The sequence below is a fragment of the Thioalkalivibrio sp. genome (assembly GCF_041685615.1).
Taxonomy (GTDB): Bacteria; Pseudomonadota; Gammaproteobacteria; order Ectothiorhodospirales; family Ectothiorhodospiraceae; genus Thioalkalivibrio.
Genome location: NZ_JAWLFK010000002.1, coordinates 14,865 through 72,003, shown reverse-complemented (window position 1 = coordinate 72,003; position 57,139 = coordinate 14,865). Strand labels below are relative to the sequence as shown.

52 protein-coding genes and 1 pseudogene (1 of these 53 running past the window's edge) are annotated in these 57,139 nt (G+C 66.4%); 9 read left to right on the top strand and 44 right to left on the bottom strand.

All coding sequences use genetic code 11. From position 1 onward, the window contains the following. From serC to ACESLR_RS00740, 4 genes are all read right to left on the bottom strand, one after another. A protein-coding gene (gene serC / locus ACESLR_RS00755) for a 3-phosphoserine/phosphohydroxythreonine transaminase (RefSeq protein ID WP_373054322.1) crosses the window boundary here: on the bottom strand, window positions 1-163 show its 5' end (the start). It extends 917 nt beyond the left edge of the window; only the first 163 of its 1,080 coding nucleotides appear in the window; it begins with the start codon at window positions 161-163; its stop codon lies beyond the left edge, outside the window. Beyond that, window positions 160-2,775 (bottom strand): DNA gyrase subunit A, encoded by a 2,616-nt coding sequence (gyrA, locus tag ACESLR_RS00750; RefSeq protein ID WP_373066565.1) that lies wholly within the window; start codon window positions 2,773-2,775, stop codon window positions 160-162. Before gyrA ends, serC begins: the two co-directional genes overlap by 4 nt. A 142-nt stretch (window positions 2,776-2,917) precedes the next feature. Next, window positions 2,918-3,994, bottom strand: a complete 1,077-nt coding sequence (gene mtnA / locus ACESLR_RS00745; RefSeq protein WP_373024935.1) for an S-methyl-5-thioribose-1-phosphate isomerase — start codon at window positions 3,992-3,994, stop codon at window positions 2,918-2,920. A gap of 9 nt (window positions 3,995-4,003) precedes the next feature. Next, window positions 4,004-6,307, bottom strand: a complete 2,304-nt coding sequence (locus ACESLR_RS00740) for a DNA internalization-related competence protein ComEC/Rec2 (RefSeq protein WP_373024955.1) — start codon at window positions 6,305-6,307, stop codon at window positions 4,004-4,006. A gap of 203 nt (window positions 6,308-6,510) precedes the next feature. Between ACESLR_RS00740 and ACESLR_RS00735 the strand changes: the two genes are divergently transcribed. Then, window positions 6,511-7,104, top strand: coding sequence for a DUF2062 domain-containing protein (locus ACESLR_RS00735; protein ID WP_373024934.1), 594 nt, complete (start codon window positions 6,511-6,513; stop codon window positions 7,102-7,104). Between the two features lie 43 nt (window positions 7,105-7,147). Here ACESLR_RS00735 and ACESLR_RS00730 read toward each other — a convergent pair whose 3' ends face one another. Together ACESLR_RS00730 and ACESLR_RS00725 are read right to left on the bottom strand one after the other, a co-directional pair. After that, window positions 7,148-7,867, bottom strand: coding sequence for an ABC transporter ATP-binding protein (locus ACESLR_RS00730; RefSeq protein ID WP_373024933.1), 720 nt, complete (start codon window positions 7,865-7,867; stop codon window positions 7,148-7,150). Beyond that, entirely contained in the window at window positions 7,860-9,110 is a 1,251-nt protein-coding gene (locus ACESLR_RS00725) for a lipoprotein-releasing ABC transporter permease subunit (RefSeq protein WP_373024932.1), read from the bottom strand. Before ACESLR_RS00725 ends, ACESLR_RS00730 begins: the two co-directional genes overlap by 8 nt. 121 nt (window positions 9,111-9,231) lie before the next feature. On the opposite strand from ACESLR_RS00725, the gene ACESLR_RS00720 reads away from it, so the two are divergent. The 5 genes from ACESLR_RS00720 (at window position 9,232) to ACESLR_RS00700 (ending at window position 16,052) form a co-directional block, all read left to right on the top strand. After that, window positions 9,232-9,597: a hypothetical protein gene (locus ACESLR_RS00720; RefSeq protein ID WP_373024931.1), complete on the top strand. Its 366-nt coding sequence runs from the start codon at window positions 9,232-9,234 to the stop codon at window positions 9,595-9,597. Then, a complete protein-coding gene (locus ACESLR_RS00715; protein WP_373024930.1) occupies window positions 9,594-10,667 on the top strand; it encodes an agmatine/peptidylarginine deiminase in 1,074 nt (357 codons plus the stop codon). Before ACESLR_RS00720 ends, ACESLR_RS00715 begins: the two co-directional genes overlap by 4 nt. Before the next feature lie 21 nt (window positions 10,668-10,688). Further along, window positions 10,689-11,585, top strand: coding sequence for a carbon-nitrogen hydrolase (locus tag ACESLR_RS00710; RefSeq protein ID WP_373024929.1), 897 nt, complete (start codon window positions 10,689-10,691; stop codon window positions 11,583-11,585). Window positions 11,586-11,903: 318 nt separating this feature from the next. Further along, entirely contained in the window at window positions 11,904-15,374 is a 3,471-nt protein-coding gene (mfd, locus tag ACESLR_RS00705) for a transcription-repair coupling factor (RefSeq protein ID WP_373024928.1), read from the top strand. After that, entirely contained in the window at window positions 15,375-16,052 is a 678-nt protein-coding gene (locus tag ACESLR_RS00700) for a CsiV family protein (RefSeq protein WP_373024927.1), read from the top strand. Between the two features lie 27 nt (window positions 16,053-16,079). Here ACESLR_RS00700 and ACESLR_RS00695 read toward each other — a convergent pair whose 3' ends face one another. The 3 genes from ACESLR_RS00695 to ACESLR_RS00685 are packed head-to-tail and all read right to left on the bottom strand — an operon-like array spanning window position 16,080 to window position 18,731. Beyond that, window positions 16,080-17,045: a S49 family peptidase gene (locus ACESLR_RS00695; RefSeq protein ID WP_373024926.1), complete on the bottom strand. Its 966-nt coding sequence runs from the start codon at window positions 17,043-17,045 to the stop codon at window positions 16,080-16,082. 13 nt (window positions 17,046-17,058) lie between these two features. Then, window positions 17,059-17,754, bottom strand: a complete 696-nt coding sequence (locus ACESLR_RS00690; protein ID WP_373024925.1) for an HAD family hydrolase — start codon at window positions 17,752-17,754, stop codon at window positions 17,059-17,061. Then, window positions 17,751-18,731, bottom strand: coding sequence for an RluA family pseudouridine synthase (locus ACESLR_RS00685; RefSeq protein WP_373024924.1), 981 nt, complete (start codon window positions 18,729-18,731; stop codon window positions 17,751-17,753). Before ACESLR_RS00685 ends, ACESLR_RS00690 begins: the two co-directional genes overlap by 4 nt. Before the next feature lie 435 nt (window positions 18,732-19,166). Between ACESLR_RS00685 and ACESLR_RS00680 the strand changes: the two genes are divergently transcribed. Beyond that, window positions 19,167-22,178 carry an Rne/Rng family ribonuclease gene (locus ACESLR_RS00680; protein WP_373066562.1) on the top strand — a complete coding sequence of 1,004 codons (3,012 nt, stop codon included), beginning with the start codon at window positions 19,167-19,169 and terminating at the stop codon, window positions 22,176-22,178. A gap of 159 nt (window positions 22,179-22,337) precedes the next feature. Here the strand turns inward: ACESLR_RS00680 and ACESLR_RS00675 are convergent, their stop codons facing one another. Next, window positions 22,338-22,829: a low molecular weight protein-tyrosine-phosphatase gene (locus ACESLR_RS00675; protein ID WP_373025301.1), complete on the bottom strand. Its 492-nt coding sequence runs from the start codon at window positions 22,827-22,829 to the stop codon at window positions 22,338-22,340. Window positions 22,830-22,947: 118 nt separating this feature from the next. On the opposite strand from ACESLR_RS00675, the gene ACESLR_RS00670 reads away from it, so the two are divergent. Beyond that, window positions 22,948-24,222 carry a flagellar hook-length control protein FliK gene (locus ACESLR_RS00670; RefSeq protein ID WP_373025300.1) on the top strand — a complete coding sequence of 425 codons (1,275 nt, stop codon included), beginning with the start codon at window positions 22,948-22,950 and terminating at the stop codon, window positions 24,220-24,222. Between the two features lie 4 nt (window positions 24,223-24,226). Then, window positions 24,227-24,595 carry an EscU/YscU/HrcU family type III secretion system export apparatus switch protein gene (locus ACESLR_RS00665; RefSeq protein ID WP_373025299.1) on the top strand — a complete coding sequence of 123 codons (369 nt, stop codon included), beginning with the start codon at window positions 24,227-24,229 and terminating at the stop codon, window positions 24,593-24,595. Here ACESLR_RS00665 and ACESLR_RS00660 read toward each other — a convergent pair. The 34 genes and pseudogenes from ACESLR_RS00660 to purL form a co-directional block, all read right to left on the bottom strand. Then, window positions 24,590-25,015, bottom strand: coding sequence for a DUF2802 domain-containing protein (locus ACESLR_RS00660; protein ID WP_373025298.1), 426 nt, complete (start codon window positions 25,013-25,015; stop codon window positions 24,590-24,592). The genes ACESLR_RS00665 and ACESLR_RS00660 overlap by 6 nt on opposite strands. A gap of 164 nt (window positions 25,016-25,179) precedes the next feature. Next, on the bottom strand, window positions 25,180-25,365 hold the full coding sequence (locus tag ACESLR_RS00655; RefSeq protein ID WP_373025297.1) for a hypothetical protein: 186 nt from the start codon (window positions 25,363-25,365) through the stop codon (window positions 25,180-25,182). Between the two features lie 65 nt (window positions 25,366-25,430). Further along, window positions 25,431-25,889, bottom strand: a complete 459-nt coding sequence (locus tag ACESLR_RS00650; RefSeq protein ID WP_373025303.1) for a chemotaxis protein CheW — start codon at window positions 25,887-25,889, stop codon at window positions 25,431-25,433. 127 nt (window positions 25,890-26,016) lie between these two features. Then, window positions 26,017-26,715, bottom strand: a complete 699-nt coding sequence (locus ACESLR_RS00645; protein ID WP_373025296.1) for a chemotaxis protein CheW — start codon at window positions 26,713-26,715, stop codon at window positions 26,017-26,019. After that, window positions 26,712-27,512, bottom strand: coding sequence for a ParA family protein (locus tag ACESLR_RS00640; RefSeq protein ID WP_373025295.1), 801 nt, complete (start codon window positions 27,510-27,512; stop codon window positions 26,712-26,714). The genes ACESLR_RS00645 and ACESLR_RS00640 overlap by 4 nt, the downstream gene beginning before the upstream one ends. Further along, the gene (motD, locus tag ACESLR_RS00635) at window positions 27,509-28,411 is read right to left on the bottom strand and encodes a flagellar motor protein MotD (RefSeq protein WP_373025294.1); all 903 of its coding nucleotides are present in this window, start codon (window positions 28,409-28,411) and stop codon (window positions 27,509-27,511) included. Before motD ends, ACESLR_RS00640 begins: the two co-directional genes overlap by 4 nt. 7 nt (window positions 28,412-28,418) lie before the next feature. Beyond that, window positions 28,419-29,162, bottom strand: coding sequence for a flagellar motor protein (locus ACESLR_RS00630; protein WP_373025293.1), 744 nt, complete (start codon window positions 29,160-29,162; stop codon window positions 28,419-28,421). A gap of 1 nt (window position 29,163) precedes the next feature. Further along, window positions 29,164-30,279, bottom strand: a complete 1,116-nt coding sequence (locus ACESLR_RS00625; RefSeq protein WP_373025292.1) for a chemotaxis response regulator protein-glutamate methylesterase — start codon at window positions 30,277-30,279, stop codon at window positions 29,164-29,166. A 2-nt stretch (window positions 30,280-30,281) separates the two neighbouring features. Next, window positions 30,282-32,393 carry a chemotaxis protein CheW gene (locus ACESLR_RS00620; protein WP_373025291.1) on the bottom strand — a complete coding sequence of 704 codons (2,112 nt, stop codon included), beginning with the start codon at window positions 32,391-32,393 and terminating at the stop codon, window positions 30,282-30,284. A gap of 45 nt (window positions 32,394-32,438) precedes the next feature. Beyond that, a complete protein-coding gene (locus tag ACESLR_RS00615) occupies window positions 32,439-33,215 on the bottom strand; it encodes a protein phosphatase CheZ (protein ID WP_373025290.1) in 777 nt (258 codons plus the stop codon). 95 nt (window positions 33,216-33,310) lie between these two features. Beyond that, on the bottom strand, window positions 33,311-33,691 hold the full coding sequence (gene cheY / locus ACESLR_RS00610; RefSeq protein ID WP_017942246.1) for a chemotaxis response regulator CheY: 381 nt from the start codon (window positions 33,689-33,691) through the stop codon (window positions 33,311-33,313). A gap of 41 nt (window positions 33,692-33,732) precedes the next feature. Beyond that, complete coding sequence (locus ACESLR_RS00605; protein ID WP_373025289.1) at window positions 33,733-34,500, bottom strand: RNA polymerase sigma factor FliA; 768 nt, start codon at window positions 34,498-34,500, stop codon at window positions 33,733-33,735. Continuing rightward, window positions 34,497-35,321, bottom strand: coding sequence for a MinD/ParA family protein (locus tag ACESLR_RS00600; RefSeq protein WP_373025288.1), 825 nt, complete (start codon window positions 35,319-35,321; stop codon window positions 34,497-34,499). Before ACESLR_RS00600 ends, ACESLR_RS00605 begins: the two co-directional genes overlap by 4 nt. Window positions 35,322-35,489: 168 nt before the next feature. Continuing rightward, window positions 35,490-36,597: pseudogene (flhF, locus tag ACESLR_RS00595) on the bottom strand (flagellar biosynthesis protein FlhF); the annotation flags it as partial. Window positions 36,598-36,645: 48 nt separating this feature from the next. After that, on the bottom strand, window positions 36,646-38,748 hold the full coding sequence (gene flhA, locus ACESLR_RS00590; RefSeq protein WP_373025287.1) for a flagellar biosynthesis protein FlhA: 2,103 nt from the start codon (window positions 38,746-38,748) through the stop codon (window positions 36,646-36,648). Further along, window positions 38,748-39,899 (bottom strand): flagellar biosynthesis protein FlhB, encoded by a 1,152-nt coding sequence (gene flhB / locus ACESLR_RS00585; protein WP_373025286.1) that lies wholly within the window; start codon window positions 39,897-39,899, stop codon window positions 38,748-38,750. Before flhB ends, flhA begins: the two co-directional genes overlap by 1 nt. 1 nt (window position 39,900) lies before the next feature. Further along, a complete protein-coding gene (gene fliR, locus ACESLR_RS00580) occupies window positions 39,901-40,674 on the bottom strand; it encodes a flagellar biosynthetic protein FliR (RefSeq protein WP_373025285.1) in 774 nt (257 codons plus the stop codon). A gap of 3 nt (window positions 40,675-40,677) precedes the next feature. Beyond that, window positions 40,678-40,947, bottom strand: coding sequence for a flagellar biosynthesis protein FliQ (gene fliQ / locus ACESLR_RS00575; RefSeq protein ID WP_373025284.1), 270 nt, complete (start codon window positions 40,945-40,947; stop codon window positions 40,678-40,680). Window positions 40,948-40,956: 9 nt separating this feature from the next. After that, window positions 40,957-41,709, bottom strand: a complete 753-nt coding sequence (fliP, locus tag ACESLR_RS00570; RefSeq protein ID WP_373025283.1) for a flagellar type III secretion system pore protein FliP — start codon at window positions 41,707-41,709, stop codon at window positions 40,957-40,959. After that, window positions 41,709-42,149, bottom strand: coding sequence for a flagellar biosynthetic protein FliO (fliO, locus tag ACESLR_RS00565; RefSeq protein ID WP_373025282.1), 441 nt, complete (start codon window positions 42,147-42,149; stop codon window positions 41,709-41,711). The genes fliP and fliO overlap by 1 nt, the downstream gene beginning before the upstream one ends. Before the next feature lie 2 nt (window positions 42,150-42,151). Next, a complete protein-coding gene (fliN, locus tag ACESLR_RS00560) occupies window positions 42,152-42,736 on the bottom strand; it encodes a flagellar motor switch protein FliN (RefSeq protein ID WP_373025281.1) in 585 nt (194 codons plus the stop codon). Between the two features lie 11 nt (window positions 42,737-42,747). Further along, entirely contained in the window at window positions 42,748-43,722 is a 975-nt protein-coding gene (fliM, locus tag ACESLR_RS00555; protein WP_373025280.1) for a flagellar motor switch protein FliM, read from the bottom strand. A 10-nt stretch (window positions 43,723-43,732) separates the two neighbouring features. Next, entirely contained in the window at window positions 43,733-44,230 is a 498-nt protein-coding gene (fliL, locus tag ACESLR_RS00550; RefSeq protein ID WP_373025279.1) for a flagellar basal body-associated protein FliL, read from the bottom strand. A gap of 281 nt (window positions 44,231-44,511) precedes the next feature. After that, on the bottom strand, window positions 44,512-45,615 hold the full coding sequence (locus ACESLR_RS00545) for a flagellar hook-length control protein FliK (RefSeq protein WP_373025278.1): 1,104 nt from the start codon (window positions 45,613-45,615) through the stop codon (window positions 44,512-44,514). A gap of 65 nt (window positions 45,616-45,680) precedes the next feature. After that, window positions 45,681-46,127 carry a flagellar export protein FliJ gene (fliJ, locus tag ACESLR_RS00540; RefSeq protein ID WP_373025277.1) on the bottom strand — a complete coding sequence of 149 codons (447 nt, stop codon included), beginning with the start codon at window positions 46,125-46,127 and terminating at the stop codon, window positions 45,681-45,683. Next, window positions 46,124-47,503, bottom strand: a complete 1,380-nt coding sequence (gene fliI, locus ACESLR_RS00535) for a flagellar protein export ATPase FliI (RefSeq protein WP_373025276.1) — start codon at window positions 47,501-47,503, stop codon at window positions 46,124-46,126. Before fliI ends, fliJ begins: the two co-directional genes overlap by 4 nt. After that, on the bottom strand, window positions 47,500-48,222 hold the full coding sequence (locus ACESLR_RS00530; protein ID WP_373025275.1) for a FliH/SctL family protein: 723 nt from the start codon (window positions 48,220-48,222) through the stop codon (window positions 47,500-47,502). Before ACESLR_RS00530 ends, fliI begins: the two co-directional genes overlap by 4 nt. Continuing rightward, window positions 48,219-49,229, bottom strand: coding sequence for a flagellar motor switch protein FliG (gene fliG, locus ACESLR_RS00525; protein WP_373025274.1), 1,011 nt, complete (start codon window positions 49,227-49,229; stop codon window positions 48,219-48,221). The genes ACESLR_RS00530 and fliG overlap by 4 nt, the downstream gene beginning before the upstream one ends. Continuing rightward, window positions 49,219-50,889 (bottom strand): flagellar basal-body MS-ring/collar protein FliF, encoded by a 1,671-nt coding sequence (gene fliF, locus ACESLR_RS00520; protein ID WP_373025273.1) that lies wholly within the window; start codon window positions 50,887-50,889, stop codon window positions 49,219-49,221. The genes fliG and fliF overlap by 11 nt, the downstream gene beginning before the upstream one ends. A gap of 32 nt (window positions 50,890-50,921) precedes the next feature. Beyond that, window positions 50,922-51,260, bottom strand: coding sequence for a flagellar hook-basal body complex protein FliE (gene fliE, locus ACESLR_RS00515; protein WP_373025272.1), 339 nt, complete (start codon window positions 51,258-51,260; stop codon window positions 50,922-50,924). 112 nt (window positions 51,261-51,372) lie between these two features. After that, window positions 51,373-52,743: a sigma-54 interaction domain-containing protein gene (locus ACESLR_RS00510; RefSeq protein ID WP_373054203.1), complete on the bottom strand. Its 1,371-nt coding sequence runs from the start codon at window positions 52,741-52,743 to the stop codon at window positions 51,373-51,375. A gap of 207 nt (window positions 52,744-52,950) precedes the next feature. After that, window positions 52,951-54,327, bottom strand: a complete 1,377-nt coding sequence (locus tag ACESLR_RS00505; protein ID WP_373025270.1) for a sigma-54 interaction domain-containing protein — start codon at window positions 54,325-54,327, stop codon at window positions 52,951-52,953. Between the two features lie 79 nt (window positions 54,328-54,406). After that, window positions 54,407-54,943, bottom strand: a complete 537-nt coding sequence (locus ACESLR_RS00500; RefSeq protein WP_373025269.1) for a PilZ domain-containing protein — start codon at window positions 54,941-54,943, stop codon at window positions 54,407-54,409. A gap of 66 nt (window positions 54,944-55,009) precedes the next feature. Next, window positions 55,010-57,139 (bottom strand): phosphoribosylformylglycinamidine synthase (gene purL / locus ACESLR_RS00495; RefSeq protein WP_373025268.1); only part of this gene is annotated, 2,130 nt, incomplete at its 5' end.

Sequence of the window (57,139 nt, the reverse complement as noted above, 5' to 3'; positions counted from 1 at the left end):
GTTCGGCCTTCTCCGCGACGGCCATGAACGGCTTGCCGCGGTGGCTCATCTCCATCACGGACATCCCGGAACCGCGGAAGTCCAGCAGTTCGTCACGGGCCCGTTCGAGTACGGCCTGGGGCAGGGCCGCCGGCCCCGCGCTGAAGTTCATCACTCGCGTCATGCCTGTTCTCCATCGTCGCTGGATTCGGGACCCGCCTCCGGGTCCGCCCCGGCCTCGGACGGACCGGGATCGTCTTCGTCCTCGCCCTGCAGCTGGGCCACACGGGCCAGCTCCACCAGGTTCTCGCCTTCGTCGAGGCGGATCAGGCGTACCCCCTGGGTGTTGCGGCCGATCAGCGGGATCTGGTCGATCGGTGTACGCACCAGGGTGCCGCCGTTGGTGATCAGCATCACCTCGTCATCGTCCAGCACGCGCGCCGCCCCGACCAGCAGGCCGTTGCGGCCCTCGGTCTGGATCGCGATCACGCCCTGGCCGCCACGGCGGTGCACCGGGAACTCGTCGAAGCGGGTGCGCTTGCCGAAGCCGTTCTCCGTGGCGAGCAACGCCGCGCCCTCGTCGACGTTCAGCAGCGCAATCACCCGCTGGTCGTCCTCCATGCGCACGCCCCGGACGCCACAGGCGGTGCGACCCATGGCCCGCACGTCGCTCTCGTGGAAGCGCACCGCCTTGCCGGCGGTGGTAACCAGCATCACATCCAGGGTGCCATCGGTCAGGGACACATCCACCAGATGGTCGCCGTCGCGCAGATCCACCGCAATAATGCCGGACGCTCGACGCCGCGAGAAATCGGTCAGCGGAGTCTTCTTGACCGTCCCCTGCGCCGTGACCATGAACACGTAGTGGTCCGGGGTGTATTCGCGGACCGGAAGGATCGCGTTAATGCGCTCGTCCGATTCCAGCGGCAGCAGATTGACGATCGGCTTGCCGCGCGAGGCACGCGAGCCCTGCGGCAGTTCGTAGACCTTGAGCCAGTACACCCGTCCACGGCTGGAGAAGCACAGGATGGTGTCGTGGGTGTTGGCGACCACCAGCCGGTCGATGAAGTCCTCTTCCTTGAAGCTGGTCGCGGCCTTGCCGCGCCCGCCCCGGCGCTGGGCACGATAGTCCGCCACCGGCTGGTACTTCACGTAACCGGCGTGCGACAACGTGACCACCACGTCCTCCTCGCCGATCAGGTCTTCCAGGGTCAGGTTCGCCTGGCGCTCGCGGATCTCGCTGCGGCGCTGGTCGCCGAACTGTTCGGCCACCGCCAGCAGTTCGTTGCGGATCTCCAGCTGCAGCCGGTCGCCCGAGCCGAGGATGTCCAGCAGGTCGTCGATCAGCTCCAGCAACTCGCGGTATTCGTCCAGGATCTTGTCTTGCTCGAGCCCCGTCAGGCGGTGCAGACGCAGATCCAGAATGGCCTGGGCCTGCGCTTCGGACAGCCGGTACCCGTCCTCGCCCATGCCGTATTCCGGGGCCAGGTCTTCCGGTCGCGAGGCGCTGGCGCCGGCCCGGTCCAGCATGTCGCTGACCACGCCCAGCGGCCAGGCACGCGCCAGCAGCCCGGCCTTTGCCTCGGCCGGGTTGGGGGCGGCGCGGATCAGTTCGATGACTGGGTCGATGTTGGCCAGTGCAATCGCCAGGCCTTCCAGGATATGGGCCCGCTCGCGGGCCTTGCGCAGATCGTAGATGGTGCGACGGGTCACCACCTCGCGGCGATGACGCAGGAACGCCTGCAGCACCTGGCGCAGGTTCAGCACCTTCGGCTGGCCGTCCACCAGCGCGACGATGTTGATGCCGAAGACATTCTGCATCTGGGTGTGCATGTAGAGGTGGTTCAGGACTACCTCGGCCATCTCGCCCCGCTTGAGCTCGATCACCAGGCGCATGCCGTCCTTGTCCGACTCGTCGCGCAGCTCGGAGATGCCCTCCATGCGCTTTTCCTTGACCAGCTCGGCGATCTTCTCGGTCAGCCGTGCCTTGTTTACCTGGTAGGGCAGCTCGGTGACGACGATCGCCTCGCGCTGGCCGCCTTCCAGCGGCTCCACATGCGATCGCGCGCGGATCAGCACTCGGCCGCGGCCGGTGCGGTAGGCCTCGCGTACGCCATCGATGCCGTTGATGATGCCGGCGGTCGGGAAGTCGGGACCCGGCAGGTGCTCCATCAGTCCGTCGATGGAGATATCGGGCTCGTCGATCAGCGCGACACAGGCGTTGATGACCTCGCGCAGGTTGTGCGGCGGGATGTTGGTCGCCATCCCCACCGCGATGCCGGCGGAGCCGTTGACCAGGAGGTTCGGAAACTTGCTCGGCAGCACCGCCGGCTCGGTCTCGGAGCCGTCGTAGTTGTCGATGAAGTCGACGGTTTCCTTGTCGATGTCGGCCAGGAGCTCGGCCGCGATGCGCGCCATGCGCACCTCGGTGTAGCGCATGGCCGCCGGCGAGTCGCCGTCGATGGAGCCGAAGTTGCCCTGCCCGTCCGCGAGCATGTAACGCATCGAGAACGGCTGCGCCATGCGCACGATGGCGTCGTAGACGGCGGAATCGCCATGCGGGTGATATTTACCGATCACGTCACCGACCACGCGCGCCGACTTCTTGTACGGCTTGTTGTAGTCGTTGCCCAGCTCGCGCATCGCGTAGAGCACGCGGCGATGGACCGGCTTGAGGCCGTCACGGACATCGGGGAGGGCCCGGCCCACGATTACGCTCATCGCGTAATCGAGGTAGGACTGCTGCATCTCGTCTTCGAGATTGACCGGGAAGATTTCCTTGGCAAATTCAGCCATCGAGGGTTACGCCGTCCGTCTGAACAAGCTCGCGATCATACCACAGGGGTAACCACTGGGGCTTGGGTTTTCGCCCCTCAAAACGGTTCTCCGACGCTCTCAGCCCCGAAAGCGAGCGTGCCGGCCCCGATTTGCACGGTCGTCAGCTGCCGGATGCGAGCAGCTCCCCGCCCGCGCCCTCGCGCAGGGCCGCCAGCCGCTCCCGGCTGGGGGCCTGGACCACGCCCCGCTCGGTCACGATGGCATCGATCAGCTTCGCCGGGGTGACGTCGAAGGCCGGGTTATATCCGCGCGCGCCGTCAGCCGCCACCCGCTGGCCGGCCAGCGCGAGCACCTCGTCCTCCCCACGTTGCTCGATCGGTATGCCCGATCCGTCCGCCATCTCGAAATCGATGGTCGCCACCGGCGCCGCCACCATGAACCGAACCCCGTGGGCCCGGGCCAGCAACGCCAGGCCATAGGTGCCGATCTTGTTGGCGGCGTCGCCATTGGCGGCAATCCGGTCCGCCCCGACGATCACCCAACCCACGCGGCCCGAGCGCAGCAGGCTGGCAGCGGCACCCTCACACAGCACCTGCACCGGAATGCCGTCATGAACCAGCTCCCAGGCGGTCAGCCGGCTGCCCTGCAGCCAGGGTCGGGTCTCGTCGGCGAACACCTCCTTGACCCGCCCGGCATCCCAGGCGGCGCGGATCACGCCGAGCGCGGTGCCGTATCCCCCGGTTGCCAGCGAACCGGTATTGCAGTGGGTCAGTACGCCGCGGCCCGGCTCAATTAATTGCGCGCCCAGGGCGCCTAGCTGACGATTGCCGGCGATATCGGTCTCCAGCATCTGCTCGGCCACGGCTAGGGTCTCGGTCACGGCCGCGTCCACCGTCGCACTGGCGGCCACGACCGCTTGCATGCGATCCAGCGCCCAGAACAGATTCACCGCCGTGGGCCGGGAGCCGCGCAGGGTCTCGATATCCGCGGCCACACGGGCACGCCAGTCGCCCTGCCCCATGGCGCACTGGCAGGCCAGCACGACGCCGAAACCCGCGGTAATGCCGATCGCCGGCGCGCCACGCACGACCATGTCACGGATGGCCGCCGCCACGGCCGGGGCGTCCTGATAGGTCTGCCAGACGCTCTCCTGGGGCAGGCGGCGCTGATCCAGCAATTCGAGCGTACCCTCGCGGAAGCGGATGGGTCGGATGGTGTCGGAGTGTTCGGGATTCATGCGGTCATTCTACCAGTGGATCTCGTCCCCTGACGCGGGGTTGCACCCCTCCGGCCCGCGCGACGGCGGGCGCGACGCAGGCTGCCAGAGGTGCCGGTGGCGGGCACGATGCCCGGGCGCCACCTCCAGTTCCGAATTCGCCTCCAGCCGCAATGCGCCGTGCAGCCCGGTCTCCTGCAGGGGTACGCAGGCCGAGTCCAGCCGCTCCCGCACATCGGCCGCCAGACCCCGCCCTCTCGCATCCGTACTCGCCCACGCCAGCCGCGGCCGGGCATCCTCCAGCCACCCGCGGCTCAAGCTGTCGCCACCGGCCCCGCGCGGCAGCACCAGCAGGTCACTGGCACGCCTGTCCGGTAAATCGCGCATCAGCACCGCCTCGCCCAGCCCGCCAAGACCGCCGGTCAGCAACAACCGGACACCGCCGGCCGTCTCCACCTTCAGCACGCAGGAGGCGGAGGCGCTCCCATCCCAGCCTGCCGGTGGGTGCAACACTTCGAATTGCACGCCGTCCCAGTGCCAGTGTTCCCCTGCCTCGCAGGCCCGTTCGTGATTACCACCCGGGATCCGGCGCAAGGTCTCCGCCACCGGCATGGCCGCCCGGACGCCGTCCACACCTCCGGTATGCGCGGCATGCTCGTGACTGAGGATCAGCCGGTCCAGGTGCCGCACCCCCTCGGCCCGGAACGCCGGCGCCACGATCTGTTCCCCCGCGCTGAAGCCCCCTTCACGCCCGGGGCCCGCGTCAAAAAGCAGATTGTGATGCCGTGTCTGCAGCAACATCGCCTGGCCATTTCCGACATCCAGCAACAGGGCCCTTACCGCACCTGCTTCGAGATCGGGGCGCATCGGCAGGATCAGCGCAATGCCCGCGAGCAGGACCCAGACCCCGGCCCGGCGCGACCGGGGCTGCAGGGCTATCACGACGGCAAGCCCCCCCAGCAGACTCGCGGCAAGGGGAACCCGTCGCTCGTCGACCAGCACGGGCAACCCCGACAGTCCGTCCAGCACCACGACGAGCAGCGCCAGCACCGCATCGCCCGCCTGCAGGAACGGCTGTCCCAGCGGTGCCCACAAGGCCGCCAGTTCGGCCCCGACCAGCAATACAGGCAGGACCAGCAGGCTGATCACCGGTACCGCCACCAGGTTGGCAAGTGGCGCCACCCAGGAGCCCAACTGGAACCAGGCCATGCTAAGCGGGAGCATCGCCAGGGCGAGCAAGACCTGGAGGCTCCCGGCCTCGCGCCAGCCGGGGCGGCCGGCACGTCCCTGGAGCCGCACCAGGATCGCCGCGACGGCCCCGAAGGAGAACCAGAACCCCGGGGCCAGTACGCTCGCCGGCTGCCACAGCACGACCGCGATGGCGGCCAGCATCAAGCCTCGCCACGCAAACGCTTCGCGGCGCCACAACAACGCGGCCATGAAGGCGACCAGCATGATCAGCGCCCGCTGCGTCGGGATGCTGAAACCGGCCAGTGCCGCGTAGATCGCAGCGCCTGCCAGACTGGCCAGCGCAATGAAGGCCGCCTTGCGCATTCGCCGTTGCACGGGGCCCAGTCCGCTCCAGGCCCCGGCGGCCAGGAGCCCGACAAACCCGGCGACCAGGCCCACATGCAGACCGGAGATCGCCATCAGGTGGTTGGTTCCAGTGCGCAGGAACGCCTGCCATTCCGGCCGGGTCATCGCCTGGCGATCCCCGATCACCAGGGCCTGTACCAGACCCGGATGGCGCAGCTCCGGAGCGGCAGCTTCCAGGCGATCGCGCAACCACGCCCGCGTCCCATGGAGACGGGCCCGCCAGGGAACGGCCGCTTCCGCCGCCGGCATATCACCCAGGTTCTCAAGATCGAGCAATGTGGCAGAGCCATGCAACCCTTCGCGGTAATACCACCCCGCCCGGTCAAAACCACCCGGGTTCGCAGGCCCCGTCGCGGGGCGCAGGCGCAGGCGCATGACACCCCGGGTGCCCGGCGTTACCGAGGGCCGGGCCGGATACGTGGACACCAGCAACTCCCGCGCACGGAAACCATCAGGTGCCTCCACAGTCGCCTCCACCGCGATCCGGAACCGGCTGCGGTGCCCAGCGTGTTCCGGCAGACTGGTGACGGTGGCCCGCACCGTGACTTCCTCTCCCGCAAGCGAGGGTCCCAGGGAACGGTCGCGCCAGTCGGTCGACGTTGCGAAAACCAGCGCCCACGCGACCAGCATGCCCAGGGACGCGGTCCATGCGCCCGTCGTCCGGACGTCGAGCCGTCGCAGCCCGGCCGCCGCAGTCACGGTGATCACCAACAGGACTACGACGAGACCGGGCGTCAGCGGGAGGGGTTCCGGGAGCCGGTGCAACCCCCAGGTCGTAGCGACCAGCCCGAGCGCGAAGCCCGTCACGGCCGGCCTCCCGGCAACCGCAAGCCGGTACAGGCGGCAGCCGGCACAAGCAGCCGGTGCCCAAAATCGGCGAGAATGAAGGGTCCAGGCGTGGTCACGAACCCGCGCGAGATGCAGCATCGGCAGCCCGGTACATGGCAAGACACATCATCAAGAAGATGTTTCCCGGCATGGAACACATGCGCGGGCACAAGGCGCTCGCCCCGCTGGGGCCGCGTCTGGGGTCGCCGGATCTGTGGCATCTGAACCGCCGCTCCGTGGCTGGTGCGTTTGCCGTCGGGCTCTTCGTGGCCTTCCTGCCACTGCCCATGCAAATGCTGATCGCGGCCGCCGTGGCCCTGGTGGTCCGCGTGAATCTGCCGATCTCGGTGATCCTGGTCTGGATCTCCAACCCGGTCACCATTCCGCCCATGTTGTATCTGGCCTACACGATCGGGCGCAAGCTCCTGGACGAACCCGGCCGCGACATGCACATCGACTGGAGCTGGGAGTGGTTCACCACGGAGTTGCTGCCGGTCTGGCAGCCCTTGCTGCTGGGTAGCGTCCTGCTTGGTGCGGCAGCCAGTCTCGCGGGGTATTTGCTTGTGCGCTTCCTGTGGCGTCTGAACGTGGTCCAGCGCGTGCGCAGCCGCCGCTACCTGCGCCGCCTGCGCAAGGAAATGGCGGAACGCGAAGCAGCGGCACGGCGGGAGACACGCGCCGTCGACGACCGGGACCCGGACCCGTAAGTCTCATCCGGCCAGGCGCTCCAGCCTACGCGCGATGCCGTAACTAGTAGTGGACGGCCAGCTGACCGTCCAAGGGTTCCTGCTCGAGGTGACCCTTGACCAGCTGGACGGATCGGTCCAGCTCGCGTGCAAGGGTGATGTCGTGGGTGACCAGGGCCAGCGCGGTGCCGGTGGATCGGTTCATGGCCCGGAGCAGATCGAACACCTGCGCCGCGCGCTCCTGGTCCAAGTTCCCGGTGGGCTCGTCTGCCAGGATGGCCGAGGGTCGCGTCACCAGCGCCCGGGCGATCGCGACGCGCTGGCGTTCCCCGCCGGAGAGCTCCGCCGGCTTGTGCTCCATGCGGTGTCCCAGATCAACCTGCTCCAGCCAATGGCGCGCCTCTTCCCGCGCCTTGCGGTTGGACTGCCCCCGGATCAGCAGCGGCAGCGCCACGTTCTCGGCGGCCGTCAGCTCGGGCAGCAAGTGATGAAACTGGTAGACAAATCCGAGATGCTGGTTGCGCAGGTGCCCGCGCCTGGCCTCGCTCATGCGCGTCCAGTCCGTGCCGCGCAGCCGGACCTCACCGGACGTCGGGCGATCCAGTCCGCCCAGCAGGTGCAGCAGGGTGCTCTTGCCACTGCCCGAGGCCCCGATGATCGCCGTCTGGTCACCCGGCTGCAGGGCGAAATCGACCCCGCTGAGCACGGCGACATCCAGCTTGCCGTCACGGAAGCGGCGTTCCAGGCCGATCGCCTCGAGAACCGGCGTATCGGAATCAGTCATAACGCAGGGCCTCCGCGGGCTGGGTACGGGCTGCTCGCCAGGCCGGGAACAGCGTGGCCACTACCGTCAGCAGGAAGCCGAGAACGCCGACCCGGAGAACATCCGACACCTTGAGTTCCGACGGCAAGTCACTGATGTAATAAACCTCCGCAGAGAGGAATTCGACTCCGGATACGCGCTCGATGAAGGGCACCACGACGTCGATATTCGTTGCCAGCGAGACCCCGGCGATTGTCCCCAGCAGGATCCCGATCACTCCAATCACCACGCCCTGCACCATGAAGATCACCATGACCCCGGCCGGCGAAAGGCCGAGCGTTCGCAGGATGGCAATATCCCCCTGCTTATCGGTGACCAGCATGATCAGCGTCGAAACGATGTTGAAGGCCGCCACCGCCACGATGAGCGAGAGGATGATGAACATAACCATCTTCTCCATCTGGATCGCGCGAAAGAGGTTCGCGTGCTCACGGGTCCAGTCGGACACCCGGAACAGGCCGTCCAGCTGTGCCGCAACGTCCCGCGCAACCCCGCCCGCCTCCATCATGTCGGTTAGGCGCAACCGCAGCCCGGTGACCTGCTCCCCCATCTGGAACACCGCCTGGGCGTCTTCCAGATGAATAAACGCCGTGCCGCGGTCGTATTCGTACATCCCGACCTCGAACAACCCGGACACCTCGAACCGCCGCATGCGCGGCATCACCCCGGCCGGTGACACCGAGGCCTGCGGGGCCATCAGGATGATCGAGTCTCCTACCCGAACGCGCAGCTCGGCTGCTAGCTCACGGCCGAGCACCACGCGGTAACGCCCCGCCTTCAGGCTTCCCAGTTCACCCTGAAGCATGTGCTCGCCAATGCGCGCGACGCGTTCCTCTGCCCCTGGCTCCACGCCACGGATCAGGGCCCCGGAAATGTTTCCACGTGCACTCAGCATCGCCTCGCCCTGGACATAGGGTGCCGCAGCCACGACGCGCTCATCGGCTTCGGGTGCCTCGCGCTGCAGGCGCTCCCAGTCCCGAAGGCCTCCATTGGCCTCGCGGATCGTCGCGTGTGACGCCATCCCGAGGATGCGCTCGCGCAATTCGCCCTCGAAGCCGTTCATCACGGACAAGACCGTAATCAGCGCCATTACCCCAAGGACCAGCCCGATGATCGACACCACCGAGATGAACGAGATGAAGTGATTGCGCCGTTTGGCGCGCGTGTAGCGCAGGCCGATGGCGAGAGTCAGGGGGCGAAACATCGCGAAATCATGCCAGAGATGTCGGGCTGCGCCTATAGCCCGGATTGTCGCCACTCGACGAGGAGGCATGGCGTCACACTTGACGCTACCATGGGGCCATCCAGCAAACGGAGAGTTGGCCATGCCAGGGAAACGCAACGCCTCGACCCCCACCCAGAACATCAGCACACGGTGCCGAAGCACCGTCCGGAACGCGGCGGGCGCCCTCGCGCTGGCGCTGTTGGGGGCCACCATCGCCACCGCATCGGCCGACATCCTGAACAGTCCCGACGGCGGGTTTACTGTAAAGGAACGTGAAGGCGTCCCGACTCGCGGAGAGAGCCAGTCCGCCGTGATTCGCCAGCACGGCGAGCCCGATAAGCGTCACACAACCGTGGGCGATCCGCCCATCACGCGCTGGGACTACGCCGACTTTTCCGTGATCTTCGAGGGCGAGTACGTCCTTCACAGCGCCGTGCGCAACGGATCCCGCGCCGATCGTCCATGAGCGCGGGGGGAACCGCCCCGGCACCGACGCATCGCCGCCTTCCGGCCGAGTGGGAACCACAAGGCGCGATCCAGCTCACCTGGCCGCATGATGGCACCGACTGGGCCCTGGTCCTGGACCGGGTGCATCCGGTGTTTGCCCGCATCGCGGCCAGTATCAGCCGGTTCGAACCGGTCATCATCGTTGCGCGCGATCCCGAGCACATCGAGGAGATTTCGGGCTTTCTCGCCGAAACCGATATCCGTCCCGATCGGCTCTGGTTCGCCCTCGCTCCCAGCAACGACACCTGGGCCCGCGACCACGGCGCCATCGCCGTGTTCGACGGCGACCAGCCGCGTCTGCTGGACTTCACCTTCAATGGCTGGGGCGGCAAGTACCCGGCCGAACTGGACGACGGGATCACCCGGGCGCTGGCCAGTCAGGGCGTCTTCGGGCTCTGCGTGCCGGAACCGACCGGCCTGGTCCTCGAGGGCGGTTCCATTGAATCCGATGGTGCCGGCACCCTACTGACCACCTCGCGCTGCCTGCTCTCCGGCACGCGCAACCCCGAGCTGGACCGCCCGGGACTCGAACGATCCCTCGGACAATGGCTGGGCGCCCAGCGCATCCTCTGGCTGGACCATGGCCAGCTGGAGGGTGACGACACCGATGCCCATATCGACACGCTGGCGCGCTTCTGCGCCCCCGATACCATCGCCTATGTCCAGTGCGACGATCCGCAGGATCCACATTATCCCGAGCTGCTGGCGATGAAACAGGAGCTTCAGGCCCTGCGCCAAGCCTCCGGCGAGCCCTACGGGCTGATCCCACTGCCCTGGCCCGCCCCGATCGTCGAGGATGGACGCCGCTTGGCCGCCACCTACGCGAACTTCCTGATCCTGAACGGAGCGGTACTCCTCCCGGTCTACGACGATGTCGCCGACGCGGTGGCGCGGGATCGTCTCGCCGAGGCCTTCCCGGGACGCGAGATCGTGGAGATCGACTGCCGGGCGATCATCCGCCAGGGGGGCAGCCTGCATTGTCTGACCATGCAATACCCCGCGGCCGCCCTCGGCATACCGCAGGAATAACCACCCAAGCGAGCCAGCCCCATGTCCAACACGACTCTGTCCGTCGCCCTCGTCCAGCACCGCGATGCCGGGAGTGTCGACGCCAACCTCGATGCCACCGCCACTGCGGTGGCCGAGGCCGCCGCGAAAGGCGCACAACTGGTGGTGCTGGCCGAGCTGCATACCGGCCCCTACTTCTGTCAGACCGAGGATCTCTCCACCTTCGACACCGCGGAGGCAATCCCCGGCCCCAGCTGCGAACGCCTGGCCACCATCGCGCGGGAGAACAGCGTGGTCCTCGTCGGTTCATTGTTCGAGCGGCGCGCCCCGGGGCTTTATCACAACACCGCGGTGGTGTTCGAGCGCGACGGCCGTCTGCTTGGCACCTACCGCAAGATGCACATCCCGGACGACCCGGGGTACTACGAAAAGTATTACTTCACCCCGGGCGATACAGGTTTCGTCCCGATCGACACCTCCGTCGGCCGGCTCGGCGTGCTGGTTTGCTGGGACCAATGGTATCCGGAGGCCGCGCGCATCATGGCCCTGTCTGGCGCCGAGGTCCTGATCTACCCGACGGCCATCGGCTGGGATCCGCAGGACACGCCGCAGGAACAGCAGCGCCAGCAGGAAGCGTGGATCACCGTCCAGCGTGGCCATGCGGTGGCCAACAATCTGCCGGTGATCGCGTGCAACCGCACGGGGCACGAACCCGACCCTTCCGGTCAGTCACCCGGCGCGACCTTCTGGGGCACCAGTTTCGTCGCCGGCCCCCAGGGCGAGATCCTGGCCCGTGCCGGCGAGGCTGCGCCCGAGATCCTCGCGGCCGGTCTGGACCCCGGCCGGACCGAGGCCGTGCGCCGCCAGTGGCCTTTTCTCCGCGACCGCCGCATCGACGCCTACGCCCCCATCCTGAAGCGCTACATCGACCCCGACTGACCCCGGGGCACGGCTATGGAGACCGCTTGGGACTCGGAGGAAAACGATTCACAGGAAGACGCGAAGCTCGGAAGAGGCATAATGATGGGGGCCGCGGCAAGCCCCGCACCCATGGCACGCTTCCCGGTGAGCCAACGGGCCCAGCCCTTCACCCCAACTCCCTTCCCGTCTTCCAAACTTCCTGTAAATCGCCCTTGACCTGGACCTCTCCGTGCCCTCCGTGGTCAAGCCGCCCTTGACCTTCAAGGGACCACGCGCACCCGCACGGAGGAATCCGTATAATCGCGGCCCTTTCCGCAGCCCCGACCGCACAGGCCCATGTCCGAACAACGGCGCAATCCGCTCAAGCCCGGTCGTCTCCCCGGATCCGGTTTCGAGGTCTGGTCGGGGCTTAATGCCTCGGCGGCCACCCTTGCCCTGTCCCGCAACGCCGGCGCATTTACCCGCCCCCTGCTGGTCATCACGGAATCCAACGAGGCCGCCGACCGCTGGCAGGAGGAGTGGGAATTCTTCGCCGGCGACCACGACCTCCCGTTGCTGCGCCTGCCGGACTGGGAAACCCTGCCGTTCGATGTCTTCTCGCCGCACGAGGACATCATCTCCGAGCGCCTGCGCACGCTGTATCACCTGCCGGGGCTGGAGCGGGGCATCGTGCTGATGCCCGTCTCCACCCTGATGCAGCGCCTTCCGCCCCGCGACTGGTTGACCACACAGGGACTCTCGCTACAGACCGCCCAGCGCCTGGATCGCATGACCCTGCGCGAGAACCTGGCCGAGGCCGGCTACAGTGCCGTGCAGCAGGTCATCAGCCATGGCGAGTTCGCGGTGCGCGGCGAGATCCTCGACCTGTTCCCCATGGGGGCCGACGAGCCCGTCCGCATCGAGTTCCTCGACGACGAGATCGACTCCCTGCGCCGCTTTGACCCGGAATCCCAGCGCTCCACCGAAAAGGTGGAACGCCTGGAGATCCTGCCCAGCCACGAATTCCCGCTGAACGAGACCTCCATCAGCGAGTTCCGGACCCGCTACCGGGCGCAGTTTTCCGGTGATCCGTCCAGCCACGCCGTGTACCGCGACATCAGCGAGGGTCTGGTTCCCCCGGGCATCGAGGCCTATCTTCCGCTGTTCTTCGAACACATGGATACCGTATTCGACTACTGCCCCGGCGCTCAGGTCGTGCAGGTCGGCAACATCGCCGGGGCCGCCGAGGAATTCGCGCAGGAGATCCGCGACCGCTTCGAGCAGCTCGGCCATCAGTTTGACCGCCCCCTGCTCCCGCCGGAGCGCCTCTACCTCGACCTTGACGATCTGGCCGGCGCGCTGCGCGAACATGACGGGATCGGCCTGGGCGACCCGACCGCCCCGCTCCCGCAGGATCGCGGCGCGCGGATCCTGTTCGCCTGCGACCCGCTGCCGGAACTGGGCATGCAGCAGGGTCGGGAGGATCCGGCCCAGCGCCTGAAAGGCTTCGTTGCCACACAACAGCGCGTCCTGCTGACGGCGGAATCCGCCGGGCGCCGCGAGGCCCTGCTGACCCTGCTGCGGGAACAGTCCGTGGCCCATCATGCGGTGGACAACTGGGACGCCTTCCTGAACGCCGACCCCGGCCTGCACGTGACCGTCGCGGCCCTCGGCGAGGGCTTCGTCCTGCCCGAGGGCGTCGCGGTCGCACCCGAGTCCGCACTGCTCGGCGAACGCGCGCGCCAGACCCGTGGGCGCAACCGCACCACGCGCGACGCCGATGCGGTGATCCAGAACCTCAGCGACCTCACCATCGGCGCCCCAGTGGTCCACGAGGAACAGGGGGTGGGGCGGTACCTGGGCCTGCAGACCCTCGACTTCAACGGCCAGCCATCCGAGTTCCTCACGCTGGAATATGCCGACGAGGCCAAGCTCTACGTCCCCGTGTCGTCGCTGCATCTGATCAGCCGCTACACCGGCGCGGATGCCGAGCATGCCCCGCTGCATCGCCTGGGCAGCGAGCAATGGACCAAGGCCCGTCGCAAGGCGGCCGAAAAGGCCCGGGACGTGGCCGCCGAGCTGCTCGACATCCATGCGCGCCGCGCGGCGAAGCAGGGCACGGTCTTCGATACCGACACCGCCGAGTATCACGCCTTCGCCGCCGGCTTTCCGTTCGAGGAAACCCTGGACCAGCAGCAGGCCATCGACGCGGTCCTGGCCGACATGGCCGACACCCACCCGATGGATCGCGTGATCTGTGGCGACGTGGGCTTCGGCAAGACCGAGGTCGCGATGCGCGCGGCCTTCGTTGCGGTGCAGAACAACAAGCAGGTGGTGGTGCTGGTCCCCACCACCCTCCTCGCGCAGCAGCATCACCAGAACTTTACCGACCGCTTCGCCGACTGGCCCGTGCGTATCGAATCGCTGTCGCGCTTTCGCAGCGCGAAGCAACAGGCGGGGGTTCTGGATGGGCTCAAGGACGGCAAGGTCGACATCGTGATCGGCACCCACAAGCTGCTGCAGGCGAATCTCGATTTCTCCAACCTCGGTCTGGTGATCGTCGACGAGGAACAGCGTTTCGGCGTGCGCCACAAGGAAGCGCTGAAGAAAATGCGTGCCGAGGTGGACATGCTCACGCTGACCGCGACCCCGATCCCGCGTACCCTCAACATGGCGCTGGCGGGTTTGCGCGACCTGTCGGTGATCACCACGCCGCCGCGCGAGCGGCTGGCGATCAAGACCTTCGTCAACGAGTGGAACGACGCCATCATCCAGGAGGCGTGCCTGCGCGAGATCCGGCGCGGCGGCCAGGTGTACTTCCTCCACAACGAGGTAAACACCATCGAGCGCACCGCCCAGCGCCTGCAGGACCTCTTGCCCGGCGCGCGCGTGGGTATCGCCCACGGGCAGATGCGCGAGCGCGAGCTGGAACAGGTGATGCTCGATTTTTATCACCGGCGCTACAACATCCTGGTGTGCACCACCATCATCGAGACCGGCATCGACATCCCCACCGCCAACACCATCGTGATGAACCGCGCCGACAAGCTGGGCCTGGCGCAGATGCACCAGCTGCGCGGCCGAGTCGGTCGCTCGCACCATCGGGCCTATGCCTACCTGATCACCCCGCCGGAAAAGGCCATGACCGCCGACGCGAAGAAGCGCCTGGAGGCCATCGCCTCGCTGGAAGACCTGGGGGTCGGCTTTACCCTGGCGAGCCACGACCTCGAGATCCGCGGCGCCGGTGAGCTGCTTGGAGACGAGCAGAGCGGGCAAATCCACGAGGTCGGCTTCTCGATGTACAACGACCTGCTCAACCGTGCGGTCAACGCCCTGCGCTCCGGCAAGATGCCGGAACTGGAAGCCCCCGAGGCCACGGGGACCGAGGTGGAACTCGGCCTGCCAGCCCTGCTCCCGGGCGACTATGTACCCGACGTGCATACCCGCCTGATCCTCTACAAGCGCATCAGCAGCGCCGAATCCTCCGACGCCCTGCGCGAGCTGGAGGTCGAGCTGGTTGACCGTTTCGGTTTGCTGCCGGATCCGGCCAGGGCCCTGTTCGAGGCCGCTCGCCTGCGCCTGAAGCTGACCCCGCTGGGTATTCGCAAGCTGGAACTGGGCCCCGCCGGGGGCCGCCTGGTCTTTGGGCCGAGTCCCAATCTGGACATCGCGGCCCTGATCCAGCTGGTGCAATCCGATCCGCAGGCGTACAAACTCGATGGCCAGAAGGCCTTCCGCTTCTTCGCGCCGATGGAGACACTGGAAGCCCGCGCGCAGGCCGTCCTGCGCCTACTGAACACGATCAGCCCCGAACAACAGGCCGCCTGAATGTCCAACATCCCGTCCGAAGTCCCGAATCCTTTCCGCCGTCGCCTGCTGGCCGGCCTCGCCGCCCTGCCCGTGGTCGGAGCCACTGGCCCGGTGCTGGCCCAGGCGGGGCGCGAGTACCGGATTGAACTGGTGATCTTCGAGCACCGTACGGACGAGAGCCGGCGGCTGCAGATGGAGCTCGCGGCACCGCGCGAGGCGGCCTTGGGCGAATCCGAGCTGGGCGGGCGAAACTATCGCAGCTCCCGCCGCGGCTTCGAGCTGCAGCGCGTGGTGCGGCGCGTGGAGGACTCGGGTGCCGGACGCATCATCGCGCGCCTGGCCTGGGACCAGACCGGCCGCGACCATGCCTCGGCCCCGTGGCTGCGGGTCCAGCAGGGCCGGCGCCTGGGGCTGCATGACCCGGTCGGGCCCGAACGCGGCCTGTCGCCCCGTCCGCTGATGGTAGACCGGGAAGAACGCTTCGAACTGGAGGGCCGGCTACGGATCTGGGTGGGGCGGTTCCTCCATCTGGAGACCGACCTGATCTACCACGTCGACGAACCGATGGACGATCAGCCGCCCCGTGCCATCACGGTGCGGGGAAGCCAGCGAATGAACTCGGGCGACGACCTGTTCTACCTGGATCACCCGGTGATCGGCATGATCGCCCGGGTAACGCGTATCGACCGTTCCTGACCCCTTCCCTTGTGGTCCCGGTGCGTCTCAGCGCCACTGGGGCGTGGATTCCCGGGTCATCCACTGCTGGAAGGCCGCCATCCCGAGATCCTCGAACAGCAGTTGCAGCGGGCTCCGGCGCGGTTCGAACACCACCAGCTTTTCTACACCGATCACGTCCCGGGCCACGCTGCGATCGGAACCCAGGCCGTCGATCAGCCCCAGCTCCACCGACCGGTCGCCCGTCCAGATGAGCCCGTTGAACAGGTCATCCCGCTCGACCAGACGATCGCCGCGCCCGGCACGCACCACATCCACGAATTGCTCGTGTACGCCCTGCAAGACGCCGTCGAGGTGGTCCACATGGCCCTCGTCCAGCGGCAGGAACGGGTCCAGGAACCCCTTGTTCTCGCCCGCGGTAAACAGGCGGCGCTCCACGCCGATGTTGTCGATCAGGTCGACCAGCCCGAAGCTGTCCATGCGCACCCCAATCGAGCCCACCATACTGGCCTGGCTGGCATAGATCTCGTCGGCCGCCACGGCGATGTAATAGGCAGCCGAGGCGCCGACGTCCCCGATGACCGCGTAGACCGGGGTATCCGGGTGCTTCTCTTTCAGCCGCAGGATCTCGTCGTGGACATTGGCCGCCTGTACCGGGCTACCCCCGCCGCTGTTGATACGCAGCATGACGGCTCGGGTGCCCTCGGACTCGAAGGCCTCGTTCAGGACCTTGGAGATGTCCTCGGCGTTGGCCGCCGCACTGGAGGCAATCAGGCCCTCGACCTCGACAACCGCCACGTGTTCGCTCGGCTCACGTTCGGTCTCGAACATGCCTGCGAGACCCATATCGCCCCCGCGCACCAGGATCAGGAGCGCGACCAGGTAGAAAAAGAACAGCAGCTTGAAGAAGATGCCCCAGCGCCGGGCCCGGCGCTGCTCGATCACCTGCGCCTGGACCAGCTTCTCCAGGGTCTCGCGTTCCCAGCCCGGCTTGTTGTCGTTTGCCCAGCCCATCGTGGCTCCTTGGTTAATCTTCGCCTTCGGCTTGGCGGAATGCCTCCAGCAGTGCTTCAAGATCGGGGAGCAGTGCCAGCGGCCCGGCACCCTCCAGCCGTTGCGGCGGATGGACACCGTGTGTCACGCCCACCGCCGGCACGCCCGCGTGCCGTGCCATCTCGAGATCATAAACGCTATCACCCACCATGCGCGTACGGACCGGTTCCACCCCTGCCCGTGCCATCACGAATTCAAGCATGGATGGATGCGGCTTCGACGGATGCTCATCCCCGGTGGCTGTCGCAACGAAGTAGCCGCCCAGGCCGGTCGTCTGCAGTGCCTGATCCAGGCCGCGCCGGGACTTGCTGGTCGCCACGGCCAGCAGCACCTCGCGTGCCGCCAGCCAGTCGAGCAGCGCGGCCACACCCGCGAACAGGGGTGTCTCCGGGGCATCATCGGCCTCCAGGTAACACGCCCGATAGGTCGTCGCGAAGCGCCCCACGAAGTGGTCATCGGCATCCGGATAAAGTTCCCGTACGGCGGCCTGAACGCCGAGTCCGATGATGTTGCGCAGGGCCGCCTCGTCACGGACCGGGGCGCCTAGCTCCGCCGCCGCACGCTGCAGGCAGTGGACGATACGGCGTGGCGAGTCCATGAGCGTCCCGTCCCAGTCGAACACCACCAGGCGCAGTTCTCCGTTCACCGGGGGCAACAAGGGGGTTGTCACGTGGCCTCGCCGTCCCCGGCATCCAGGCGGGCCAGCACGTCGCCCAGTTCCCCGGGCATGGGCGCCGAAAAGATATGCCGTTCACCGTCCGCCGACTGGTATGCCAGCGCCTGCGCGTGCAGGAACAGGCGTTTCAGGCCATGCCGACGCAAGGTCCGGTTGGCGTCCGGCAACCCGTAGTCATGGTCGCCCGCTACCGGGTGCCCGATGGCCTGACTGTGGACCCGGATCTGATGGGTGCGCCCGGTCCCGATGCGCACCTCGGCCAACTGGAAGGCCCCGTGTGCCTCCAGCGGCAGGAAGACACTCTGCGCTGTGCGGGCTCGACCATCTCCGGGGGCAGCGTCCCCGGTTTTCATCCGGCGACGACCATCGTCCTGGCGTCCATTGGCGATAGGCGCATCGCACTCGATTGGCTGATCCCCCGGGAAACGTCCCACCAGCAGGGCCAGATAGCGTTTCTCCACCCGGCCTTCGCGCAGGGCCGCATGGAAGTCCTGCAGTGCCGCGCGGCGCTTGGCCAGCACAAGGCACCCACTCGTCTCGCGGTCCAGGCGGTGTCCCAGTTCCAGATCGGTATCCGGCCGCAACTGCCGCATCGCCTCGATGATCCCGAAGGACAGACCACTGCCGCCGTGCACCGCCAGCCCGGAGGGCTTGTCCAGCACCAGCAGGTCGTCGTCCTCGTGAATAATCGCCTGACGCAGGCGCTCGAGCACCCTGGGCGGGATCTCGGTGGTCGCTGCCTCCGGACGGTCCAGGTCGGGTACACGGACCTCGTTGCCCGCGGCCAGACGCTTGTGCGCCTTGGCCCGGCGCCCGTCCACACGTACTGCGCCCTGGCGCACCAGTCGGTATATCAGGCCCTTGGGCACGCCCTTGAGTTCGCGCAGCAGGAAGTTGTCGAGCCGCTGGCCGTCACCCCGCTCGGTGACGTGGAAGCTGCGCGGGCCGGAGGGTTCTTGGCGTCCTTTCATGGCGCGGGATGCTACCCGAGCACCGACCTCCGGGCTACTGGGTCCACCCCTTTTACGGCCGAAAATACTTGCCCAGACGGGGGGTTATGCCCTACATTGGCGCACGGTACGTTCCCGCGATATGCCGGCAACGCGCCTCGAATCACCTGCCACTTCGATCCACCAGCCAACGACGGCTGCCGGTCGAAGGGCCATCGCCCGAAAGCGACACTGTGACGCTATTTCTTCTAACCCAGTCCTGTCTCCCCGGCTCCGCCTCCCGCAGGCGGCTGATCCCGTGGTTGCTGGTGAACACCTGGCTGGCGCGCTGGCTTCCGCTACGCGCCGCCGCGGCGAGCACGCGCGTGCAAGCGTTGCCGTGCCGCCGTTCAATCGCCGCATCCGGGGTGCCGATCATCCCTGCCGGATGCCAGGACGCCCTACCGAGTCCATTGCATGAAACGGATCCTGATCAATGCCACGCAGCCCGAAGAGCTGCGTGTCGCCATGGTCGACGGCCAGCGGCTGTACGACCTCGACATCGAACTGCCCTCGCGCGAGCGCAAGAAAGCAAACATCTACAAGGCCAAGATCACCCGGGTCGAACCGAGCCTCGAGGCTGCGTTCGTCAACTTTGGTGCTGATCGCCACGGCTTCCTCCCGTTCAAGGAGATTGCGCATACCGCCGTTGGCGCGCCGGACGACAGTGACAAGCCGATCCGCGACTTCCTGAAGGAAGGTACGGAACTCCTTGTTCAGGTCGAAAAGGAAGAACGCGGTAACAAGGGGGCCGCGCTGACGACCTACATCAGCCTTGCGGGCCGCTATCTGGTCCTGATGCCCAACAATCCCAAGGCCGGAGGCGTCTCGCGCCGCATCGAGGGCGAGGATCGCGCGTCCCTGCGCGATGCCCTGTCCGGCCTGACCATGCCGGAGGGCATGGGAGTCATCGCCCGCACCGCCGGCGTCGGTCGCAGCACCGAAGAACTGCAGTGGGATCTCGACTACATGACCGCCCTTTGGGCGGCCGTTACCGAGGCCGCGGAAAAGGCCAAGGCCCCGGCGCTGATCCATCAGGAAAGCAACGTCATCATCCGCGCCCTGCGCGATCACATGCGCAATGACGTCGGCGAGGTCATCATCGATGATGGCGATGTCCATCAACAGGCCGAGGACTTCGTCCGCCTGGTGATGCCGAACAGCCTGCGCAAGCTCAAGCGCTACGATGACCCGGTCCCGCTGTTCAACCGCTACCAGATCGAGAGCCAGATCGAGAGCGCGTTCGATCGCGAGGTCACCCTTCCCTCCGGTGGCGCACTGGTCATCGACCATACCGAGGCCCTGATTTCGATCGACGTGAACTCCGCTCGTTCCACCAAGGGCGGTGACATCGAGGAGACTGCCTTCCACACCAATCTGGAGGCGGCCGAGGAAGTTGCACGCCAGTTGCGCATTCGGGATCTGGGCGGCCTGATCGTGATTGATTTCATCGACATGAACGCCAACAAGCACCAGCGCGACGTGGAGAACCGCTTGCGCGAAGCACTGGAGATGGATCGCGCTCGGGTTCAGGTGGGTCGCATCAGCCGCTTCGGCCTGCTGGAAATGTCACGCCAGCGCCTGCGTTCCTCGCTGGGCGAGTCCTCCCAGAACACCTGCCCGCGCTGCCAGGGCCACGGACAGATCCGCAGCGTCGAGTCCCTGGCCCTGTCCATCCTCCGCCTGATCGAGGAAGAGGCCATGAAGGACCGCACCGGCCTGGTCATGGGCCAGGTACCGGTGGACGTCGGCACCTTCCTGCTGAACGAAAAACGCGAATCGATCACCGATATCGAGGACCGCCACAAGGTCGACATCAGTATCATCCCCAACCCGCAATATCTCACGCCCCGCTTCGAGGTGCGCCGCGTTCGCGGTGACGAGCGCGAGGAGACCATCAGCGACCGCGGCTCGCACGAGCTCGTCGAGATCGTCGAGGACGACAGCGATCCGCATCAGGAGCGCCGGAGCAGGGTCGAGAAGCCCCTGGTCCAGGGCGTCAAGATGACGGGACCGGCCCCGGTCAGCGAACGTGGTCCGACGGCCCCCGAGACCGCCGAACCGGTACCCGAGCCGGGTTTCTTTGCCCGCATCTGGTCTTCGCTGTTCCCCAATGCCGCCCCCGCAAACGGGCAGGAAGAAGGACAGGATGACGGACGCAAGGAAGGCGGGCGTGCCCGGCACGGCGAAGACAATCGCGGCGGCAAGGGCAACGGCGCCCGCGGCAGTGGCCGCAAGAAGGCAGACAACGGCGGCCGCAAGGCCGCGGACAAGCGCAACAACGGGGACAAGGGCAAGAAGGCCGGCCCCGACAAGCCCGAAAGTTCCAAGGACGACACCGCCAAGACCGATGGCGCCAAGGGTCGCTCCCGTCGCGGCGGCACGAAGGATGGCGACACCGACAAGGCTGCGGGCCGGGAATCGGCGAAGCCCGTCGCTGCAAGCCGCGGTCCCGAGGCCCGTTCCGAAAACAAGGGCGGCGAAAAGACCGCCGACGCCAAGCCGTCCGAAAAACCGGCACGGGGCAAGGACGACGCCCCGGCTGCGGATGCGAGCGAGGCGTCAGACGGAAAGGGTCCGCAGAAATCCGATGAAGAGGACGGCAGCAAGGGCCGCTCCCGCTCCCGGCGCTCCCGTCGCGGTGGCCGCCGCCGTGGCGGTCGAGCCCGCTCCGGCGACAATACAGGCGACACTGGAAACGAGGGCACGCAGAACCCGGCAAGCGAGGCCTCCGCGCCGGAAGCCGGAAAGGACGACGCCACTCAAGGCACGGATAACTCCCCTGCCCCGGGAAAGAAAGGCGACAAAAAGCCCCGCGCTGAACGCCCCCAGTCCCCGGACAGCGAACAAGCCGCGAGCCCGCAGGATGCTCAGGCGGGTGGCGAACCCGCGAATGCCTCGGCCAAGATCGCTCCCGACGCCGACGCCCCCGCCAGGGGACGCGGTCGCAGTGGCCGCGGGCGCAAGCCGGCCTCGGATTCATCCGCCAGCGAGGTGACCCCGTCGGGGGGCGAGGCGAACGCTACGGCGCAACCCGAAACCGCTACGCCGCCCGCGAAGGGACCCGCACCGACAGCCGACGCAGCAGAAGCCGCCACGACCGAAGGGGAGCGCGAGCCGACCCCCGCAAAGCGCCCGGCCCGTACACGTACCGCGGCCCGTTCGGCCGAGCCGGCAAGCAAGTCCGGGACGCCGTCTGCGGAAACGCCGGAAACGTCGGAGACGCCGGCCAAGCCGAAGGCGAAGCGCACCAGGCCGGCCGGCACGGATGACACGCAGGGTAACGAAGGTAATGAAGGGGCTGCCGCTGCTTCCACGGCCGCGTCAACGCCAGCCGAGACGAAAGAGGAAAAGCCCGCAACACCCAAGCCCACGACGGAATCGACGGAACCGGCAAACCAGGGCCCGAACCGCAAGGGCGACGACTGACTGGAGGTATCAGGTTTCCTCCGGCATTACGGGACAAGGGGCCCGCCATTTGGCGGGCCCCTTGTCGGTGCAAAACCGGGAACGCCGGACCATGCCACGTATGCCGACCGAGGATTCCGGCCCGGCACGGGAACGCCGGCCGGGTGCATGCCGTCGCCGTCAGGATGCCTTGAGGGTGTGACGTTCGCGGATGTGTTCCAGCAGCCCGTCTGCGGCCGCCTCGATCAGGTCCATCACATGCACGAACCCGTCATCTCCACCGTAGTACGGGTCGGGGACCTCGTGATCGTCGAACTGGGGTGCGAAATCCAGGTACCGCAGCAACTCCGCCCGGCTGTCCGCCGGACGGATGCGTTCGGCGTTGCGGTAATTCGCATCATCCATGGTGAGGATGTAGTCAAACTCCCGGAAATCCTCCGGTTCCAGCTGGCGCGCGCGCAGCGGTTCCAGATCGTATCCACGGGAGCGCGCCTCCTGCCGGGCACGGGGATCGGGCTTCGCGCCCACGTGGTACCCGGCCGTCCCCGCCGAATCCACCTCGATAACATCTTCCAGACCCTGCGCGCGGATCCGTGCCTCGAACACGCCGTGAGCCATCGGCGAGCGGCAGATATTGCCCAGGCAAACCATCAATACTCGTATCTCCGACATCGAATCACCGTCCCGATCAACCGGGCCTAAGGATAACAAACACGACCGCGAACCGGCGCCGTTTCGCCCCCTGCCCCGCAGTATGCGATGCTGAGGCTTTGCACCCAGGGACCGATCGATGGTCGACCTAGGCGGACCCCGCATACCCGGCTGGACGCCGCCCGGCAACGTATCCGGCGGCTCGGGGAACGGCGCGCGCACCAGCCTCCAGCCAGGGGTGCGCATCGAGGTGCGTGTCCTGGACGTGTTGCCGGATCGCAGCGTCCGCCTGCGACTCGAACCAGCAGCCGCCAGGGGCCTGGCGCCGGCGGCGCCGCGCGCGGCCCCTCCCGCACCGGTGGTCACCGCGCAACTGGCCGGCGCCCTGCCCGAACCCCTGCTGAACCGCGCGGGCGCCGGGGGCACGGCAATGCTGGCGGAGATCACCCGCACCGAGCCCCGCCTGGAAGTGCGCCTGATGCCGCTTGCGCCGGATCGCGCCGTGCCCCGACCCGCTGGCCCGCCGACCAATCCGGTGCAGCAATGGCTGGGGCAGGAACTGCGCCACCAGCTTCCCGGGGCCCGCCCCCTCGGCCCGACCCTCCAGGGCCTCCTCACGCCACCGGCAGGGGCCCCGCGCGGCGAGGCGACGCCCAACCTGGCTGCGGCAACCCTGGGCGCGCCCGCCTTCCAGCGTCTCGTCGAGATCCTGCCCACCCCCGGACAGCTAACGCAGCCCGACAGCCTGCGCCAGCATGTTCAGAATTCCGGGCTCTGGATGGAGGCGATGCTGGGGCTGGCCGGCCGCGGCCAGCCCCCGACGAATGCGCTCGCGGCGGATCTCAAGGGCCAGCTGTTCCGGGCGGCCGACCAACTTCGCCAGGGCCCCGAACCACGCGCCTTCGTGCAGCCCCCCGCACCCGGCGCCACCGCGTCATCCCCGGCCCTGCCCGCGCTGACCGGCTTGCTGGAAGGCCTGCTCAAGCGGGTCACATCGCTGCAACTGCAGTCACTGCAGTCCTTTGCCAGCGACGAGCCGGGCAATAACCGTTGGTTTTTCGAGCTTCCGCTTCGCAGCGAACAGGGAATCCATAGCATCCATGGAGAGATCCAGCGCGAACCCACAACCGACGAGGCTGGCGACGAGGCGCCATGGTCCATCGTATTGAGGCTGGATCTGGGCGACCTGGGCCCCACCCGGGTTGCGGTTGCGTCACATCATGGCGGGGTCAGCGTGCACTTCACGGCAAGCGAGCCGGATACCGTTACGCGGCTGCGCAGCGAGATGGCGTATCTCCGTGACCGGTTCGCCGAACGCGAACTGACGGTCACGGGTCTGTCGGTCCGTCAGGGCACCGTCGACACCGACCCGCGGCCGGCGAATGCACACCGCATGGTCGACGAACAGGCCTGAACGGATGAAATCCAAGGATACCGGGACGCGCCCCCCGCACCGGGACTCGCCGCCCTCCAGGGCTGTTGCACTGGAGTGGGACCGGCGCCGCGCGCCGAAGATTACTGCCAGCGGTTCGGGCCTGACGGCGGAGGCGATCCTGAAAATCGCCGAGGAACACGGCATTCCGCTCCACCAGGACCCGGCTCTCAGTGAAGCCCTGGCCCAGATCCCCGTCGGGAGCGAGATTCCGGAGGAACTCTACGTCGCGGTAGCCGAGATCCTCGCCTTCGTCTTCCTGCTGGCGGGGATTACTCCCGACGACCGCTCCAGCGGATACCAGGATCCATCCCGACAACCCGGAGCAGGTGGTGGCCCGAACCATGGGTCATGAATGGCTCATGTGCCCCGAGTCACCGGCGGTGCCTGTGCCGTGCAGGCTGAACAGGAGATCGAGTTCGGTCGAGGTCAGTCCACAGCGCCGGCGAACCTCCTCTCGCCCCACACCCTGCTGGATCAGACGAATCGCCTGTTCGTAGGCGCCGCTGTCCCCCTCCCGGGCGCGTAACTCGGTGTGCTGATCATGGAGCCGCGCCAGAGCCCGTTGAACGGATGCTTGTGCTTGGCCATGCGTGGCGACACCCTCGGACAACGCCTTCATTGCACCCTGCAGAGCCATGACCGAGGTGGCCTGGCGTTGATAGTCTTGGCGTAGCGCGGCCAACTGGCGACGCAACAGGATCACCAGCCCGACGGCAAACCCGGCGATGATGGTCGCCAGCAGCGCGATAAACGCGGCAAGCCAGATCAGCATTCCCTCTCCCATTGCTCGCCCTCTCCCGAAAACCGAGGCGGCCTGATTGTCGCGTGAATCATGACCGCATGACCAGCGAGTCACGGGCAACGCGGTTCGACGTGAACCGAAATGCCCCCGGGGCACCCATGGGGCCGCCGCCGGACAGGCGTCTGCGCGCGCCCTCAGGCGTAATCGTCAATCAGACCGTGGCGTTTGTCGCGATTTTCCTTTCGCGGGGGGCGCTGCTGGCTCGGACGCACGGCGGGCCGGAACACCGGATCGCGGTCGTGGTCATCGCTCAGCTGGCGACCTGGAACGGTCGTGTAAACCGGTCGCACGGACCGGTCCGGCTGAAGTTCATCGACCATGGCTCACCTCCCGGCTTGCGCCTCATGGTCCTCGTCCACCTCCAGTGTAGACCTTGTGCGAGTGACTACAGTTCGCGTAACTGGGCCCACTCTTCGTCCGAAAGCAGCTTGTTCAGGTCTACGAGGATGGTCAGGCCCTCCTCCGTACTGGTCACCCCCTGAATGAAACGACTGCTGTCGTCATTGCCAACCTCCGGAGCCGGCTCGACCGCGTCCGGGGAGATCCGCACGACCTCGGATACGGAGTCCACCAGGATCCCGACGTTCTGGTTGTCCACGTCGATGATCACGATGCGCGAGGCCTCGTCGGATTCCCGATCGTCCAGCCCCATGCGCCTCCGGGCATCGATCACCGTGACCACATTGCCGCGCAGGTTGATGATGCCGAGGATGTAATCCGGTACACCCGGGACCGGCGCAATCTCGGTGACCTTGAGGACTTCCTGGACCTGCAGCACATCGATCGCGTAGGTCTCCTCCGCGAGGCTGAAGGTCACATACGGAGCGGTGTCGGCCTTGGCCATGGCTTCTACGTCTTGTGCGCTGCTCATGTCGTCCTCGATATTCGGTGCAGGCGGGAGCCGCCCAGTGGTGTCGTCCTGACCGGGTTATCGGCCGATCGCCGCCATGCTTGAATGCGCATCGAGCCAATCAGTCCCAGCCGCCCTCGTCCAGCGTGCGGTCGAGTGCCTCCAGGTCCAGCAACGTGGCCATCTTCTCGCGCTCTACCCCGGCCAGCCAGGGCAGGCGCCTCCGCTGGTTACGCCAGCGGAGTGACTCCGGCTGGATAACGCGGGTCCCATGGATCGCCCGGCACGCCAGCGCGAACCGCGATCCCGCAAGGAAGACGACCTGCCGGGCGGTATCCGGCTCGTAGTCGCGATCTTCCGGGGTCACCACGGCGGCCAGGTCGATCAGCTGGACGCGGCCCTGCTTGGTATCGGCGATACCAAGGTACCAGACGGAATGATTCGGCGTTGGTCGTACCTCAAGGCTGTCCAGCGGTGCCACCCCACCGAGGGCGTGCAGGGGTGCCAGGAGCGTCAGGTTCCCGGCCTCGATCACCAGGGCGGAGAACGGCTGCTCCGGTCGCACGTACTCCTGCTCGGCGGGGTCGGCCGGTGGGGGTGGCGGTGCCTCGTCGGAAACGGGCGTGGGTGTCGTGGTCGGGAGCGGATCGGCTTCCTGCACCGGGGCGCGAGTTTCCTCTGCCGGTGCCGGGGGCTCGAGGAGATTCGGCCGCAACAGCGTCGGGACCGGTGCCGGCTCGTCCAGCAGGCTGCCGAAGTAGTCGTCCAGCGCCTCTGGTTCTGCCTTGAGGGCGAGGTTGTCGACCGTGGATCGTTTCATCCGCGCCGCCTCCTTTCATGGGGGGCGGACAATTGCCCGCCAATGGCCTCGAGCAGGTCCGAATAGGCCAGCACGCCGCGCGCATCGGGGATCATGAAGCACAGCGGCTGTCCCGCACTGGAGGCATCGCGGAATTTCGTATCCACCGGGATAACGCCGGGCCAGACGTCATCGCCGTACAACCTCCGTAGTTCCGCGAGGGCCTCGTGTGCCGCGCGCGTGCGCCGATCGAACAGCGTCGGGATAATTCGGTACTGCAACTCGGCCTTGCGCGACTTCTGTACCATTTTCAGCGTATTGATCATCCGTTCAAGGCCCTTCAATGCCAGGAATTCGGTCTGCACCGGCACCAGCAACTCGTCACAGGCCGCCAGTGCATTGACCATCAACACGCCCAGCATCGGGGGGCAATCCAGCAACACGTAGTCGTATTGCCCGGCGACCTTCTCCAGCGCATGTCGCAGGACCAGCCCCATGCCACTGCGGGTGCCCAACTGCCGATCCAGGGTGGCCAGGGCGGTACTCGCGGTCAGCAGATCGAGCCCCGGGAAACGCGTCTCGCGGATCAGACCGTTCGGGTCCGGATCGGCTCCCTCGGCGCACTGGCTGAAGAGCTCGTACACCCCGCGCGTGGCGGTTTCCGGATCATGGCCGAAATAGGCAGTGAGCGAACCGTGCGGATCCACGTCCACCAGCAGCACGCGCTGTTCCGGTCCGGACAACAGGCCGCCCAGTGTCACGGTGGTGGTGGTCTTTCCAACGCCCCCCTTCTGGTTTGCAACCGCCCAGACCTTCATGGTGTATCTCCATCCGTCGGGAGCGGTGCAGCCGGAAGATCCTCGCGCAGGCGCTCCGGCTCCTGCGCGCCCTCGGCGCGCGGACGCTCTCCGGGCAGTACCACGATGGACACGCGCCGGTTTTCGGCGCGTCCATCCGCGGTGTCATTGCTGGCCACCGGGCGGTGCTCCCCGTAGCCCAGGGCGACAAGGTTCTCCGGATCGATCCCGACCTCCTCGAAAACGCTCACGACCGCCGCCGCCCGCCCGGCGGACAACTCCCAGTTGGAAGGATACACCGTGGTCTGGATGGGAACATTGTCGGTGTGCCCTTCGACATGGATCCGCGACACCCTTGGTGCCAGGATACCCCCGACCTCCTGCAAAAGGTCCACGGCTTCCAGGTTCAGGGTGGCCGACCCCGACGGGAACAGAAGCCGGCTGGTGATCTCGATCTCCAGCCAGTAGGCCTCGCGGGTAACGCGCAGGTCGCCGTCCTCGATCCACTGGGCCATCGCCTGCTCGATCTCGCGTGCCATGTCGGCCAGGTCATCGAGGAAGGCCTGCATCCCTTCATCGTCCGACGCATTGTCCAGCATCCCGCTCAGGGCCATGTCGATCGGTTGCGGACCGTCTTCCACAAGCCCGGGCTGCACCTCGATGGGGACCAGGGCGCGAAGATCCTGGGGACTGCGTTCGCGCGCCACGGTGGGATCCCCCACCTGGATCGGCTCGGCCTGCATCGGCGCACTGAACGCATCCACGAGCGATTCCGACAGCACGCGGTACTTGCCGTCATCCACCGACGAGATGGCGTACATCACGACGAAGAACGCCAGCAGCAGGGTGACCAGATCCCCATAGGGGATGGCCCATGCCTCGTGGTTCTGGTGTTCTTCCGCCCGCTTGCGCCGTGCCATGCTGACCTCACTCGTGGATGAAGCCACTCAGCTTGCTTTCGATGTTCCGCGGGTTTTCGCCCTCGGCAATCGCGATCAGACCTTCCATCAGCATTTGCTGGTGTTGCGAGCGGTTCTGAATAATCGACTTCAACTTATTTGCGACCGGCAGGAACAACAGGTTGGCCGACCCGATGCCGTAGATCGTGGCGACGAACGCGGCCGCGATTCCCGCCCCGAGCTTGCTTGGGTCCGCAAGGTTCTGCATCACCGCCATCAGTCCCATCACCGCGCCCACGATGCCGAGGGTCGGCGCGTAGATGCCCATGCTCTCGAAGACTTTCGCGCCCTGCATGTCGAAATGCTCGCGATTGTCGAGATCCGCCTCCAGGATCTGGCGGATGCTCTGCGGCTCGCTACCGTCGACCAGCAACTGCAGCCCCTTGCGCGCAAAGCCGTCGCTTTCCTCGTCGGCCAGCGTCTCCAGCCCGAGCAGCCCTTCCTTGCGTGCCACGTGAGACCACTCGACGATCTGCTCCACCATGGCGCGGTTGTCGACCTTCGGCGGCTTGAAGGCCCAGGGCAGGATGCGCATGCCATGCATGAACACCGGCATCCGGGCCTGCACCAGGGTGGCCCCCAGCGTCCCCAGCACCACGATCACGAAGGCCGCCGCATTCCACAGCGCGCCCAGCCCACTACCCTTGGCAATGCTGCCACCGAGCACAGCCACCAGCCCCAGAGTCACCCCGATGAGGCTCAGGATATCCATGTCAGCAGAACCCCTTGACCAGGGCGGGACCGATTTCGGGCAGCGGATACACATGATCTGTCAATCCGGCCTCCGCCACGGCGGCGGGCATCCCGTAAACCACGCAAGTGGCCGCATCCTGTGCCCATACCTGCGCACCCACGCCCTTCAACGCCCGTGTCCCTTCGCGCCCGTCCGCACCCATGCCAGTCAGTATCACCGCGAGGACCTGGCCACGCAGCGCGTCCACGGCCGAGGTGAATGCCGCATCCACGCTTGGCTTGTAGATCGTTCCAAGGGGGCTCTCGGCGATCCGCACGTGAGTCTGGCTGCCCCGTTCCAGAGTCAGCTGCATACCCCCGGGTGCCAGCAGGGCCACGCCCGGTTTAAGCACATCGCCATCCTTCGCCTGGCGTACCTCGATGTGGCACATGGCATTGAGGCGCTCGGCAAAGGCCGGGGTAAAGCTGGCCGGCATGTGCTGCACCAGGACGATGGGCAGCGGGAACGTGGCCGGCAACGGCTTGAGGACCTCCTGCAGGGCCACCGGGCCGCCAGTGGAGGTACCAATAAGGACTGCCCGCAACTGACGCAGCGGGGTCGGCGGGCGCGTGCTCGCAACCGGGGCCGCCGGCTTGCGGGCATCGGCGGCGGCCTGGCGATCGGCTTCCTCCCGGCGCGCCGTTGGCCGCGCCTCGCGGGCCGGTGCGCTGCTGCCCGGGGCACTGGCCGAGCGTGCCCGGCTGCGCGACAGCGAGCGGACGCGACGGCGCAACAGCATGCGGGCGCTGTCCTCGTCACCCGCCATGTCGCTGAAGCGCTTGGGCAGGAAGTCCACCGCCCCGGCCTCCAGTGCGTCCAAGGTCGCCTGCGCGCCCTCGGTCGTCAGGCTGGAGAACATCAGGATCGGCCGCGGATGCTCGGCCATGATCTTGCGCACGGCCGTGATGCCGTCCATGACCGGCATCTCGATATCCATGGTCACGACATCGGGGTCGAGCTCCCGCACCTTCGTGATTGCCTGCTCGCCATTTTCCGCCGAGCCGACTACCTCGATTCCCGAGTCGGAGTCCAGGATCTCCGCAATACGTCGGCGAAAAAAACCCGAGTCGTCGACTACCAGAACCCTGATCGGCATCCTCAGCCCTCGCTCGAGCGCGATGCTCGGCGCGGTCGACCGGACATCTGCAACTGCCGCATCAGGATCGTCACCAGGTCGGAGACATCGAGGATCAGCGCGATCCCGCCATCCCCCGTGATAGTCGCCCCCGCCAACCCCTTTACGCCCTGCAGATTCTGGCCCAGCGGTTTGATAACGACCTCTTCCTGGCCCACCAGGTCGTCCACCACCAGGCCGACCTTGCGGTCCGCGGTATGCACGACGACCACGTGGGCATCCTTGCGCGGCTCGGGCTCGTGCCCCGGCTTCAGCCAGCGCTTGAGGTAATGGATCGGGAGCGCCTGCTTGCGCACGATGATGACTTCCTGATCATCCACGTAGTGTGTCTTGGTGAGATCCAGATCGAGGATCTCGGAGACCGAAGCCAGCGGGATGGCGAAACGCCGGCCATCCAGGATCACCATCAGCGCAGGCAGGATCGCCAGGGTCAGCGGCAGCTTGACCCGCAGGGTGGTGCCCACGCCAATCTCGGAGTCGATCTCGATGGTGCCGTTGAGTTGCGAGATCTTGGTCTTGACCACGTCCATGCCGACCCCGCGGCCGGAGACGTCGGAGATCTCGGTCTTGGTTGAGAATCCGGCCATGAAGATCACGTTGAAGGCCTCGCGATCGGTCATGCGTTCAGCCATCGCGGGTTCCATCAGGCCCTTCTCCACGGCCTTGCGGCGCAGGGCCTGCGGATCCATGCCGCCCCCATCATCCTTGATCAGCAGTGCGATGTGATCGCCTTCCTGGGCCGCCCCGAGCACTACCGTCCCCTTGCGCGGCTTGCCGGCCGCCTCGCGGACGTCAGGCGTCTCGATACCGTGGTCCACCGCATTGCGCACCAGATGCACGAGCGGGTCGGACAGAGCCTCGACCAGGTTCTTGTCGAGATCGGTATCCTCGCCGAAGATCTCCAGTTCGATCTCCTTGCCCAGGTTCCGCGACAGGTCGCGGATCACCCGCGGGAATCGGTTGAAGACCTTCTTCACCGGCTGCATCCGGGTCTTCATCACCGAGGTCTGCAGGTCGGAGGTCACCAGGGCCAGGGAACTGATCGCCTTGCCCAGCTCGTCATCGACATGCTGGGAGCGCAGCATGCTCAGGCGATTCCGGACCAGTACCAGTTCGCCTACCAGGTTCATGATCTCGTCCAGACGCTCGGTATCCACACGCACGGAGGTCTCGCCCTGCGGCGCGGACCGGCCACCGGCCTCGGCCCCACCTCCGGCGCGCGCACCCCCGCCGCCCTGGCCGCCGGCAGCGGACGGCTCCGGTGCCTTTTCGGGTTCGGGCGCGCCCGCCGCAACCGGTTCTGGCACCGGCGCGCCGGGTTCGTCGGATTCTTCGGGTTCCGTGTTGGCCGCCGGTCCGGCCCCTTTTGCCTGCAATTCATCCAGCAGGTTCTCGAATTCGTCGTCGGTGATCAGGTCACCCGAGCCACCGGCATCGGCCCTCCCGGATTCCGCCCCCGACCCGGCCAACGCCTCCGGGACGCTGTCCCCATCCACCGCCTTCGGGGGCTGGTCACCGTGCAGACTGTCAAGCAGGGCCTCGAATTCGTCATCGGTGATTTCGTCATCGGCACCGACCATGGTGTCGCCGTTGGCCGGGGACTCGCCATCGGGCGCCGGTGGTGGCTCGGGTTCCGGCTCGGGTTCTGGCGCTGGCGGTGGTGCGGCTGCCTCCGCCGCCACGTCCTCGTTGTTGGCCATGCGCCGAAGGTCCTCGACCAGGTCCGCCTCGGCCGGCGTGGGATCGACACCGGAGCGCAAGTCCCCGAACATCACGTTCAGGGTGTCCAGCACACGCAGCATCGTGTCCATCAGGTGGCTGTCGGCCCGCCGCTCGCCATTGCGCAACAGGTTGAAGACATCCTCGGCGTGGTGACACACGGTCACCAGCGGATCCAGGCTCAGAAATCCGGCGCCGCCCTTGATCGTGTGAAAGCTGCGAAACACCGCGTTCAGCAGATCCCGGTCGTCCGGGTTCTGCTCCAGGTCGATGAGTTGCTCGTTGAGCCCCTCCAGCAGTTCCCCGGCCTCGATCAGGAAGTCCTGAAGGATTTCGTCATTGGGGTCGATGGCCATTCAGTCTCTCCGGTCGCGTGGCGCCATTCGCATGAGGTGCACGGCCTAGAAGCCCAGGCTCGAAAGCAGATCGTCCACCTCGTCCTGTCCTTGAACGACATCCGCGCCGGAATCTTGAGTCTTTGGCACGCTGGGACCGTGACCCTTGCGGTTCGCCTCCCGGTCCTCCTCGCTGCGTTCCAGCGATGCCTCGGCAGCCTCGACCTGCTCCAACCGGCCACTGGACAGCCGGATCAGGGACACGAGGTTCTCTTCCAGATCGGTTACCAGCTGGATCACGCGGCGGATCACCTGGCCGGTAATATCCTGGTAACTCTGCGCCATCAAGACCTCGGAGAGCAGTCGGCGCAACTCCTCGGTGTCCTCCCCTGCCTGGGCAAAGAAGCTGTCCAGTTCGCGTGCGAAGTCACGGAATTCATCCACCGACAGCTGGCGGTTGCGAAAGCGTGTCCACTTGGCTGTCAGGTCGGCCGCCTGCTGGCTGAACGATTCCGCGATCGGCAGGCTCGACTCGATGGCGTTCATCGTGTCGTGGGCCGCCTGTTCGGTCATCGTCACGACGTAACTCAGGCGCTCCTTTGCGTCGGGGATCTCGGCCTGGGTCAGTTCGACCAGGCGTGAATCCCCGCGGAAGCTCTGCAGCGCCTCGTGGAGATCGCGTGTCAGCTTGCCCAGCTCGTCGAAGAGTTCACGGTCATAGGGTCGGGCCAGATCCTGCACCAGTGCCCGGGCACCGGCGTCATCGCCCGCCTCCAGCGTCTGCACCAGTTGCCGGGCGAGCTCGAGCTGGCCATCGCGCGGTGGGTGTTCCTGTTCAGTCATGGGAAGCCTCTTGCTGATACGGCGCCGAAGGGGCCGGGTCGCGTCCGCCCTCGCAGGTGTAACGGGCGGCGTACGTATTCAATACCGGGAATCAATTATCCCTGTGCTTCAATACGTTCGAAGATCTTGTCGATCTTTTCCTTCAGCGTCTCGGCGGTGAACGGCTTGACCACGTACCCGTTCACGCCCGCCTCCGCGGCCTCCACGATCTGATCGCGCTTGGCTTCGGCGGTGACCATCAGCACCGGCATGGACTTCAGGTTTGGATCGGCCCGCACGGCCTTCAGCAGGTCGATACCCGGCATGTTCGGCATGTTCCAGTCGGTGATCAGGAAGTCGAAATCACCGTTTTGCAGCATCGGCAACGCAGTGCTGCCGTCATCGGCTTCCTGCGTGTTGTTAAAGCCGAGATCGCGCAAGAGGTTCTTGATAATGCGCCGCATCGTGGAAAAGTCGTCCACGATGAGAATCTTCATTCCCTTGTCCACACGTCACTCCGGGATTCGTAGGGTGGGTTTTAGAATAACTGCAAAGCGGTGCCGTCTTCGAGCCACGAGCCCAGACGGGCCCGCAACCGGATAGTGGCCTGACTGCGGATCTGGCTCACGCGCGACTCGGTCACGCCGAGTACGGCCCCGATCTCGCGCAGGTTGAGTTCCTCGATGTAGTAAAGCGAGAGCACCAAGCGTTCGCGCTCGGGAAGATCGCCCAGCGCCTCGGCCAGTTCCTCGCGAAACTCGCCCGCCTCTAGCGTGCCCGCAGGCGACGCCTCCTGCCCCTCGATCACGCGGTCGGCGCCATCGTCCCCGCCGCCGAGATCATCCAGGGCAAACAGGTGGGCCCCGGCATGGTCCTGCAACATGTCGTAGTACTGGTCGATCGGCACGTCGAGCTCGGCCGCCACTTCACTGCCCCGGGCCGACCGCCCCTCGCGGGCCTCGACGGTCTGGATCGCGGCGGCGATCCGCCGGCTGTTGCGGTGGACCGAGCGCGGTGTCCAGTCGCTGCGCCGCAGCTCGTCGATCATCGCGCCCCGGATGCGGATGCCGGCATAGGTGGCGAAGGTCGCGCCCTGACCGCCCTCGAACTGCCGCGCGGCCTCCAGCAATCCGATCATGCCTGCCTGGATCAGGTCGTCGACCTGCACCGAGGCAGGCAGCCGCGCCATCAGGTGGTGCGCAATGCGATGCACCAGTTCGACGTGATCGGCAATCAGCTGTTCATGCCCGCCGCTGGCGGAGGACGTAGCCTGATAGCCGGAAAGTCGATTACGCGTTGTCATCATGCGCTCTGCAGCATTCGTTCCACGAAAAACCCGACACCTCCGTGGTCACCGCCACCCACCGGCCAGCGATCCACTGTACGCGCCAGTTCCGCAAACGCCTTCCCGGCCGGACTCCCGGGATATTGCTGCACCACCGGCGCCCGTTTCTGCACCGCCTTGCGCAAATGTTCGTCCATGGGGATATAGCCGGCCAGGTCCAGCACGACCTCCGGCAGGTAGTTGCCACAGACGGTATTCAGCTTCTGCATCAGTCGATCGGCACCCTCGCGCCCGCTGACCATGTTGGTGACCATCCGGAAGCGGCGAAGCCCGTGATCGCGATGCAACACCTTGATGAGCGCATAGGCATCGGTAATGGACGCCGGTTCGTCGCACACGACCACGAGGGTTTCCTGCACCGCCCGGCAAAACGAGGTAACGGACTCCTGCAAACCCGCTGCAGTATCCACCACCAGGACGTCCAGAGGTTTGCTATAAGCGCTGAAAGCGTGGATCAGCCCGGCATGTTCGGCCGGCGTCAGGTTCGCCATGGCGGCGATTCCGGATGCCGACGGCACGACCTTCACGCCATCCGGTCCTTGCACGAGGACGTCCTCCAGGCTCTCTACGGCTCCGGTCACCAGGTCATGCAGGGTGCGTTCCGGGCGCATGCCGAGAAGCAGATCCACATTGGCCAGACCCAGGTCGGCGTCGAACAACATGACGTCTCGACCCAGTCGCGCCAGGCCTACCGACAGATTCACCGAAACGTTGGTCTTGCCCACCCCGCCCTTGCCCGAGGCGACCGCAATGACCTTCAAAGGCTTGTTAGTGCGTGGCATAACGCCCCTTTCCAACCGGTTGAATCAGTTCCAGTGTCGCAGGCTCGGCATTGCGTGCAGGGCGCGATTGTGTGCGCGCCCTGCGGGGCGGATCCAGTTCCGCCAGGCGTTCGGCGGCCCAGGTCTCCCGGGGATTCCCCTCTGCACCGGCACTCTCGGCATCATCGTTCAGTGCCAGGCGGGTCAGGTGCCCCGTATCGACCCGGTGAAAGTCCTCGGCGATGCGCTGACCATCGCTGACAAACCCCAGACCCAGGTGCTGGTCCAGCAGCACCGAAAGCACCTCGCCCAGTTGTTCCGCCTCGTCCAGCTTGGTCAACACCAGCGCGGAGGGCTCCGCCTTGCGAAAGGCCTCCAGCACCCGCCGCAAGGCGTTGCCCTGGGTCGTGGCCGATACCACCAGCCAGCTCTCGGCCCGAATATCCGGCGGCAGATGCGCGAACAGGGATTCATCCTCCACCGCCCGCGGGGCCTGCCCTGCGGTATCCACCAGGATCAGGTGCCCATCCTCCACGCGCCGCGCCAAGTCGCGCAATTCCCCCGGATTTTGCAGCACACGCACCGAAATCCCCGCCATCTGGGCGAAGGCCTGCAACTGCCGGGTCGCCCCGATCCTCTGGCTGTCCAGGGTGACCAGCGTAACCGAATCCGGCCCCATGCGGCGGATCTGGCGCAACGCGATCCGAGCCAGCGTGGTGGTCTTGCCGACCCCGGTAGGCCCGACCATTGCCAGCAGGCCGCCCTCGTCGAGGATAGTGGGACGGTGCGTGGCGATTGCACCTGAAAGCCGCGCCCGCAACCGTTCCCAGGCCTGTTCGGGGGAACTGTCGTCGAGGATGCTGCCGGCCAGGCTGCGCGCCAGCGATTCGCTGAAGCCGCGATCAATCAGGCGTGCCTTGCATTCCGCCGCCAGCGGGTGACGGGCCGCCCAGCGAGCCTCCTCGCTCTCGGCGTACTGGCGGGTCATCAGACTGCGCAGATCGCGTAGCTCCTGACGCATTGCGGTCAGCTCGGGATCCGCCGGCCACGAGGGTGCGGCATGCCCGGTGGCACCTTCGCGTGCGGACTCCGTCGATGGGCGCGGCGCACGGCCAGTGCTCGCCGTTTCTGGCTCGCAGACCGGCTCCGACGATGCGTCCTCCTCCAGCGCCGCAACCACCTCCAGCCAGCCATCCACCCGGCGACTGGACAGGATGACCGCATCCTCGCCCTGCTGCTCGCGCACCTGGCGCATCGCATCACGCATATCCCGGGCCCGATATCGTCTGACATTCATGCTTTCTCTCCTGCGCCGCTCGCGCGACGGAACCCTTCATCTTGTGGTTCAGGCGGACTGCTTCTGCGATTCTTCCTGCCCGACGGTTGCGACCACCCGGATCCGGCGATTGTCCGGAATCTCGGTGAATGCCAGCACCGTCAGACTGCGGACGGCGCCGCGCAGCCAGCCGGCAATCCAGGAACGGATCTCCGGGGCTACCACCAGGACCGCCGGCTGTCCGGCCGTTTCCTGGCGGCGGGCCGCATCGGCCACCGAACGTTGCAGCCGCTCCGCCAGCCCGGGTTCCAGCCCAACCGTGCCACCCGAACTGCCCTGCAGGGACTTATGCAAGAGCTGTTCCAACGAGGGGTCCAGGGCGATCAGCGGCAGCTCGTCATCCGGTCCCACAAGGTCCTGGACGATGGAACGAGCCAGTGCGACCCGAACCGCGGCGGTGAGAGTGCCGGGATCCTGACTCTTCACGCCCTCGTCTGCCAGCGTCTCGGCGATCGTGCGCAGGTCGCGGATCGAGACCTGTTCGGCCAGCAGGTTCTGCAGAACCTTCAGCACGATTGAAAGCGAGAGGGTCTTCGGTACCAGGTTCTCCACCAGCTTCGGCGAATGGCGCGCCAGCTGATCCAGCAGGTGCTGCGCCTCCTCGTGCCCGATGAGGCGGTGGGCGTTCTCGCGGAACACCTGCGACAGGTGTGTCGCGATGACGGTGGAACAGTCGACCACCGTGTAGCCGGCCCCCTGGGCCTGATCGCGGTCGCCCGGATCGATCCACAGGGCATCGAGGTTGAAGGTCGGGTCCTTGGTCGGCGTACCCGGCACGGTGCCAAACACCTCTCCCGGATTGATCGCGAGCTCCCGATCGGGGAAGACCTCGGCCTCGGCAACCGTGACGCCCAGCAGGCTGATGCGATAGGCGTTCGGGCTGAGTTCGAGATTGTCGCGGATGTGCACGGGCTGCAGCAGGAAACCCAGTTCCTGCGAGAGCTTGCGCCGCACGCCCTTGATCCGGCCCATCAGCTGGCCGTCCTGGGTGCGGTCCACCAGTGGAATCAGGCGATAACCCACTTCGAGCGAGACCAGGTCCACTGGCGGCACGTCTTCCCAGGTCAGGTCACGATCCTCCGAGCGCCCCCCGCCCTCGTCTTCCTGCGGAATGCGCTCGACCTCCACCGCGGCTTCACGGGCCCGGCGTTTGAGCAGATAGGCCCCGCCAAAGATCAGCGCGGCCAGGCCCAGGAATACGGCGTTCGGCATGCCGGGCACAATCCCCAGCGCTGCGATCACGCCACCGGCCACGTACAGCACGCGCGGGTTGGAGAACATCTGCCCGTAGACCTGCTGGCCCATGTCCTGGCTGCTGGTCACGCGGGTCACGATGATCGCGGTGGCCGAGGACAGCACCAGCGACGGGATCTGCGCGACCAGACCGTCGCCGATCGTCAGCAGCACGTAGTTGGTGGCGGCATCGCCGATGGACATGCCGTGCTGGACCGCACCAATGGTCAAGCCGCCAATGATGTTCACGAACAGGATCAGGATCCCGGCGATCGCGTCACCGCGTACGAACTTCGAGGCCCCGTCCATGGATCCGTAGAAGTCGGCCTCGCTGGCAATCTCCTCGCGCCGCTTGCGCGCCTCTTCCTGAGTCAGGATGCCGGCGTTCAGGTCGGCGTCGATCGCCATCTGCTTCCCGGGCATGGAATCCAGGGTGAATCGTGCGCTGACCTCGGACACACGCCCCGCGCCCTTGGTCACCACCACGAAGTTGATGATGATCAGAATGGCGAACACCACCAGGCCGACGGTGTAATTGCCACCTACCACAAAGTCGCCGAACGCCTGGATCACCTTGCCAGCAGCCTCGGTCCCGGTGTGGCCCTCCAGCAGGATCACGCGGGTCGAGGCGATGTTAAGGGCCAGGCGCAACAAGGTGGCCACCAGCAGCACCGTCGGGAAGACCGCGAACTCCAGCGGGCGTGGGGTGTACACCGCGACCATGATCACGACGAGCGACAACGCGATATTGAAGGTAAACAGCACGTCCAGTGCCACCGGTGGCAGCGGCAGCACCATCATCGAGAGCATCGCGATCAGCAGGATGGGCGCACCCAGCCCCCACTTGCCCACATTGCCCATACGGTCGAGGAAGGCCATCAGCGATCCCTCCGCTGGCGGCGCTGCGCGTCGGGATCGAGGTAATCCTCCGGCACTGGCAGGTCATCCGGCATCTGCGCATCGCCATCCGCACGCTTGAGCTGGTAGACGTAGGCCAGGATGCGCGCCACGGCGACGAACAGGCCGTTCGGGATTTCCTGGTTGAGGTCGGTGGTGAAATAGATCGCGCGCGCCACGCGCGGCGCCTCGACGCGGATAATCGCGTGCTCGTCCGCCACCGCGCGGATCGATGCCGCCACCTCGTCGGCACCCTTGGCCACCACCTTGGGCGCCGCCATGCGCGAGGCCTCGTACACGACGGCCACGGCATAGTGGGTCGGGTTGGTGATGATCACGTCGGCCTTCGGGACCTCCTCCATCATTCGCCGCTGCGCCATTTCCTGCTGCAGTTGCCGGATCTTCTGCTTCACTTCGGGCTTGCCGTCTGTCTCCTTGTATTCGTCCTTCACTTCCTGGCGGGTCATGCGCAGCTGCTTCTGGTGGTTCCACATCTGGAACGGCGCATCGATGGCCGCGACCACGATCAGGGCCGCGGACACCGCGATGAAGGTACCCAGCACCAGTTGCGCGGTGTGGGCGATGCCCTGATGAACCGGCTCGTAGCCGAGCATCAGCAGGCGGTCGGAGAAGATCGACATCACCACCACGGCAACACTCGAGATCAGCACGAACTTGGCAAAGGTCTTGCCGAACTCCATCAGCCCTTCCCAGGAGAAGATGCGCTTAAGACCCTTCCCGGGATTCAGCTTGGAGACCTTCGGGGCCGCCGCCTGCCAGGAAAAGTTCGCCCCACCGATCACGATCGGCGCCAGCACCGCCGCTACAACAAGCACCCCGAACAGAGGAAACAGGGTGCGCAGGGTACGGAAGAGCTCCTGGGCCAGGTACGGCAGAAGGAGCGACGAGTCGTACGCCAGTTCCGGTTCGAAATCGAGGCGATTGCTCATTTGTTCAGCGAGTTGCGCCCCCATATTCGGGCCGAACATCAGCATAAACGTGCCCGCTGCCATCAGGACCAGAAAAGTACTGAGCTCGCGCGATCGCGGAACCTGACCCTTCTCCTTCGCCTCGCGCAGGCGTTTCGGAGTGGGCTCTTCGGTTTTTTCCTGTCCGCTTTCGTTCTCGGCCATGTCAGAAGCCCATCCGGGTCTGCATCAGGTTGAAGCCCTCGTGCATCAGCTCGCCAAAGCGTTCCGGGAGTACCGGAATCGTGAACATCAGAAGCACGAATCCGATCAGGATCATCATCGGGAACCCCACCGCGAAGATGTTGAGCTGCGGAGAGGCGCGGGTGATTACCCCCATGGAGATGTTTACCAGCAGCAGCGAGGCCACCGCGGGAAGCGCCACCAGCACGGCTCCGACAAACATCGTCGAACCAAACGACACCAGCGCGTAGAACGCCTCCGCGTTCAGGCCGGTCGGCGCGATGGGCATGGTCTCGAAGCTGCTCAGCATCAGTTCCAGCGCAATGAGGTGGCCGTTCATCGCCAGGAACAGCAGCGTCGAGAAGATCACGAAGATGGTCGACACCACGGGCACCTGCACGCCCTGGGCCGGGTCCACGATCGAGGCGAAGCCAAGGCCCATGCCCAGCGCGATCACCTCGCCCGCCTGGGTCACGGCGGAAAAGACCATCTGCAGGATGAAACCCATGAACACGCCGATCGCGATCTGATGCACAGTCACCAGCACACCCTCGAGGCTCAGCGGATCGATATCCGGCAGCACGGGTTCCTGCATCGCGACGAAGATGGCCAGCAACAGGGCCAGGCCCATGCGAACGCGCGCATTCACCGTATCGGCACCGAAGATGGGCATGGCGACAAGCATGGCGCCGATCCGCGCGAACGGCCACATGACCGCCCCCACCCACAGCACCAGCTGTTCCGCCGCCAGGGTCATCGCCTACCCCACCATCCCCGGTGCGCCCTCGTAGAGGCGCTCGGTGAAATCGATGAGCAGCTGCAGCATCCAGTGACCACTGAACAACAAGGCCGCGAACATCGCCAACAACTTGGGGATGAACGACAGCGTCATTTCCTGGACCTGGGTCGCCGCTTGCAGCATCCCGATGGCCAGGCCCACCGCAAGGGCCGTCAACAGTGGCGGCGCGGACAGCAGGATGACCACCATCAGGGTTTCCTGTCCGACATCCACGACGAGTTCGGGTGTCATTGTCGACTCCTATACGAAAAAGCTGGTGGCCAGGGTGTTCATCATCAGTGCCCAGCCATCCACCAGGACGAACAGCATCACCTTGAATGGCAGCGAGATAATCAGCGGCGAGAGCATCACCATCCCCATCGACATCAGGACCGAGGCCACGACCAGATCGATGATCAGGAACGGGATCAGGATGAGGAAGCCGATCTGGAATGCCGTCTTCAGCTCGCTGGTGATGAACGCCGGGACCAGCAGGCTCAGCGGGATGTCGCCCGCCTCGTCGAAGCCTTCAATGCCGTTGATTTCGGCGAACATGGCGATGTCACTCTCGCGGGTATGCGTCAGCATGAACTCGCGCAACGGCTGCACGCCCGCCTCCAGCACCTCCTCGGTCCCCATTTCCTCGTTCAGGTACGGCACGAACGCGGTGTCGTGGATCTCCTCGATCACCGGGGCCATCACAAACAGGGTCAGGAAGAAGGCCAGGCCGATCAGGATCTGGTTGGAGGGGGTCTGGGTCGTGCCCAGGCCCTGACGCAGGATGGCCAGCACCACGATGATCCGGGTAAAGGATGTCATCATGATCAGGATCGACGGCAGCAGGGTTAGCACCGTCATCAGCAGAATGATCTGCAGCGTGACGGAGTAGGTCTCGCCCCCGTCCCCGTCGGCGGTCACCGTCAACGCCTCGATGCCCTGGCCCACCTGGGCCGCCGCCAGCCCGGGCAGAATCAGAAGGGCCAACCCCAGTGCAATCCGCAGAAGGACCGACATCACGACTGGCCCCGCTCGCCACTGACACCCCGGCGCGTCACCGCCCGCTTGAGGGCGCTGGAGAAGTCCGGGGTTTCGCCAGCCGGCGCCGTGGCCGGCTCGCGCATGGTATGGAGCGTTCGCATGCCCGAGGGGGCCACTCCGACCAGCACCTGCTCGTCGCCCACCTGAACCAGTACCAGGCGTTCGCGCGCCCCCACCGACCGCGCCGCGACGATCTCGATCACCTGCGAGCCGCGGTTCAGTCCCCCCTGCGTCCGGCGTAGCACCCAGCCAAGGACCACGATCGCACCGATCACCAGAACCAGGCCGCCGATCAGCTGTGCCAGATACCCCGCCGCGCCGCTGTTGTCACCCTCCGCGAGCGCGGTGAGGGGCCAGAGGCTGCCCGTGACGGCCGTCAGCAAGAGGGCCGATATGTGTCTATACCGTGGAATCATGGTTACTTGAGCTTGCGGATCCGTTCACTGGGGCTGATCACATCGGTCAGCCGGATGCCGAACTTCTCGTTGACCACCACGACCTCGCCATGGGCAATCAGGGTCCCGTTCACCAGCACGTCCAGGGGCTCGCCCGCGAGGCGGTCCAGTTCCACCACAGAGCCCTGGTTCAGCTGCAGCAGGTTGCGAATGGGGATGCGAGTGCGGCCGATCTCCATGGAGATGGTCACCGGCACATCCAGCACCATCTCCAGGTTCATCTCCTCGCCGGCGCCCTGCACCACGTCCGACAGCTGTTCAGGCTGCAGCGTCTCTGCGCCCGGATCGGGCTTGTGCTTGCGTTCCTTGTTCTCTGACTTCGGCGCTTCCTGGTCGCCTGCTGCGGCCCCTTCGGCCTGTGCCTCGTTGAGCAGCGCGTCGGGATCGGCGGCCTCTTCGCCGTCCTCGTCCTTCTGCTCCGCCAGCGCGGCGGCCCATTCGTCGGCCAGGGCCTGGTCGTCCGAACCCCCCTCCGCCTCCGTGTTATCGGTGACGTCCCCATCGTCCGGGGTCGGGGTGTCCTGCTTGGGATCGTCGGTGTCTGCCATGCTGCGGCCCTCTATCGTTTGATAATGCGTTCCGCAATCTGGATCGCATTCATGCCATTGGATACGCCGAATTTCCCGTGGAACATCGGGATGTCCTCGACCTGCAGAGTGATCTTCTCGGGAAGCTCGACCGGGATGATGTCGCCGGGCTGGATATCCAGCAGCTCGCGGACGGTGACGTCGGTCTCTGCGAGGATGGAGCTGATCTCGACCTCGGCAGTCTGGATCTCGTCCTCCAACGCGTGCATCCACCGCTGGTCCACGTCGGACCGGTCCGACTGGATGCCGGTATCGAGCTGTTCGCGAATCGGCTCGATCATCGAGTACGGCAGCGTCACGTGCAGGTTTCCGCCGCCCCCGTCGAGCTCGATATGGAATTCGCTGATGACCACGATCTCGGTGGGCGAGACGATATTCGCGAACTGCGGGTTGACCTCGGAGTTCAGGAACTCGAACTGCAGCTCCATCACCGGCTGCCAGGCCTTCTGCATGTCCTCGAAGGCGCCTTCCAGCACCCCATGGACCACCTTCATTTCCATCGGCGTAAAGTCACGCCCTTCGATACGGGTGTAGTAGCGCCCGTCGCCGCCGAAGAAGTTGTCCACCAGGATGAACACCAGCTTGGGATCGAACACGAACAGTCCGGTCCCATGCAGCGGATGCGCCCGCACCAGGTTCAGGCTGGTGGGCACGAAGAGCGAGTGCATGTATTCGGAGAACTTGGTGATTCGGGTGCCGACCACCGAGATCTCGGCGGAGCGGCGCAGCACGTTGAACAACCGGACCCGAAGATGTCGCGCGAAGCGCTCGTTGATCATCTCCAGCGTGGGCATCCGCCCGCGGACGATCCGGTCCTGCGTGGCGAAGTTGAATTCGCGAGCCTGGCCGTCACTCGGATAAGGGTCTTCGGTCTCGACGTCGCCCTCGTCCACGCCATGCAGGAGGGCATCGATCTCGTCCTGGCTGAGGATATCCGTCTGTGCCATGACGGGGCTCCTACTGCATGACCAGTTCGTTGAACAGCACGGCTTCGACCGCCTCCGGCGCATCGCGCGAGCCCAGGATCTCGCGGATCGCCTCCTTCAGCTCGTCCGCCAGCGCCTCCTTGCCCTCACGCGTATTGAGATCCTCGTACTGCTGTTCCGCCAGAATGCCCAGGATGTTGTTCCGGATCGCCGGCATGTGCTCTTCAAAGGCCTCGTCGACCTCCGGATCCTGGGTCACCAGGCTCAACTCCACCCGCAGGTAGCGGATGCGCCCCGGGGCCTCGATGTTCACCGTCATCGGGTCCAGGCTAGTGTAGAAGCGCTCGGGCGGGCCGGCCTCGACCTCTTCGGTTTCTTCACCTTCCGCCATCAGGAAGAACCAGGCGCCGCCGGCAGCGCCGGCCAGCAGCAGAACCCCGATCAGAGACAGGACGATCAGCTTGCCCTTGCCACCCTTTTTCGGGGTACCACCTTCTTCTTCCTCAAGATTGACTTCCTTCTCCGCCATGTCGCACCCGCTGTCCGGTAAACCGAGGATTTCTCTCGGTCCAGACAATAGCAAGGCGGATGCCAGAGTTCGAATTACGGTTTACATTCCGATACTTATCGGAAACCGCAGGAAGCACAGGAGCGTGCTTCACGAAGAACCTCGGCGGAGAACGTCAAGAATCGGCCACCCCGCCCCGGGGAAAGACGGGATCTTGGCGGCGTGTCGGCGGCTAATCGCTCAGAGGGGAGGTGTGCCGCCAAGGGCGGCCGTGAGAGGTCTTTTGTCGGCCTGCGCCGGACTCAGGCGAACAGGTCCAGACGCCGGTTCAGTATCGAGAGGGTACTGCCCTCATTGTCGCCTTCGTGGTTCTCGGCGGTCTCGCCCTCCACCGGCGCGGCGCCGCCCGTATCCTGGCCGCGCGCATCCTGCTCGGGCTGTTCCTCCGCCGCCTGGTCGGACACCGTTGCATCGTCGAGCTGTAGGCCACTCTCCGCCAGGCTGTCACGCAGTCGCGGCATGGCCGCCTCGAGAACTTCCCGAGTCACTGGGTTGGTACTGATGAACTGAATACTGGTGCGATCGCCATCCACCTGCACGCGGACGTCCAGGCTGCCCAGCTGTGGCGGGTGTAACTTGAGTTCGGTCCGTCCACCCTGCCCCATGGCCAGCTGCCGGACCTGGTCCGCCAGCTCGCGCCCTCCGTTCGGCTGTTGCAGCAACCGGGTCAGATCCAGCCGCGGCATGGCGCGGGCGGCCTCCCCGGGGTCGACCTGCCCGCCGCCGGCGACCGGGAGGACCCCCGCAAGGGGGTCCGTGCGCCCGCGTCGCGACTCTTCCCCGCCCTGCGTCATCCATTGGGCAAGAATCTCCAGCACGTTGTCGCGCGCAAGCCCGCCCTGGCCGCCCAGGACATCGGGCTTGAGGGCGGCCATCCCGTCACGCGCCCCGGACGCCTGGCTTGCCTCCACGAACAGTTGCATGACCGCGGCGGGCAATGGCTTCACCGGCGACCCCCGGCCTTCGCCGACGCTCCGGCCCAGGCCCCCATCGCCCCGCACTGAATCCCCGCCTGCGGGTTCCGTTACCGCGGCCATCAGCGCGGCAACCGGCAACCCCTTGCCATCCCCCTCGGAAGCGGCGGCGAGGCCCTGCCCGTCGAGCAGATCCTGCAGCCGCGCAAGCATCGCCTCCAGGTCCAGCCCTTCCAACTCGTCTTCGGCCACTCCCAGACGGGCCAGCAAGGCCTCCATCTGGGGTTCCAGCACTGCGAGGAAGCCGTCACCCTCGCCGCCCTCGAGACTGCCTTGGAGGCCCTTCAGGCCATCCAGGTCCTGCGTCGAGCCGCCGCCCAGTAATTGCAGCAGCGGCTGCATGCCCTGGCCGGTATTTGGTGTCGCGATCATGTCCGGATCCTCGGTATGCCGGGGTGATACCCGCGCCCTTTCCTCAATCGATCATCACGGTCCATTCAAGAACCCTGCCAACGCGTCTCTACCTCGCGCGCATGGGCCTGTCTTGTGGCCCACATGTCCTGCTCGGTCTGCTGACGCCGGGCATCGTTCTGCGCCGTTTCGGCCCGCCGGCGCTCGAGCAGCTTTTCCAGCGACAGGCTGTTGCGATGGCGTTCCAGCCATTCCTGCCGTGCGGTCTCCACCTGCGACTCCGCCGCCTGGATACGCAGATCCTGCTGCTCCAACGCGGAACGCAACTGGTCGCGCATCCCCGCCAGCCACTTCAGGGCATTCGCATCATCCGGCAGGGTCGCCTGCAGGTATTCGCGCTGATACGTCTCCAGCCGTTCGCGTTGACCCTCGATGGCATCCAGCTGCTGCAACCGCTCGCCCAGCTGACGCGTCGCCTCGCCCTCCTCGAGTCGGCGCAGGCGTAACAGGCGCTCCAGGCGTTTCGGATTCATGCCGCCGTCCCCACCAGTGCCAGCAGCTCGTCGCGTGCGCGCTCGAAGCCAATGGCCTCCTCGCGACCCTGTGCCAGGAAGGCCTCGAGGCGTTCATGCATCGCCACCGCCTCATCCAGGTGAGGGTCGGCGCCCTTGCGATAGGCGCCCACCGCGATCAGGTCGCGATTGCGCATGTAGGTCGCGGCGAGATCGCGGAAACGCCGCGCCGCGCGTTCGTGTTCCGGCGAGATCAGCGAGGACATCACGCGCGAGACCGAGGCGCCCACATCGATGGCCGGATACCGACCGGTCTCCGCCACCTCGCGCGACAGGACCACATGGCCATCGAGGATCGCCCGCGCGGCGTCCACGATGGGATCATTCTGATCATCGCCTTCGGCCAGCACGGTATAGAAGGCTGTGATGGAACCGCCCCCGACGTCGCCGTTGCCGGCGCGCTCCACCAGCTGCGGCAGACGCGCGAACACCGAAGCCGCGTAGCCCTTGGAGGCCGGGGGTTCCCCGATCGCCATCGCGATTTCGCGGGCCCCCTGGGCAAAGCGGGTCAGGGAATCCATGAGCAGCAGCACGTGCTGGCCCTGATCACGGAAATGCTCCGCCACCGCCGTCGCCACCCAGGCGCCATGCTGGCGCAGCAGCGGCGACTGGTCGGCGGGCACGGCCACCACCACCGTGCGCGTGCGCGATTCCTCGTCCAGGATCTCGTGGATGAATTCGTTGACTTCCCGGCCGCGTTCGCCGATCAGCCCCACCACGATCACGTCTGCCGTGGTGTTGCGGGTCATCATCCCCAGCAGCACACTCTTGCCGACCCCCGAGCCCGCGAATAGACCGAGACGCTGGCCGCGCCCCACCGACAACAGGCCATTGATCGCCCGGATCCCGACATCCAGCGGCTCGCGCACGGGTGCGCGCTGCAAAGGGTTGATCGGGCGTCCGGCCAACGGCCCGAAGTCATGGGTGCGGATCGGGCCCTGCCCGTCCAGCGGCTGCCCATTGGCGTCGATCACCCGCCCCAGAAGCCCCTCCCCAACCGGAATCTGGCGCTGGTTATCCAGCGGTTCAATGCGCGCCCCGGGCGTCAGGCCCGTGGCCAGCTCCTCGGGCATCAGGAAGGTACGTTCGTTCTGGAAGCCGACCACTTCGGCCGGTACCGGGTCTCCGGTCTCGCCATGGATCAGGGCGCGCCCGCCAATCGGCAGGCGCAGCCCCTCGGCCTCCAGCGTGAGCCCGGTGAGACGCGACAGGTGCCCCTCCGACTGCGGCGGGTTGACCCGCTCGACCCGTCCTCGGGTCTGTTGCAGGCGATCCAGCAGCCCGGTGCTCAGGCGTTCGCGGCCCTTGCGGCCCAGTTCGTCGATCGGGGTGCTCATGAATCCTCCGCGGTCGAGCCCGGCTCCGGGCGGACTGCCGGCGAGCCCTGTGGCGCCACGTCATCCGCCGTCATCGGGACTTCGCCGTTCCAGAGCGCCTCGATGGCGTGTTGCAGCCGCCGCTCCAGGCTTGCGTCCACGCTGGCCGCGCCGGCCTCGACCCGGCAGCCGCCGCGCGCCAGGGACGGGTCCGCTACCCATGTGATCCGTGTATCCGCCCGTTCACCGTACGTCTCGACCAGTCCCTGGTCCTCCGGGTTCACGTGCACGCGGACTTCCTGGTTGCGCCCCGGGAGCTGGGCCAGCGCCCCTTCCAGAACCGCCCGGATCTGCTCCGGCCGCGACTCCAGTTCGCTCTGCACGACCTTCCGCGCCAGCACGGTCACCAGCGCAAGCAACTCCGGCTCCAGGGCGTCCGCGGCTTCGGCCAGCGGATCGGCCAGCCCACCGGCAACGGCCTCCAGTGCCGCCACGGTCTCGCGCAGCTTCTTGTCCTCGCGCGCGCGGGCGGCCTTCTCCGCCTCCTTCTGGCCCAGTTCATGGCCTTCGGCATAGCCGGCCTCGAAGCCGTTCTTGCGCGCCTCTTCCTCGATCGCCTCGATCTCGGCGGCGGTGGGCAGCCGGCGGGGCGGATGGACACCTTCCGCGCCGATCTCCGGCGGCTCCCACAGCGATGCCGAGGCGTCGGCATGCATCCTGGCCGCCGGGCTCTCGGTCACAACATCGCCTCGCTACCGCCACCACCCAGCACGATGTCGCCGTTCTCCGCTAGGCGCCGGGCCACCGAAAGGATCTCTTTCTGTGCGGCCTCGACCTCGCTGACGCGCACCGGGCCCTTGGCCTCGAGGTCCTCGCGCAGCATCTCGCCGGCGCGCTTGGACATGTTGCGGAAAATCTTGTCCTTCAGATCGTCATCCGCGCCCTTCATCGCGAGCACCAGGGATTCGGTCTGGATCTCGCGCATGAGCGTCTGAATGCCGCGGTCGTCGATGTCGACCAGGTTCTCGAAGACAAACATCTCTTCTTCGATCCGTGAGCCCAGGTCGGAGTCGGACTCCTTGATCGTCTCCATGATCTCCGCTTCCCGTGACCCCTCCATCAAATTCATGATGTTGGCCGCGGAACGGACACCCCCCAGCATGGAGGTCTTGCTCGCGGCATTGCCGGAGAGTTGCCGGTCGAGAATCTCGTCGAGTTCCTGCAGGGCCTGGGGCTGGACGCCGTCCATGGTCGCGATGCGCATCACGATGTCGGACTGAACCCGCCCGGGCAGGTACTGAAGGGTGTCGGAGGCCTGGTCGGAGTCGAGGTGCGACAGGACGATGGCCACGATCTGCGGGTGCTCGTTGCGCAGCATATCGGCGATCGCCCGCGGATCCAGCCACTTGAGGGCCTCGATCCCTTTGGAATTGCGCCCCAGCAGGATCCGGTCAATCAGGCCCGAGGCCTTGTCGCCCAGCGCGCTCTCCATGACGCTGCGCACGTATTCGTCGGCACCCACGCCCAGTGCGGTCTGTTCCTGCACATGGCTGGAGAATTCGTGCAGCGTCGCGTTCACGTCGCTGCGCGAAATCCGGTCCATGGAGGCCATCGCGGTGCCAATCTTCTGCACCTCCTTGGGTCCCATGTGACGCATGACCTCGGCGGCGGCATCCTCACCGAGACTCATCATGAACACGGCGGCACGTTCGGCGCCTTCCAGCTTGGAGTTCTTGTCAGCGGCCATCGTCACCCAACCACGTCTTCATCACCTGTGCCACGCGCTTGGGATCCTCGCGGACCATCTCGCGCACGGCCTCCAGATCCATCTCCTGCTGATCCGGGCCCTTGGGCCCCGTCAGCGCGGCCACCGCCGAGCCTTCGCTCTGCCGCATGCCGGCCTCACCACCACCGGACTCGTCCGTGAGGGCCTCGCGATCGTCTTCGCGCCGCTGCGGAGCGGGCGGAGCCTTCATCAGATGTTTCATCGCGGGTCGCACCACCGTCAGCAGGATAATCAATGCCAGCAACAGCGCCGCCCCGATCTTGAGGGCCTCGAGGAACCAGGGCTGTTCCCAGAAGGCGATCTCTTCCGCCGGAAGCTCCTCTTCGGTTGCCTCGAACGGGGCCGTCACCACGTTAATGGTATCGCCACGCTCGGCATTGAAACCAACCGCCTCGCGCACCAGTGCCTCGATGCGGTCCAGTTCTTCCTCGTCTCGCGCCACCTGCACCGTCTCGCCGTCATCATTCACTTCCTGTCGGAAGTCCACCACGACCGCCGTGGATACCCGCTGCACGTCGCCCGGCATCTCGCGAATGTGATTGATCCGGCGATCCACTTCGTAATTGCGGGTCACGTTGGTGCTGCGGCTGCCCGGGATTGGCGCCGGCTGTACCTCGCCTCCTTCCTCGTCCTCGCCGCCCACTACCCCACCTTCGGGCGGCTGGTTTGTAAGTGCCCCGGGAACGCCGCCCATGCCCCCTTCGGACCCCGTGCGTTCGTCCTCCTGGGTCTGCTCGGAGCGCAGCGCGATTGTCTCGGGATCGTACAGCTCCTCGGTCCGCTCGGTGCGCGAAAAATCGATATCCGCGCTCACCTGCACCCGAACCTTGTCATCCCCCACCATGGGAATCAGCAGGTCCCGGACGCGGTCGGTGTAGCGGTTCTCCACGTCCCGGGTGAAGCTGAGGCGATCGCCACTGCCGCCCATGCCCGCCTCGGCCCCATCCTGGGTCAGCAGGTTCCCGCGCTGATCCACCACGGTCACGCGTTCGGGGTCCAGATCTGAGGTACTGGACGCCACCAGGTGGACAATCGCGCCTACCTGCGACTCGCTCAGGGAGCGATTCCCTCGCAGGTGCACCACCACCGAGGCACTGGCCGGCTGCCGGTCGCGCACGAATACCGACTGCTCCGCCTCCGCGATATGAACCCGAGCCCGCTCAACCGCATCCAGCGAGGCAACCGTGCGGCCCAGTTCGCCCTCCATCGCGCGATGGTGGCGGGCCCCCTCGATCCTGCGACTGGTGCCCAAACCGGTGTCTTCCTGCAACAGTTCGAACCCGAGATCACCGGAGCGTGGCAGGCCCTCGCTTGCCACCTGCAACCGCGCATCGGCCACGTCGCCCTGCGGAACCTTCACCTGCCCGGTGGTGGAATCCACCTGATACTGGATGCCGGCCTCGGAGAGCACCTGCACCACCTCGGCCGAGTCCTCCGCCTCCATGCTTGGAAACAACGGCACGTAGGTGGGGCGCATGGCCCAGTACAGCAGCGCCACGACCACCACGATCGCGCCCGCCAGCATCCCGATCAACGCCAGCTGGCGCCCCGCGGGCATCCCGTTGAACTCCTTGATCCCCCCGGTCACCACCGCGGGCAGGGATTGTGCATTCTCGGCCATCGCCCGTTTTCTCCCTCAGCCCGTCCGGCCGATCAGACCTGCATCCGCATGATTTCCTGGTACGCCGACAGCAAGCGGTTGCGTACCTGATTGGTCGCCTCGAAGGCGATACTGGACTTGCTCATGGCGGTCATTACCTGCGGCAGGCTGACGCTGTCATCCCCCAGTTCGAAGCGGGTCTGCAGATCGGAAGACGTCTGCTGCACCTGATTCACGCCGCGCAGCGACTCGGTTAACACGTTCTGGAAGTCCGCGCCGCCCATTCGCTGCGACTCGCGATTGGACTGGGCAGGGTTGGCACCCTCGATCCCGTTCGTCTGCGTCAACTGCCGCATCTGCTGCAGGACATTCTGGATCTGCATCTCGCTCATGGTCGCTACCCTCGGGCTTCTTGCCATGTCCGGCCGTTCACCAGGAAGGGCCGGACACGACTTTGTACTGTCTGGAAACGGTCAAGCAATCCACATGCCAGACCGCCGTGTATCAACCCGAAGCGGGCACTGCAAAGCCGTGCTCGCGCAGGCGTGCAAGCTTGTAACGTAATGTTCTGGGGCTGATTCCCAGACGATCCGCCGCCTCCTTGCGGCGCCCCCCCGACTCGCGCAGCACATTCAGGATCACCCGCCCCTCCTGAGTCTGAAGGGTCTGCTCAAGCATTGGTGTCGGATTTTCGTCGGTGTCGTCAGCGTCCTTGCCGGCGGCGCGGGCTTCAGTCCCTGTCGCGTCCGCTCCGACCCACGGGCTCAGCATGTCGGCATCCAACCAGAGCCCCTCTGCCGTCACTTGCGGGGACTCGCCCTCATGGAGCGTGACCGCACGCTCCATCACGTTGGCAAGCTCGCGCACGTTGCCCGGCCAGTCATGCGCCTGCAGGCGTCGCTGCGCGCCCGCATCGAGATCCTGCAGTCGTCCCCCGCTCAAGCGGCGCAGCAGAGCCTGCGCGAGCGGGACGATGTCCTCGGGCCGGTCGCGCAGGGGCGGGATGCAGACGGGGAACACGTTCAGGCGGTAGTAGAGGTCCTCGCGCAGCTGGCCTTCGGCCAACGCCGCGCGCAGATCCCGGTTGGATGTTGCGATCACCCGCACGTCCACGCGCAACACCTGCCGCCCCCCCAGGGGTTCGACCTCCCGCTCCTGCAGCGCTCGCAGCAGCTTCGCCTGCAGGTGCACGGGAATCTCCGTCACTTCGTCCAGCAACAGGGTCCCCTTATGGGCGCGCTGGAACTTGCCCGGCCGTGCCTCCACGGCACCGGTAAAAGCGCCTTTGGCATGACCAAACAGCACGGCCTCGAGCATCGCCTCGGGAAGTGCCGCACAGTTGATCGCCTCAAACGGGCCCTGCTTGCGTGGCGAACGTGCATGCAACTGCCGGGCAAGGACTTCCTTGCCCACTCCCGACTCTCCGGTTACGAACACGGTCGCGCTGCTCGGCGCGATGCGCGAGACAAACCGGTCGATCCCCTGCATCGCGGCACTCCGGGCCACCAGCGCGGGGGCCTCGAATTGACGCTCGGCAACCAGCAGCGATCGAAGCCACTGAGCCAGAGGTTCCGCCATCTCGGGCAGCGCAAAGTGTGCATCAACACCGGCCCGCATGGCCGCCAGTTCGTGCTCATGGCTGGCATCCAGACTGACGACGGCGAACGGCGCGCGCGGCTCCGGCAGGGATCCGGCGGTCATGGCCCCGGCATCCCCCAGGAGCACAGCAGCGGCACGGGTTCCCTCAAGGATCTTCGGCAGGGCCGCGGTCGAGCAGGTCTGCAATCGCACCCGCGGAATCTTGGCCAGCACTCGGACCACGGCCTCGCGCAGGGCCGGTTCGGCATCCGCCAACAGGATTGTGGCTCGCGACATGAACGTCTTCCCTCAGAGATTCGGGAGACATTCAGCAAAAAACATGCCGGATCGATAGGCTATTGATTGTTTGGGACTTGAAGAGCCGCAGCACTGGAACCGTCAATCCCTCGGCAGCAAAGGAGGCCCGCTCCATGATTCAGGGTGACGAGATTCCGACCCCTCGGATCCCGCACCCGCGATCGGCCGGACCTTTCCGGTATCGCGTCAGCCCTTGCCCAGACCGAACTTGCGCATCCGCTCGACCAGGGTGGTTCGGCGCATGCCCAGACGCCGAGCGGCGCGCGCGACGACGTGCCCGGTCTCCTCCAGGGCACGCGTGATCATGTCGCGCTCGAGGTCGTTCAGAAAACTGCGAAGGTCCACGCCTTCCGGCGGGAGGCCTCCAGCCAGCAGGCTGGCGCCCGCGGGGCCCGCATCGGAGGCGCCCGGTGCGGTGGGCGGCAGGGTCAGGTCTTCGATCCCGTCGGGGCGCACCCGCGGCGGTAGCTGCGCGAGGTCGACCGGGAGGTCGGGATACATGATCGCGAGCTGTTCGAGCAGATTCGCCAGTTCCCGAATGTTGCCCGGCCACTCCAACTGTGACAGATGCGCGATGACCGCCGGTGTCAGGTGCGCCGGCGTCATGCCCTGTTCCCGCAGCCGTTCTTCCAGCGCCACGATCAACTGGGGCAGGTCACTGGTGCGCTCGCGCAGGGGTGGCAATTCGATGGGAAAGACGCTCAGGCGAAAGAAAAGATCCTGACGGAAACTGCCATCCGCCACCGCATCATCCAGATTTCGGTGGGTGGCCGCGATGATCCGTGCGCGCGCCGGCATTGACTTGTTGGAACCCACCCGCTCGAACACTCGTTCCTGCAGCACACGCAGGAGCTTCACCTGCATCGGCAGCGGCATGTCACCGATCTCGTCCAGGAACAGCGTACCGTCCTCGGCCAGTTCAAAGCGGCCGGCGCGGGCGGTGAACGCGCCGGTAAAGGCCCCCTTCTCGTGGCCGAACAGTTCACTCTCCAGAAGGTCGCCCGGGATCGCGCCACAGTTCACGGCCACGAATGGTTTGTCCGCACGATCCGATGCGTTATGGATAGCGCGAGCCACGACTTCCTTGCCAGAGCCGGTTTCGCCCAGGATCAGCGCCGTGGCTTCGGTGCGCGCGACCTGCCCCACCAGACGCTTCACCGCCTGCATCGTGGGATGTACCCCCACCAGCCCGGGCATAGCGTCGTATCCGGGTTCACGGCCAAAGCGCAACCACTGCAGAACCTGCGAAACCCCTCCGATCGACAGCGGATGGTCGACAACACAATCCACGCCGGGGGCATGAACCTTCCCCCCATCGGTGGGCTGAACCACGACCGGGGCGGCATCGCCCCCCCGCTCTTGCAGGCGGGCCTCGAGGTCGGCCGCGGGGCCGCAAAGCCACACGGCAGCGGTCGGCGTGCCATCTGTCAGATCGTTGGGATCCTCGTGGGTCTCGGCCTGGAACCCGAGACAGTTAAGAATGGCCTGGGTGGCATCCGTGGCGCCCGCCTCTCCGCTGAGCACAATACGGATCGTCTGCTGGTTGTCGCCCGAATCCTGCATACGGCTTTTCCCGATTGATGCGCCCGGATGGAAAGGCTTGCCATCATCCGATGATGTGATCGAGTTCGCAGTATCCGGTCTACTTGCGACTGCCGTCAACTTTCTGGCGTTTCTCGGCGATGTGGCGGCGATGCAGCCGGAATATCCAGCGGCCGATGGCCTCTCCCAGCGGGCCCTGGACACCCGACCAGCGAGTCATTTGCTGGCTTCCACGGGTTGTCGGGGTCTCGACACCGAACACACAGGGCTGTGGAAGCAGGCGGCTGAGATAGACCTCCACACGGTCGCAATCCTCCGGCAGGGTGCCTCCGGGGAGCACGATCCCGTGGCCACTGATCGTTACCTCCACCGGGTCCGGACGCTCCGGGTGCAGCGACTCCGCGACCAGGTGCAGCAACAGATCCAGCTTGTGCTCCAGGCGCTGCACCTCGGGCGCGGCCTCATCCTCGTGGGGCATCGAGCCGCGCGGGTGCGCATCGTCGAACAGGTCAAGGCTTTCGATCAGGCGCTGGGCGAGGACTGGATCGGTGGTGGGACGTTTGGACGGACCGATCATCAGGTCCGTCGTTACGCGCAGTTCCTCCCCGAGGAAATCGTCCTGACCGGCTTCATCCATGTTCGCACCCGCCTCCCTCGTCATCCGTGCAAATGCCTTCGTTATAGACCATCGATCCGCTGCACCTCAGCCCACGAACACCCGCGCGTTGCGGAACAGCCGCAGCCACGGGCCATCCTCGCCCCAGTCCTTCGGATGCCAGCTGTGCTGCAGCGTGCGGAATACGCGCTCCGGGTGCGGCATCATGATCAGCGCCCGTCCGTCCTGGCTGGCGAACCCCGTAGCCCCGCCCACCGACCCGTTCGGGTTGGCCGGATACTGCGTGGCCGGGGTGTCATCGGCCTCGACGTAGCGCAGCGCGGCCTGATCGTGGATCGGCGCCCCGTCGGCATAGCGTGTGCGCCCTTCGCCATGCGAGACCACCACCGGCAGCACGGAGCCCGCCATGCCGTCCAGCAGCACCGCCGGCCCCGGCTCGATGCGAACTTGCGACAGGCGCGCCTCGAACTGCTCGGAGCGGTTGCGAATGAAGCGCGGCCAGTGGTCGGCCCCGGGAATCAGGGGCGCGAGATGCGACAGCATCTGGCAGCCGTTGCAGACGCCCAGCGTGAAGGTTTCGTCGCGCTCGAAGAAGCCCTGGAAGGCATCGCGCAGGTCCGGGTGGTTCAGGATGGTCTGCGCCCAGCCGCCACCGGCACCCAGCACGTCGCCATAGGAAAAGCCGCCACAGACGGCCAGCCCCTGCATCAACCCCAGATCCTGGCGCCCGTCGAGAAGATCCGTCATGTGTACGTCCACCGGCGTAAATCCCGCGCGTTCGAATGCGGCCGCCATCTCCAGCTGCCCGTTGACGCCCTGCTCGCGCAGGATCGCCAGCCGCGGGCGTTCACCACGCGCGATCATCGGGGCTGCCACGTCCTCGGCTGGGTCAAACGTCACCCGGGGTGCCAGCCCCCCATCGGCGTCCACCCGGGCAAGTTCTTCGTCGGCGCACTCGGGGTCATCACGCAGGCGCTGCATGTGCGCCGACGTCTCCTGCCAGCTTCGCTGCAGGTCCGCCCGGGTGGAGGCGTACCGCTCGATTCCTTCCTGCCGGATCACGATGCGTTCGTCATCCGTCAGACGCGCCACGGGGTGCAGGTGCGCCTCCAGCCCGGCTTCCGCCATGGCGTCACGCAGGGCCGAGTCGGTACCCGCCGCCACCTGGACGACCGCGCCCAGTTCTTCGTTGAACAGCCACGCCGCGAGGGCGTGCCCGCCGGGCACGTCGATGTCCAGCCCGCAGCGACCGGCAAAGGCCATCTCCAGCAGCGTGGTCACCAGCCCACCGTCGGAACGATCGTGGTAGGCGCACAGCAGGCCGGTGCGGCGCAACGTGGCGATGGCATCGAAAAAGGCTCGCAGGCGGCCGGCATCCACCACGTCGGGCGGGGTGTCGCCGACATGCCCCCAGGCCTGGGCAAGGGCCGATCCGCCGGTTCGCGCGCTCCCTTCGCCCAAGTCGATCAGCCACAGCCGGTCATCCGCCTCCGGGTCCGGCTGGGGTGTCAGGGTCCGGCGTGTATCCGTCACCGGGGCGAAACCCGAAACGATCAGCGAGACGGGCGCGTGCATGTGACGCACCTGCCCTTGCTCGGTCTCCCATACCGTACGCATCGACAGCGAGTCCTTGCCCACCGGGATCGAGATCCCCAGTGCCGGGCACAGGTCCTCCGCGATCGTCCGCACGGTATCGAACAGGTTCGCATCCTCGCCCGGCACGCCGGCGGCCGCCATCCAGTTGGCCGACAGGCGAATCGCCGGCGTGCCCTCGATATCCGCCGCCGCCAAATTGGTCACCACCTCGCCGATCGCCATGCGCCCGGAGGCCGGGGCCGACAGGATCGCCAGTGGCGTGCGTTCGCCCATGGCCATCGCCTCGCCAGTGTAGCCATCGAAATCGGTCAGGGTCACCGCGCAATCGGCCACCGGCACCTGCCAGGGCCCCACCATCTGATCCCGCGTGACCAAACCGCCCACACTGCGATCTCCAATGGTGATCAGGAAATGCTTGGCCGCGACCGAAGGCATGCGCAGCACGCGCTCGAGCGCTTCCGCGAGCGGACAGGCCTCGGGGTCGAAATCCGTCTCCGGCGGCGGCAGGCGCCGATCCTCGCGCGTCATCCGCGGCGTCTTGCCCAGCAGCATGCCCATGGGCATGTCCACCGGCGGTTCGTGGAACAGGCTGTCCTCGACCTTCAGGTGCCCCTCGTCGGT

Coding starts and splice junctions, on each gene's coding strand:
- gyrA (WP_373066565.1), bottom strand. CDS start 2,775: ATGGCTGAATTTGCCAAGGAAATCTTCCCGGTCAATCTCGAAGACGAG.
- mtnA (WP_373024935.1), bottom strand. CDS start 3,994: ATGAATCCCGAACACTCCGACACCATCCGACCCATCCGCTTCCGCGAG.
- ACESLR_RS00735 (WP_373024934.1), top strand. CDS start 6,511: ATGGCAAGACACATCATCAAGAAGATGTTTCCCGGCATGGAACACATG.
- ACESLR_RS00730 (WP_373024933.1), bottom strand. CDS start 7,867: ATGACTGATTCCGATACGCCGGTTCTCGAGGCGATCGGCCTGGAACGC.
- ACESLR_RS00725 (WP_373024932.1), bottom strand. CDS start 9,110: ATGTTTCGCCCCCTGACTCTCGCCATCGGCCTGCGCTACACGCGCGCC.
- ACESLR_RS00720 (WP_373024931.1), top strand. CDS start 9,232: ATGCCAGGGAAACGCAACGCCTCGACCCCCACCCAGAACATCAGCACA.
- ACESLR_RS00715 (WP_373024930.1), top strand. CDS start 9,594: ATGAGCGCGGGGGGAACCGCCCCGGCACCGACGCATCGCCGCCTTCCG.
- ACESLR_RS00710 (WP_373024929.1), top strand. CDS start 10,689: ATGTCCAACACGACTCTGTCCGTCGCCCTCGTCCAGCACCGCGATGCC.
- mfd (WP_373024928.1), top strand. CDS start 11,904: ATGTCCGAACAACGGCGCAATCCGCTCAAGCCCGGTCGTCTCCCCGGA.
- ACESLR_RS00700 (WP_373024927.1), top strand. CDS start 15,375: ATGTCCAACATCCCGTCCGAAGTCCCGAATCCTTTCCGCCGTCGCCTG.
- ACESLR_RS00695 (WP_373024926.1), bottom strand. CDS start 17,045: ATGGGCTGGGCAAACGACAACAAGCCGGGCTGGGAACGCGAGACCCTG.
- ACESLR_RS00685 (WP_373024924.1), bottom strand. CDS start 18,731: ATGAAAGGACGCCAAGAACCCTCCGGCCCGCGCAGCTTCCACGTCACC.
- ACESLR_RS00680 (WP_373066562.1), top strand. CDS start 19,167: ATGAAACGGATCCTGATCAATGCCACGCAGCCCGAAGAGCTGCGTGTC.
- ACESLR_RS00675 (WP_373025301.1), bottom strand. CDS start 22,829: ATGTCGGAGATACGAGTATTGATGGTTTGCCTGGGCAATATCTGCCGC.
- ACESLR_RS00670 (WP_373025300.1), top strand. CDS start 22,948: ATGGTCGACCTAGGCGGACCCCGCATACCCGGCTGGACGCCGCCCGGC.
- ACESLR_RS00665 (WP_373025299.1), top strand. CDS start 24,227: ATGAAATCCAAGGATACCGGGACGCGCCCCCCGCACCGGGACTCGCCG.
- ACESLR_RS00660 (WP_373025298.1), bottom strand. CDS start 25,015: ATGCTGATCTGGCTTGCCGCGTTTATCGCGCTGCTGGCGACCATCATC.
- ACESLR_RS00655 (WP_373025297.1), bottom strand. CDS start 25,365: ATGGTCGATGAACTTCAGCCGGACCGGTCCGTGCGACCGGTTTACACG.
- ACESLR_RS00650 (WP_373025303.1), bottom strand. CDS start 25,889: ATGGCCAAGGCCGACACCGCTCCGTATGTGACCTTCAGCCTCGCGGAG.
- ACESLR_RS00645 (WP_373025296.1), bottom strand. CDS start 26,715: ATGAAACGATCCACGGTCGACAACCTCGCCCTCAAGGCAGAACCAGAG.
- ACESLR_RS00640 (WP_373025295.1), bottom strand. CDS start 27,512: ATGAAGGTCTGGGCGGTTGCAAACCAGAAGGGGGGCGTTGGAAAGACC.
- motD (WP_373025294.1), bottom strand. CDS start 28,411: ATGGCACGGCGCAAGCGGGCGGAAGAACACCAGAACCACGAGGCATGG.
- ACESLR_RS00630 (WP_373025293.1), bottom strand. CDS start 29,162: ATGGATATCCTGAGCCTCATCGGGGTGACTCTGGGGCTGGTGGCTGTG.
- ACESLR_RS00625 (WP_373025292.1), bottom strand. CDS start 30,279: ATGCCGATCAGGGTTCTGGTAGTCGACGACTCGGGTTTTTTTCGCCGA.
- ACESLR_RS00620 (WP_373025291.1), bottom strand. CDS start 32,393: ATGGCCATCGACCCCAATGACGAAATCCTTCAGGACTTCCTGATCGAG.
- ACESLR_RS00615 (WP_373025290.1), bottom strand. CDS start 33,215: ATGACTGAACAGGAACACCCACCGCGCGATGGCCAGCTCGAGCTCGCC.
- cheY (WP_017942246.1), bottom strand. CDS start 33,691: ATGAAGATTCTCATCGTGGACGACTTTTCCACGATGCGGCGCATTATC.
- ACESLR_RS00605 (WP_373025289.1), bottom strand. CDS start 34,500: ATGATGACAACGCGTAATCGACTTTCCGGCTATCAGGCTACGTCCTCC.
- ACESLR_RS00600 (WP_373025288.1), bottom strand. CDS start 35,321: ATGCCACGCACTAACAAGCCTTTGAAGGTCATTGCGGTCGCCTCGGGC.
- flhA (WP_373025287.1), bottom strand. CDS start 38,748: ATGGCCTTCCTCGACCGTATGGGCAATGTGGGCAAGTGGGGGCTGGGT.
- flhB (WP_373025286.1), bottom strand. CDS start 39,899: ATGGCCGAGAACGAAAGCGGACAGGAAAAAACCGAAGAGCCCACTCCG.
- fliR (WP_373025285.1), bottom strand. CDS start 40,674: ATGACCCTGGCGGCGGAACAGCTGGTGCTGTGGGTGGGGGCGGTCATG.
- fliQ (WP_373025284.1), bottom strand. CDS start 40,947: ATGACACCCGAACTCGTCGTGGATGTCGGACAGGAAACCCTGATGGTG.
- fliP (WP_373025283.1), bottom strand. CDS start 41,709: ATGTCGGTCCTTCTGCGGATTGCACTGGGGTTGGCCCTTCTGATTCTG.
- fliO (WP_373025282.1), bottom strand. CDS start 42,149: ATGATTCCACGGTATAGACACATATCGGCCCTCTTGCTGACGGCCGTC.
- fliN (WP_373025281.1), bottom strand. CDS start 42,736: ATGGCAGACACCGACGATCCCAAGCAGGACACCCCGACCCCGGACGAT.
- fliM (WP_373025280.1), bottom strand. CDS start 43,722: ATGGCACAGACGGATATCCTCAGCCAGGACGAGATCGATGCCCTCCTG.
- fliL (WP_373025279.1), bottom strand. CDS start 44,230: ATGGCGGAGAAGGAAGTCAATCTTGAGGAAGAAGAAGGTGGTACCCCG.
- ACESLR_RS00545 (WP_373025278.1), bottom strand. CDS start 45,615: ATGATCGCGACACCAAATACCGGCCAGGGCATGCAGCCGCTGCTGCAA.
- fliJ (WP_373025277.1), bottom strand. CDS start 46,127: ATGAATCCGAAACGCCTGGAGCGCCTGTTACGCCTGCGCCGACTCGAG.
- fliI (WP_373025276.1), bottom strand. CDS start 47,503: ATGAGCACCCCGATCGACGAACTGGGCCGCAAGGGCCGCGAACGCCTG.
- fliG (WP_373025274.1), bottom strand. CDS start 49,229: ATGGCCGCTGACAAGAACTCCAAGCTGGAAGGCGCCGAACGTGCCGCC.
- fliF (WP_373025273.1), bottom strand. CDS start 50,889: ATGGCCGAGAATGCACAATCCCTGCCCGCGGTGGTGACCGGGGGGATC.
- fliE (WP_373025272.1), bottom strand. CDS start 51,260: ATGAGCGAGATGCAGATCCAGAATGTCCTGCAGCAGATGCGGCAGTTG.
- ACESLR_RS00510 (WP_373054203.1), bottom strand. CDS start 52,743: ATGTCGCGAGCCACAATCCTGTTGGCGGATGCCGAACCGGCCCTGCGC.
- ACESLR_RS00505 (WP_373025270.1), bottom strand. CDS start 54,327: ATGCAGGATTCGGGCGACAACCAGCAGACGATCCGTATTGTGCTCAGC.
- ACESLR_RS00500 (WP_373025269.1), bottom strand. CDS start 54,943: ATGGATGAAGCCGGTCAGGACGATTTCCTCGGGGAGGAACTGCGCGTA.